We start from the raw sequence: 55,983 nt of genomic DNA, 5'->3' as shown, positions 1-55,983 counted from the left end.
CCGGCGTGATCGAGTTCAACGGCGGCTATCTGCACCAGTCGTTGCAGCCGGAGCGGGCGATGGCCGCCGCGCTGTCGCGGGCCGGACGTAGGCCCGGTGCGTGGGGGAGGCCGCCCATGGACGGGCTGCCGGAGCTGCGGGAATGGTTCGCGCGCAGCATCGGCGGGCCGGGCGGCGCCGTCACGGCGGCCGAGGTGCTGATCACCGCGGGCGGTCAGTCGGCCCTGACGACCGCGCTACGGGCGCTCGCACCGCCGGGTGCGCCGGTGCTGGTCGAGTCGCCGACGTATCCCGGCATGCTGGCGATCGCCCGCGCGGCCGGCCTGCGCCCCATCCCGGTTCCGGTCGACCCTGACGGTGTACGCCCGTCCCTGCTCGCCGACGCCTTCCGGGCGACCGGCGCCCGCGTGTTCGTCTGCCAGCCGCTGTTCCAGAACCCGACCGGCGCCATGCTCGCCCCCGAGCGGCGCGGTGAGGTGCTCCGCATCGCGCGGGAGGCCGGTGCCTTCGTCGTCGAGGACGACTTCGTACGACGACTGGTGCACGAGGACGCCGGGCCCCTGCCGCGTCCGCTGGCCGCGGACGATCCCGACGGTGTCGTCGTCCACGTCTGCTCGCTGACCAAGGCGACCTCGCCGAGCTTCCGGCTGAGCGCGCTCGCCGCCCGGGGCCCGGTGCTGGAGCGGCTGCGCGCCATCCAGGTGGTCGACACCTTCTTCGTGCCGCGGCCCTTGCAGGAGGCCGCACTCGAACTCGTCGGCTCGCCGGCCTGGCCGCGCCATCTGCGGGCGATCTCCGCCGAGTTGAAGACCCGCCGCGACGCGATGACGGCCGCCCTGCGCCTCGACCTCCCCGAACTCGCCCTCCCGCACATCCCGTCCGGCGGCTACCACCTGTGGCTCCGCCTCCCCGACGGCGCCGACGAGGCCGCCCTGAACGCCGCAGCCCTGCGCGCGGGCGTCGCCGTCACCCCGGGCCGCCCGTACTTCAGCGCGGAGCCTCCGGCCGGGCATGTGCGGTTGAGCTTCGCGGCGGTGGCGGGGGTGGGGGAGATCACGGAGGGGGTACGGCGACTGCGGACCGCCTGTGACGAGGTGCTCTAGCCGTGGGGCACCGGGGCGATACCGCAGGTGAACTCGGCCGACGCGAACAGCTCCGGGGTCAGGCGTATGCCGGTGATGCGGTGGGCCAGGGCGAAGGAGGCGCCGGTGAGGCCCTCGTAGTCCCGCTCGTCGTCCTCGTCGTGCTCGATCAGGTCGAAGCCCGACTCCCGCATTTCCTCCAGGAGTTCGTCGGGATGAGTGCCCTCGCGGTAGTAGGCGAAGAGCGGCTCGAAGTGCAGGCGCAGCTCGCCGTCCTCGTACCAGCAGAAATGGTCCACCGCGTTGACGTTGAGGAAGTGGGAGACCACCGTGCGGCCGCGTGAGAGGGGGATCATGGCTTCGTTCGTGACGCCGAGGTAGCCGTTGAACTCGACCATGAGGGACCAGTCGCCGACCGAGGTCGCCCCGACGAACAGCCGGTACGCCCCGCGATCGTCGTACGAGGGCTCGCACAGGCCGTCCACGCCGGTGATCCGTGGCCCGGGCTCGGCGGCCAGTTCGCGGAGCAGCTCCTCGGGAGTCAGTCCGCGGATCAGCGTGATGCAGTACGCCTGCATCAGGTTCTCGTACTGCTCGTCCAGCCACGCGTAGTCCGCCGCTGTCGTCGTCCCGGTCATGCCCGCAGCATCGCACCCGCCACTGACAACGCCCCGCCCACCGGGAAAACCGCTCGACGCCCGCGCCGTCGTCCTGCGAATCTCGCCGCATGACCGACACCCCGCCCCTCGCCGAGGGCTACGAGATCTCGACCGACCCCGACCGCATCGACGCCGCGCGCGTGCACCGATGGCTGTCCACCGACGCGTACTGGGCGATCGGGCGGGCGCGGGAGAAGCAGGACGGGGCGATCGAGGGGTCGCTGAACTTCGGGGTGTACGAGACGGTTTCGGGGGAGCAGGTGGCGTATGCCCGGGTCGTCACCGACCGGGCGACCTTCGCGTGGCTGTGCGATGTGTATGTCGACCCGTCGGTGCGCGGCAAGGGGATCGGGACGGCGCTCGTCGGCGGCGTACGCGAGCACCTGCGGCCGTACGGGATCAAGCGCATGCTGCTCGCCACGCACGACGCGCACGGGGTCTACGAGAAGCTCGGGTTCGGACCGTTGGAGCGGCCGGACCAGTGGATGGCGCTGTACTTCTAGCGGAGCCGCAGGCGGAACTGTCCTTCCGGCGGTCCTGCTTGAACTTCCAACAGCTCTGTTTTCTGGCGACTTGTCCGCCTGATCCTGACCCCGCAGTAAGGTTTCGTCCACCCTCGGTGACTCCTCCACAACACCTCTTGACCTGCGCACTTTCGCGTCACACCATCGCCGCATGCCACTTCGGGTCACGTTCGTAGCCGCCGCGCGCAGCTCACCGCTGCTCGCCGAGCGCTTCGAGGACGACCGGCCGCTGGACCAGGCCGGCTGGGACGAGGTGCAGCGCGTCGCGCGCGACCTGCTGCCGCTGGCCGCCGCCGAGCTGCGCTACTGCTCGCCGACCCCGCGCAGCCGCGCCACCGGCGATGCCCTCGGGTATGCCCCGCTGGTGCAACTCGCCCTGCGCGACTGCGACATGGGCCGCTGGCGTGGGCTGACCCTGGGCGAGGCGATGGCCCGGGAACCGGAGGCGGTGGACGCCTGGCTGGCCGACCCGCGCGGCACACCGCACGGCGGTGAGTCGTTGCTGGCGTTCATCTCCCGGGTCGGGGGCTGGCTGGACACCCGGCCCGTGGAGGACGGCGGCCGTATCGTCGCCGTGGCCGAACCGTCCGTGATCCGGGCCGCCCTGGTGTACGCGCTGAAGGCGCCGCCCGCCACGTACTGGAACCTCGACGTACGCCCCCTTTCGGCGACCACCGTGACCGGCCGGGCCGGCCGCTGGAACCTCCGCTTCGACGGGGCGCCGGCTCAGCCCTCGCGCGCGTAGTCGGTCGTGAGGACGAGGTCCTTGGCCGGGCCGCGCACCCGCCACACCGTCCGCCAGTGGCCCTCGTCCAGGACGGTGAACTCGCCCCGGTAGAGGTCGGCCGAGCACGGATGGTCGGCGATGTGCCGCCCGGAGGTCAGGTCGAGGTCGTGGAAGGGCCGCCCGTCGGCGAAGCGCACGTCCGCGGTGCCCGGCGTCGCGCCCGGCAGGAAGCGCAGCGTCCGCTCGGCGGGACGTCCGACGCCCCGCCAGACGAAAGTTCCGGACTCCTCGTGCAGCAGCCCGTCGTCGTCGAGGCGGCCGAAAACCGTCGTACCGGAGAACTCCCCTTCGTCCCCGCTCGCGAGATCCCGCACCGACCGCTCGACCCGCCAGCTCCCGGCCAGATATGTCAGCACATCCGGAACCGGCCAGAACTCGCCCATCCGTCCCTCACCTCCGACCGCTTCCGACACTTTCGATACCGACCGACCTGTTGACGCTCGCAAACCCCCCTCCCTATCTTGCCGTTCGAAGTCCTGATCATTGTCTGATATTTCGAACATCGAGCCGCGGAGTGTTCATGTCACGCACGCGCTGGAGATACGGCATCGCCGCCACCGCCTTCCTGGTGGCGGCCGGCCTCATCCCCGCCCCCGCCCACGCCGAGGACGTCACCGACTACGCGATCACCGTCGACCCCGCCGCCAAGGGCGCGAAGATCGACGACACGATGTACGGCGTCTTCTTCGAGGACATCAACCGGGCCGCGGACGGCGGTCTGTACGCCGAGCTCGTGCAGAACCGGTCCTTCGAGTACTCGACGGACGACAACCGGTCGTACACGCCCCTCACCTCCTGGACGGTCGACGGCACCGGACAGGTGGTGAACGACGCCGGCCGGCTGGGCGAGCGCAACCGCAACTACCTGTCCCTGGAGGCCGGTTCGGCCGTCACGAACGCCGGCTACAACACCGGCATCCACGTCGAGGCGGGCAAGAAGTACGACTTCTCGGTGTGGGCGCGCGCCGAGGGCGGCACCGCCCTGACCGTCACCCTCCAGGACGCCGACGGCACCCTCGCCACCGCCCGCGAGGTGGCCGTGCAGAAGAGCGGCTGGGCCAAGTACCGCGCCACCTTCACCGCGACCCGCACCAGCAACGACGGCCGCCTCACCGTCGCCTCCTCGGCCGCGGCGGCCCTGGACATGGTGTCCCTCTTCCCGCGCGACACCTACAAGCATCAGGCCAACGGTCTGCGCAAGGACCTCGCCGAGAAGGTCGCGGCCCTGAAGCCCGGCTTCCTGCGCTTCCCCGGCGGCTGCCTGGTCAACACCGGTTCGATGGAGGACTACAGCGAGGCCTCGAACTGGCAGCGCAAGCGCTCCTACCAGTGGAAGGACACCATCGGCCCGGTCGAGGAGCGCGCCACCAACTCCAACTTCTGGGGCTACAACCAGTCCTACGGGCTCGGCTACTACGAGTACTTCCGCTTCGCCGAGGACATCGGCGCCATGCCGCTGCCCGTCGTCCCGGCCCTGGTGACCGGCTGCGGCCAGAACAAGGCCACCGACAACGACGCGCTGCTCAAGCGGCACATCCAGGACGCCCTCGACCTCATCGAGTTCGCCAACGGACCGGTGACCTCGACCTGGGGCAAGAAGCGCGCGCAGATGGGCCACCCGGGGCCCTTCCACCTCACCCACCTCGGCGTCGGCAACGAGGAGAACCTGCCGGTCGAGTTCATGGCCCGGTTCAAGCAGTTCCGCGCCGCCATCGAGGCCGAGTACCCGGACATCACCGTCGTCTCCAACTCCGGCCCGGACGACGCCGGTCAGACCTTCGACACGGCCTGGCAGCTCAACCGCCAGGAGAAGGTCGCCATGGTCGACGAGCACTACTACAACAGCCCGCAGTGGTTCCTGCAGAACAACGACCGCTACGACTCCTACGACCGCACCGGCCCGAAGGTCTTCCTCGGTGAGTACGCCTCCCAGGGCAACGCCTTCAAGAACGGCCTCGCCGAAGCCGCGTTCATGACCGGCCTGGAGCGCAACGCCGACGTGGTCAAACTCGCCTCGTACGCCCCGCTGTTCGCCAACGAGGACTATGTGCAGTGGCGACCGGACATGGTGTGGTTCAACAACCACGCCTCCTGGAACTCCGCCAACTACGAGGTCCAGAAGCTGTTCATGACCAACGTCGGCGACCGGGTGGTCCCCTCGACGGCCACCGGGACACCCTCGGTGCAGGGCCCGATCAGCGGCGCGGTCGGCCTGTCGACCTGGGCGACCACGGCGGCGTACGACGACGTGTCGGTCACCGACGCGGACGGTAAGACGCTGCTCAGCGACGACTTCAGCGGTGACGCCGCGCAGTGGAAGCACACGGGCGGCGGCAGCTGGAGCGTCCAGGACGGGCAGTACGTGCAGACCGACGTGGCCGCCGAGAACACCATGGTCTCGGCCGGCGACCCGACCTGGCACGACTACGACCTGAAGGTGAAGGCCACCAAGAAGTCCGGCAAGGAGGGCTTCCTCGTCGCCTTCGGCGTCAAGGACACCGGCAACTACTACTGGTGGAACCTCGGCGGCTGGAACAACACCCAGTCCGCCGTCGAACAGGCCGTGGACGGCGGCAAGGGGACGCTGATCTCCAAGGCCGGGTCGATCGAGACGGGCCGTACCTACGACATCCAGGTCAAGGTGCGGGGCCGCCAGGTCAGCCTCTACCTCGACGGCCAGGAGTGGGGCAGCTTCAAGGACGACAAACCGGCCGAGCCGTTCCGCCAGGTCGTCACCAAGGACAAGAAGACCGGTGACCTGATCGTCAAGGTCGTCAACGCCCAGTCGGCGGCGGCCCGTACGGCCATCGACCTCGGCGGCGCGAAGGTCGCGTCCAAGGCCCGGGTGACGACCCTGTCGGCCGACCCGAACGCGGTGAACAGTGAGACGCAGACGCCGGTCGCGCCGGTGACGTCCACTTTCTCGGGGGTCGCCGACCGGTTCACGTACACCTTCCCGGCGAACTCGGTCACCTTCCTGCGGATCAAGCAGAGGTAGGTCGCCCGAGGTCCCGCTGACAGACGGCTCCGGTACCACGGCACCGGAGCCGTCTCTCAGCTCGTCAGGCGGGCAGCACCAGCCGGAAGACGCTCCCGCGGCCCGGGGCCGTCTCCAGTTCCAGCCGGCCGCCGTGGCCCTGAGCGATCGCGCTCGCGATGGCGAGGCCCAGGCCGGAGCCGCCATGGTCGTGGGAGCGGGACGGGTCGACCCGGTAGAAGCGCTCGAAGACACGGTCGGCGGCTTCCGGGGACAGCCCCGGGCCCTGGTCCGCCACTTCCAGTACGCAGATCCGCGCGCCGTCCCGCAGCGGCGGCGAGGGACTCGTCCGCCCCGGCCGGTTCGTGCCGCCGGTCACGGGGCCGGCCCGACCGGTCCCCACGCGGACGTCCACCCGCGTTCCGGGCGGTGTGTGCCGCAGCGCGTTGGACAGCAGATTGCCCGCGACCTGCCGCAGCCGGTGCGGATCGCCGGTCGTCTCGACCAGTTCCAGTTCCTCCTCGTCCCCGCTGCCCAGGGCGCCCAGCCGGACGGTGTGCCCCTCGCTCTGGTGGGCCGCGGCGCTGACGGTGTCGGCGGCCACGGCCAGCAGATCCACCGGCTCGCTGCGGTAGGCGGGCTCCTGGTCCAGCTTGGCCAGCAGCAGGAGGTCGTCCACGAGCAGGCTGATCCGCTCGGCGTTCTGGACGATCAGCCGGTCGCCCTCACGCCGTTCGGTGGGCGACCGCTCCTCGTGGCGCAGGGCCAGCTCCGCGAGGCCCTGGATGGAGGTCAGCGGGGTACGCAGTTCGTGCCCGGCGTCGGCGACGAAGCGCCGCAGCCGTGCCTCGGAGAACTCCCGTTCCCGCAGGGCCTGTTCCAGCCGCTCCAGCATCGTGTTCAGCACCGCGCCCAGGCGGCCCGTCTCGGTACGGGAGTCGGTGTCGGCGAGGCGCAGGCCCAGATCGCCGGCGGTGATGCCCTGCGCGGTGCGCTCCATACGGGTCAGCGGCAGCAGGCCGATCCGGACGACCCAGCGGCTGAGGACGATCAGACCCGTGACGGTGACGACCAGCACGATGCCGTTGAGCCACAGCAGCTTGTCGGTGGCGCCGTCCACGGTGTCCAGGGGCAGTGCGACGACGTACGACGACCGGTCCGGGCCGGCCTTGGTGAGGATCCGCCACCGGCCGTCCCCGGACACGGCCGGCACGGTCGCCGGCCGCCCGTCGCCGCGCGGCAACCGGCGTACGGAGTCCGGGAGTTGCGGCCCAGGGGCCTTGCCGTCGCCGAGCCTGCCGACCTCGTGGCCGCGCGCGTCGTAGAAGGCGAGGCGGAAGTCCGAGGGCAGGGTCACCGAGTCGGGGTCCCGAGGCCTCGGCACATCGGCGTCAGGGGCCTGCTGCGGCAGGGCGAAGTCGTGGAGCTGCTCGTCGACGCGATGCAGCAGCCACGAGCGCAGCACCAGGAAGCCGATGGCCTGGGCGGCGAGCACCGCGACCGCGGCCAGCAGCGCCGCCCCCCACACCAGCCGGCCGCGCAACGATCCCGAGCGTGCTGCGCGCAGTCGGAGCCGGCGGATCATCCCTCGGTCCCGCGCGGCAGCCGCAGACAGTACCCCACGCCCCGCCGCGTGTGGATCAGCGGCGGATCGAGGTGGTCGATCTTGCGCCGCAGGTACCGCACATAGGTCTCCACGATGCGGCCGTCGCCCGCGAAGTCGTAGCCCCAGACCCGGTCGAGGATCTGGGACTTGCTGAGCACCCGGTTCGGGTTCTCCATCAGGAAGGCGAGCAGCTTGAACTCGGTCGGGGAGAGCGCGATGTACTGCCCCGCCCGGTGCACCTCGTGGGCCCGCTCGTCCAGTTCGAGGTCCGCGAAGCGCAGCACCTCGGCCTGGTCCTCGCCCGCGTCGTACGGGACGTCGTGCCCCGTACGACGCAGGATGGCGCGGATGCGCAGCAGCACCTCCTCGACACTGAACGGCTTGCCCACGTAGTCGTCACCGCCCGCGCCGAGGCCGGCGATCCGGCTCTCGACCTCGGTGCGGGCCGTCAGGAACAGCACCGGGGTGCGCACACCCACCGCGCGCAGTCCCCGGGTGACCTCGAAACCGTCCAGGTCGGGCAGCATCACGTCGAGCAGGATCAGGTCGGGGCGGAACCGCTCGACCTCCAGCAGGGCGCCGTGGCCCGTCGTTGCGGTGCTCACCCGGTAGCCGGACAGGCTCAGGGCCGACTCCAGCAGGTAGCGGATGCCGGGGTCGTCCTCGACGACGAGGACGCGGTGGGTGAGCCGGGCGGGGGGCTGCTCATCCATGGTGCGCGAGGTCCGTTCTGCCGTCCGTCACTGCTGGTCGGCGCAGTCGTACAGGGTGGTGCCGGCTCCCATCATGCCGGTGGCCGCGGAGTCGTCGTCGGTGCTGCCGCCGTAGGCGGAGGGCGCGACCTCGGTGCAGTTCTCGCTGATCCACTCGGAGCGCCGGGAGGCCGCGTCGCCGCTGCCGCCGGGCATCGCGCCGAAGCCGCGGCCGTCCGAGCCCAGGACGTAGCGCAGTTGGCCGGTCCCGGTCCAGGTCTCCAGCTGGTCGACGGACGGCGCGTCGTCGGTGCCGATGAAGCCGCCCATGCCGATGACGGTGGCGTCGCTGTCCAGGATGAACGAGGACGTGGCGTTCGCACCGCCCTCGACGGCGAGGCTGATCCGGGCCGAACCGGAGTTCTCGACGGCGTAGTCGAGGATCTTGCGCTGGTCGGCGGTGAGGCCGGTGGCTCCCATGAGCCGACCGAGGCCTCCGGCGCCGGCCGTGCCGCCCGCACCGCCTGCTCGGCCGCCACCGAAGCCGGGCATCCCCGAAGGCATACCGGGCGGCATCCCCGACGGCATGTCCTCCGGCGCCTCGCCCAGGGCCCCGCCGGGCATCCCGGCAGAACCCCCACCAGGCATGCCACCCGCCCCGAAGGGCATCCCGCCGACCGGTCCCGCCGTCGGATTGGCGCCGCCCATCGCGGAGTCGGACCCGGGAACCGTGACCGCCCATGCGCCCGGCGCCATCACCACCGCGAGCACAGCCCCGCCCAGCGCGACCGGCAGCAGCCGGTGCCGTCGTACCGAAACCAGCAGCAGCGCGATCGCGGCGCACGCCATGACCGCCACCAGCCACGTCAGCCACCCGTTCCAGGACGGCTCCCGCTCGATCACGACGACCGCCCAGACCGCGGTGACCAGTACGCCCCCGGCCCCGGTCGGCAACGCCCAGCGCGCACCGGCCCGTTGAGCACGGACCAGCGCGGTCGCGAGGCCCGCCGCGAGGGCGGCGACGGCAGGGGCCAACTGGGTGGTGTAGTACGGATGGAAGGTGCCCTCCTGCGTGGCGAACACGAGCCCGCACACCACGAGCCAGGTCCCCCACAGCACCCACCCGGAAGCGGCGAGCGGCTCGCCCGCGGCCGTGCTTCCGCGTCGGCGCAGCACCGCGACCGTCACCGCGACGCCCAGCGCGACTCCGCACAGCGGCAGCAGCCAGCCGATCTGGCCGCCGACCTGGTCGTTGAAGAGCCGGCCGAGCCCCGCGGCGCCCCCGAAGGAGACACCGCCGCCGAAACCGCCGGCGGTGCCGCCCTCACCGAAGATCCGGCCGAAGCCGTTGTACCCGATGACCAGGTCCCAGGCCGAGCCGTCCTCGCTCCCGCCGATGTACGGGCGATCGCCGGGCCACAGCGCCACCAAAGCGACCCACCACAGCGAGGACACGGCCAGCACGGCCCCCGCGACCAGCAGCCGGCGGAGCCGTACGAGCCAGGTCCCGGCCGCGCCCACCAGCCAGGCCGCGGCGAAGGCCGGGATCACCATCCAGGCGGCCAGCATCTTCGTCAGGAACCCGAACCCGATCAGGAAACCGCTGCCGCACAGCCACCACAGCGCCGACCGGCCCGCGGGTGCCCGCAGCGCCCGGGTCAGCGCGTACGCGGCCGCGACCAGCGTCAGCACCAGCAGGGTGTCGGGGTTGTTGTCGCGGTTGATCGCCACCGTGATGGGGGTGAGCGTCAGGACCAGGGCGGCGAGCAGACCGGCGCCCTCGCCCGCCCAGCGGCGCACCGTCCGGTGCAGGACGAGGACCGCGGCGACGCCTTCCAGCGTCTGGGGCAGGATCACCGCCCAGCCGTGCAGGCCGAAGATCTTGGTGCTGATGACCTGGGGCCACAGCGCGGCCGGGGGCTTGTCGACGGTGACGACGCCGGCGGGGTCGTAGGCGCCGAAGAGGAAGTTGGTCCAGCTCTGCCCCATCGACTTCACGGCGGCCGAGTAGTAGCTGTTGCCCCAGCCGAGGGAGCCGAGGGCCCAGCCGTAGAGCACCGCGGCCAGGAGCAGGATCGCGCCGAGGGCGGCCGGGGCGGCCCAGCGCGGCAGCGCACGGCCGGCGACGACCGGCGGTGGCGGGCTCGCGGAGGTGGCCGACGGGCCTTGGGACGTCGCCGACGGGGCGTGGGAGGTTTCGGTCACGGTTGCGGTTCGCTCTCCGGTGGCGGGAAACGGACGGGACATCGAGGCGGCCGCAAGACGGCGGGACATCAGCGCCGCCGGAAGACGGCCAGCCGCAGCACCACGAAGCGCACCGCGGTGACCAGCAGCGACGATGCGGCCAGTACGACGGTCTCGGCGGCGGCCGAGGCGTCCGGACTGCTCTCGCGGTACAGCAGCACGGCGGCGGAAGTGACGAGGTAGCCGAGCAGGAACAGGACGCCCGCGCCCAGGTGGGCCCGGCTCACGCCGGTCGCGGACCAGCGGAACGTCAGGCGGCGGTTGGCCTCGGTGTTGAGGACCGTGAGCACCAGCAGGGAGAGGAGGTTGGCGACCGCGGGCGGCCACCAGCCCCGCAACAGCCAGTAGAGGAGCGCCTGTCCGACGGTCGAGGCGATGCCGATCGCGACGAAGCAGCCCACCTCCCAGGTGAACCGGGAGCGGCCGGTCTCGGGGGCCAGTACCGCGTCCGGGTGCTCGGCGGCCGGGGCGGGACGGCGTGGCAGCGTGACGCGGGCGGCGCCGGACGCCTTCAGCCGGGCCATGCGATACAGCCCCCGCAGGTCGTCCGCGGCGGTGCCGACGACGTCGACGCGGGTGTCGACGTCCTCCACCCAGTCGACCGGCACCTCATGGATGCGCAGCCCGTTGTGCTCGGCGAGCAGCAGAAGCTCGGTGTCGAAGAACCAGGCGTCGTCCCGCGTCTTCTCCAGCAGCGGGCGCAGCACCTCGGTGCGGGCGGCCTTGAAGCCGCACTGCGCGTCGCTGAACCGGGCCCCGTGGGTCAGCCGGATCAGCCCGTTGTAGCAGCGGGAGACCACCTCGCGGCGCGGTCCGCGCACGGTCCGCGCGCCCGGCGCGAGCCGACTGCCGACGGCCAGGTCGGAATGGCCGCTGGCCAGCGGGGCGATCAGGGGCAGCAGTCCGTCGAGACCCGTGGACAGGTCGACGTCCATGTAGACGACGATGTCGGCCTCGCTGGCGCCCCACACGGTGCGCAGTGCCAGGCCGCGGCCCTTGCGGTCCAGGTGGCGGACCTCCAACCCGGGCAGCTCGGCGGCGAGTTCCGTCGCCACCTGGAGGGTGCGGTCGACGCTGGCGTTGTCCGCGACGGTGATCCGCCACGGGTACGGGAGCTGCGCACGCAGCCGGGCGTGCAGAGTGCGCAGACAGCCGGGGAGCGCGCGTTCCTCGTTGTAGACCGGAATGACGATCTCGACGGTGGGGGTGTGGGTCCCGGACGGGCCGGGGAGCCCGGGGTGGAAGCCGTCGGCCGTGGTCGGGCCGCTGGAAGTCTGGGGCATGGATTCCTCGTACGGAGAGGCGACAGTGGGGGTGACGCGTCGTCCGGCAGAACCCTCGCGGCCCAAACGGGGAAAGCCGCGACAGCAAGCTGGGAATTCGCCGAGAGTCCGCTGGGCCTCCGCTGAGAGCGGTCGGCGCGGGTGGGCGCAGTGGTACCGCGGTACCACTGGGGCGCCGAAGATTCCCCTCCGGTCCCAGAGTCTCGACCCGCGGCGCTCCTAGGTTCGAAGTCAGACACCGCGGCGCGTCCGCGGCCCGGTCCGAGTTCGAGGCAGGAAAGGCCGATTCCATGATCGAAGCGCGTGAGCTGACCAAGCGGTACGGCGACAAGACGGTCGTCGACCACCTGAGCTTCACCGTCCGGCCCGGTGAGGTCACCGGCTTTCTCGGCCCCAACGGCGCGGGCAAGTCCACGACGATGCGCATGATCGTCGGCCTGGACGCCCCCACCAAGGGCTCGGTCACCGTGGGCGGCAAGTCGTACACCAGGCACGCCGCGCCCTTGCAGGAGATCGGCACGCTGCTGGAGGCCAAGTCCGTCCACCCGGGGCGCAGCGCGTTCAACCACCTGATGGCGCTCGCGTACACCCACGGCATTCCGCGGCGCCGGGTGGACGAGGTCATCGAGCTGGCCGGGCTGACCAGCGTGGCCGGCAAGCGGGTCGGCGCCTTCTCGCTCGGCATGGGCCAGCGGCTCGGCATCGCCTCGGCGCTGCTCGGCGACCCGGCGATCGTCATGCTCGACGAACCGGTCAACGGCCTCGACCCCGAGGGCGTGTTGTGGGTGCGCAACCTGCTGCGCTCCCTGGCCGACGAGGGGCGGGCGGTGATGCTCTCCTCGCACCTGATGAGCGAGACCGCGCTGATCGCCGACCACCTGGTGATCATCGGGCGGGGCAGGCTGCTCGCCGACACCACGGTCGACGACTTCACGCGCGAGGCCGGCGGTGGCGGCGTGAAGGTCGCCACCGCCGAGGCCATGCGGCTGCGCTCGCTGCTGGCCGGCCCGGACGTCACGATCAGCTCCTCCTCCGCCGAGGAACTGCTGGTCACCGGCCGCGACGCCCGCGAGATCGGGGCGATCGCCGCAGAGCACGGGGTGCCGCTGTACGAACTCACCCCGCAGGCCGTCTCCCTGGAGGCGGCGTTCATGGAACTCACCCGCGATGTCGTCGAGTACCAGAGTGCTCCGGTCGACACCGAGCGAAAGGCCGCGTGATGAGTGTTACCAGCCTAGCCCCAGCCCCCGCCCCGGCCCGTACGACTAACTACAAGATCACCGGCGTCCGGGTGCTGCGCTCGGAGTGGGCCAAGTTCTGGTCGCTGCGCTCCAGTTGGATCACCCTGGGTGTCGCCGTGTTCCTGCTGGTCCTCTTCGGGGCGGTCGCCAGCTACACCTACAGCCCCGACGCCGTCGCGACCGGCGGTCCGCCCGGACCGGGCAGCGGCGACGGCGACAGCACCGCCGTCAGCCTGGCCCTGACCGGCGTGACCTTCGCGTCACTGGCCATCGGCGTGCTCGGGGTGCTGCTCTCCGCGGGCGAGTACAGCACCGGCATGATCCGCTCCACCCTCGCCGCCGTACCGCGCCGACTGCCGGTGCTGTGGTCCAAGGCCCTCGTGATCGGGCCCATCGCCCTGGTCCTGGCCACCATCGGCGCGCTGGCCGCGTTCCAGTTGGGCACCCCGGGTCTGGACGGCGAGCGGATCGCGCTCTCCCTGGGCGACGACGGCGTCCTGCGCAGCCTGGCCGGAGCGGGCGTCTATCTCGCCCTGGTGGCCGTGTTCGGCGTGGCCCTCGGCGTCCTGATCCGCTCCTCCGCGGGGGCCATCGCGGCCCTGGTCGGCGTCCTGCTGATCCTGCCCGGCCTGGCCTCGCTGCTGCCCGACTCCTGGTACGACACGCTCAGCCCCTACTTCCCCAGCAACGCGGGGTCGGCCGTCTACGCCCTGCACGAGACCTCGGGCTCCCTCTCGCCCGGCGCGGGACTCGCGGTGTTCGCCGGCTGGGTGGCGCTGACCCTCGTCGGGGCGGCCGTCCGGCTGGTCCGGACCGACGCCTGACCTGGGCACGAGGACAATGGTGGTCATGAACCCGGAGCGTCCGGCAGCCGCCGAGCAGACCTCCCGGGGGTCGGCGCCCCCGCCGGCCTCCGGGTTCGACGCCGAGTGGGCGCACCCGGTGCTGGGCCGTATGTGGCGCGGCCAGCAGGACCGGCAGCGGATGGACCGCCGGCATCCGTGGGTGCTCGACACCGCGGTGGTGCTGGTCGTCGCCCTCATCAGCCTGCCCGACCTGATCGCCGGCACCAGCCGCGGTCCCTTCGGCGAGGCGGTCCACAGCGCGGAGATGCCCACGGGCGTGCTGTTCCTCTTCGCGGCGGGACTCATCGTGCCGCTGTGGTGGCGGCGCAGGGCCCCGGCCGTCACGTTCTTCGTGATCGCGCTGGTGTCCCTCGTCCAGTGGTCGTTCGGCGTGTGGCAGCAGGCCGGCATCAGCACGCTCGTCGCGCTGTACTCCCTGGCCCTGCACGGTTCGTTGCGGGCGCTGGGCTGGGCCGCCGCGGTGACCGTCGTCGAAACGAGCGTGGCGGTCTCCGTCCTGGTGGATGTCGGCAATTCGCTGCGCGGTCTCTTCTTCCTCCTGGGGACGGCGACGGCGGCCATGGCCATCGGCCTGACGCTGCGTATCCGCCGGATGTATCTGGCCGCGCTGGAGGACCGGGCCCGGCGCCTGGAGGTCGAGCGCGACCAGCGCGAACGGCTCACCGCCGCCGCCGAACGCTCCCGCGTGGCCCGCGAGATGCACGACATCGTCGGCCACAACCTCTCGGTCATGGTCACCGTCGCCGACGGCGCCGCGACCCTCGCCGCGGGCCGGGGCGAGCAGTCCGAGGAGGCCCTGCGCATCCTCGGCGACACCGGCCGCCAGGCCATGAGCGAACTCCGCCGGGTCCTGGGCGTCCTGCGCGAGGACCAGGTCGCCGAGCGGATGCTCAGCCCGCAGCCCGGCATCCGGGACCTGGAACCCCTGCTGGCCCGGGTGCGCGCGGCCGGACTGCCGGTGACGTACCGGACCGTGGGCGGGCTCGAATCCCTGGGCGACGGCGTGCAGCTCACCGTGTACCGGATCGTCCAGGAATCCCTGACCAACACGCTCAAGCACGCGGGGCCGGGCGCGTCCGCCGAGGTCACCGTCGCCGTCGAGGCGCGGGAGGTGCGTATCCGGGTCGCCGACACCGGCGCACCGCCGGGGGCACTCCCGCGATCGGAGCCGGCCGCCCGGACGGACGACGCGGGCCACGGCCTCGTCGGCATCCGCCAGCGGGCCGCCATGTACGGCGGCACCGTCGTCATCGGACCGCGCGACACCGGCCACGGCTGGCTCGTGGACGTCGTGCTCGACGTACCACCAGGAGACCCCCAGTCATGACGACCGTCCTCATCGCCGACGACCAGCCCCTCCAGCGCATGGGCGTCCGCATGCTCCTCGAAGGCACGCCCGGCCTGGAACCGGTCGGCGAGGCGGAGCACGGGGCGGAGGCCGTCCGCATGGCCGCCGAACTGCGCCCCGACGTCGTCCTCATGGACATCCGCATGCCCGGCATGGACGGTATCGAGGCCACCCGCCGCATCGTCGCGTCCGGCGGCCGTACCCGCGTCCTCATCGTCACCACCTTCGACCTCGACGAGTACGCGTACGACGGACTGCGGGCCGGCGCCAGCGGCTTTCTGCTCAAGGACGCCCGCCCCGAGGAACTCGTGGCCGGCATCAAGGCCGTCGCCACCGGCGACGCGGTCGTCGCGCCCAGCCTGACCCGCCGCCTGCTGGACGCCTACGCCCACCAGGTCCTCGCGCCGACCGACGTCCCCGCCGCGGAGGACCCCCGGCTGGGGACTCTCAGCGACCGTGAGCGCGAGGTGCTGGTCGCCATCGGCCAGGGCTGGACGAACACGGAGATCGCCGAACGGTTCGTCCTCACCGAGTCCACGGTGAAGAAGCACGTCGGACGGGTCCTGGCCAAGATCGGGGCACGCGACCGCATCCAGGCCGTGATCATGGCGTACGACGCCGGGCTGGTCCGCGCGAAGTCCTAGCCGCCCCAGCCCGTTCATGGCTCCGTGACTCCGACTGACTCCGGTTTTACAAAAGCAGCGGTAATCTGATGTACGAAACCGTTTCGTTCAGCGTGCGTGGCCCCGACTCCAGCAGGGAGAAGACAGGCATGGTCTCCGTACTCGTCGTCAACGACCAATCCCTCCAACGTCTCGCCCTGCGCATGCTCCTGGCCGCCGAGCCCGACCTGACGGTCGTCGGCGAGGCCGTCGACGGGGAGGAGGCGGTGCGTATGACCGCCGAGCTCCGCCCCGACATCGTTCTCATCGACGCCCATCTGTCCCGGGTCGACAGCATCGACACCGTCCGACGCATCGCCCGACCCGCACGCGTCTTCGGCGCCCCCGAACCCGCCCACGCCCTGGCCCGCCCGCCCCGTGTCCTGGTGCTGACCCCGTCCGGCCAGGAGGGATACGCCTACGCCGCTCTGCGCGCCGGAGCCGGCGGCTTCCTCCTCAACGACGCCGCGCCGGACGAACTGACCGCGGCCGTCCGCGTCGTCGCCGCCGGGGACGCCGTCATCACCCCCGAGCTGACCCGCGCGCTCATCGACGCCGTCCGTCGACAGCGCACCACCCGCCCCCTCCGCGGGAACACGGGGCTCGACACCCTCACCGGCCGCGAACGCGACGTCCTCGTCGCCGTCGCCTCCGGGTGGTCCAACGCCGAGATCGCCGAGCGACTGTCCATCGCCCCGACCACCGTCAAGACCCACGTCAGCAACCTCCTCACCAAGATCGGCGCCCGCGCCCGCGTGCAGGCGGTGACCTTCGCCTATGAGTCGGGCCTCGTCCGGCCGGCGGCCTGACCGCCGGATCCGTCCCCCGTGACCCGCCACCCCTCCCCGGCCTATACAGATTGCATAAACGTGCATCGAAACGTATAGTCATGCCGTCTAGGAGGAGGATTCCATGGCGGTACGTGCGGCAGTGGCCGGAGCGAGCGGATACGCGGGCGGGGAACTGCTGCGTCTGCTCCTGGCGCACCCCGAGGTCGAGATAGGAGCCCTGACCGGCAACTCGAACGCGGGACAGAGGCTCGGTGCGCTGCAACCGCATCTGCTGCCCCTCGCCGACCGCATTCTGCAGGAGACCACGGCCGAGGTGCTGGCAGGGCATGACGTCGTGTTCCTCGCCCTGCCGCACGGCCAGTCCGCCGCCGTCGCCGAGCAGCTCGGCCCCGATGTGCTGGTCGTCGACATGGGTGCCGACTTCCGGCTGAAGGACGCGGCCGACTGGGAGACGTTCTACGGCTCCCCACACGCCGGCACCTGGCCGTACGGCCTCCCCGAACTGCCGGGTGGCCGCGCCGCGCTGGAGGGGTCCAAGCGCATCGCGGTACCCGGCTGCTACCCGACCGCCGCCTCCCTCGCCCTCTTCCCGGCCTACGCCGCCTCTCTCGCCGAGCCCGAGGCCGTGATCGTCGCCGCCTCCGGCACGTCCGGCGCGGGCAAGGCGCCCAAGCCCCATCTGCTGGGCAGCGAGGTCATGGGCTCCATGTCGCCGTACGGCGTCGGCGGCGGCCACCGGCACACCCCCGAGATGATCCAGAACTTCAGTGCGGCGGCGGGGGAGCGGGTCTCCGTCTCCTTCACGCCGACCCTCGCCCCGATGCCCCGCGGCATCCTCGCCACGTGCAGCGCGAAGGCGAAGGAGGGGGTCACCGCCGAGTCCGTGCGCGCCGCCTACGAGAAGGCCTACGCCGACGAGCCCTTCGTCCACCTGCTCCCCGAGGGACAGTGGCCGGCCACGGCGTCCGTCTACGGTTCGAACGCCGTTCAGGTGCAGGTCGCGTTCGACGCCGCCGCGCACCGCATCATCGCGATCAGCGCCATCGACAACCTGACCAAGGGCACGGCCGGTGGCGCCGTGCAGAGCATGAACATCGCCCTCGGGTTCCACGAGAACACCGGGCTTTCCACGATCGGAGTCGCACCGTGAGTGTCACGGCAGCCAAGGGATTCACGGCGGCTGGTATCGCCGCCGGGATCAAGGAGAACGGCAACCCGGACCTGGCCCTCGTGGTCAACACCGGGCCCCGCCGATCCGCCGCGGGCGTCTTCACCTCCAACCGCGTCAAGGCCGCCCCGGTCCTGTGGTCCGAGCAGGTCCTGAAGGGCGGCCAGGTCTCCGCCGTCGTCCTCAACTCCGGTGGCGCCAACGCCTGTACGGGACCGAAGGGCTTCCAGGACACCCACGCCACCGCCGAGAAGGTCGGCGAGGTGCTCGGGCGGGGCGCCATCGAGGTCGCCGTCTGCTCGACCGGTCTGATCGGTGTGCTCCTCCCCATGGACAAGCTGCTCCCCGGCGTCGAGACCGCCGCCGCCCAGCTGTCCGAGCACGGCGGCGAGAAGGCGGCCATCGCCATCAAGACCACCGACACCGTCCACAAGACGTCCGTGGTGACGAAGGACGGGTGGACCGTCGGCGGGATGGCGAAGGGCGCCGGCATGCTCGCGCCCGGCCTCGCCACCATGCTCGTCGTCCTCACCACCGACGCCGCCCTCGACGACGACGCACTGGACAAGGCCCTCCGGGCGGCGACGCGCACGACCTTCGACCGCGTGGACTCGGACGGCTGCATGTCCACCAACGACACGGTCCTGCTGCTCGCCTCGGGCGCGTCCGAAGTCACCCCGGAATACGAGGAGTTCGCCGAAGCCGTACGGCAGGTCTGCGACGACCTCGGCCAGCAGCTCATCCGGGACGCCGAGGGCGCCAGCAAGGACATCAAGGTCGAGGTGATCAACGCCGCGACCGAGGACGACGCCGTCGAGGTGGGCCGCTCCATCGCCCGCAACAACCTCCTCAAGTGCGCGATCCACGGCGAGGACCCCAACTGGGGCCGTGTCCTGTCCGCGATCGGCACGACGAAGGCCGCCTTCGACCCCAACCAGCTCAACGTCGCCATCAACGGCGTCTGGGTGTGCAAGAACGGCGGCGTCGGCGAGGACCGGGAGAAGGTCGACATGCGCTACCGCGAGGTGCACATCGTCGCCGACCTGGCCGCGGGCTCCGAGACCGCCACCATCTGGACCAACGACCTGACCGCCGACTACGTCCACGAGAACAGCGCCTACTCGTCATGAGCAACACACCCGCGCGGAAGCACACCGCGCTTCCCAAGGCCCAGATCCTCATCGAGGCGCTGCCCTGGCTGGTCCGCCACAACGGCAAGACCGTCGTCATCAAGTTCGGCGGCAACGCCATGATCGACGAGGACCTGAAGGCCGCGTTCGCCCAGGACGTCGTGTTCCTGCACCACGCCGGCCTCAAGCCGGTCGTCGTGCACGGCGGCGGCCCGCAGATCAGCGCCGCCCTCGACAAGCACGGCATCGTCAGCGAGTTCAAGGCCGGGCTCAGGGTCACCACCGAGGACGCCATGGACGTCGTACGGATGGTGCTCGCCGGACAGGTGCAGCGCGAGCTGGTCGGGCTGCTCAACCAGCACGGCCCGCTGGCCGTCGGCCTCACCGGCGAGGACGCGCACACCATCACCGCCACCCGCCACCAGCCCGAGATCGACGGCGAGTTGGTCGACATCGGGCGGGTCGGCGAGATCACCGACATCGACACCGGCGCGATCGAGGCACTGCTGGCCGACGGCCGGATTCCGGTCGTCTCGTCGATCGCCCGCTCCCAGGACGACCACCATGTCTACAACGTCAATGCTGATACGGCGGCTGCGGCACTCGCTGCTGCTCTGGGCGCCGAAACCCTCATGGTCCTCACGGACGTCGAGGGCCTCTACGAGGACTGGCCCAACTCCGACGAGGTGATCAGCCGCCTCACCGCTTCCCAACTGGAGAAGCTGCTGCCGGAGTTGAGCTCCGGCATGGTGCCGAAGATGGAGGGCTGTCTGCACGCCGTGCGGGGCGGCGTGACCACCGCCCGGGTCATCGACGGCCGGGTCCAGCACTCGATCCTGCTGGAGATCTTCACCGACGAAGGAATCGGCACGATGGTCGTGCCGGACGCGCCTGAGGGGGACGCCGAATGACCGGGACCGCGACCAACGCAGAGTACGCCCAGCGCTGGCAGGGCTCGCTCATGAACAACTACGGCACCCCGCGGCTCCCTCTCGTGCGCGGCGCGGGCCTCAAGGTCTGGGACGCCGAAGGCAAGCAGTACCTCGACTTCGTCGGCGGCATCGCGACCAACGCGCTCGGTCACGCCCACCCGGCGATCGTCGAGGCCGTGAGCACGCAGATCGCGTCACTCGGCCACATCTCCAACTTCTTCATGGCCGAGCCGACCCTCGCCCTCGCCGAACGGCTCCTCCAGCTCTTCGGGCGGGACGGCAAGGTCTTCTTCTGCAACTCCGGCGCCGAGGCCAACGAGGCCGCGTTCAAGATCGGCCGGCTGACCGGGCGGACCCATGTCGTCGCCACCGAGGGCGGCTTCCACGGCCGCACCATGGGCGCCCTCGCGCTCACCGGCCAGCCCGCCAAGCAGCAGCCGTTCCTGCCGCTGCCGGGGGAGGTCACGCATGTGCCGTACGGCGATGCGCAGGCGCTGGCCGAGGCGGTGACGGAGGAGACCGCGCTGGTGATCATCGAGCCGGTCCAGGGCGAGAACGGCGTCGTGGTCCCGCCGGCCGGCTATCTCAAGGCGGCACGGGCGATCACCGCCGCCACCGGGGCCCTGCTGGTCCTGGACGAGGTGCAGACCGGCACCGGCAGGACCGGGCACTGGTTCGCGTACCAGGCCCACGAGGGCGTCCTGCCGGACGTCGTCACCCTCGCCAAGCAGCTCGGCGGCGGGCTGCCGCTCGGTGCGACGGTCGCGTTCGGGCGGGCGGCGGAGCTGCTCCAGCCCGGTCAGCACGGGACGACCTTCGGTGGGAACCCGGTCGCGTGTGCCGCCGGTCTCGCCGTGCTGGACACGATGGCGAACGAGGGGTTGCTGGAGAACGTCAAGCGGCAGAGCGAGAAGTTGCGCGACGGGATCGAGGCGCTCGGCCACCCGCTGATCGACTATGTCCGGGGTGCGGGCCTCCTCCTGGGTATCGTGCTCACCGAGCCACTCGCCGCCAAGGTGCAGCAGGTGGCTCAGGACGCCGGATTCCTGGTGAACGCGCCCGCCCCCGATGTCGTACGGCTCATGCCGCCGCTGAACCTCGGGGACGATGAAGTGGAGGCGCTTCTTCAGGCCCTTCCCGGCATCCTTGACGAGGCCAACGGGGACGGATGATCCGGGGAATGAGACGACGATGAGTCAGGCGCAGGAGCACGGGCAGAACGGTGCGAACGAGGCCGCAGGGCCTGCCGTGCCGCAGACCCGCACCGCACGCCACCGCCGGATCGTGGACATCCTCAACCGGCAACCCGTGCGATCGCAGAGTCAGTTGGCCAAGCTGCTCGCCGATGACGGGCTGAGCGTCACCCAGGCGACGCTCTCCCGGGATCTGGACGAGCTGAACGCGGTGAAGATCCGCAACAACGACGGTGACCTGATCTACGCGGTGCCGAGTGAGGGCGGGTTCCGTACGCCTCGGGCGCCGCTGGGGGAGTCGGCGAAGGAAGAGCGGATGCGGCGGTTGTCGCAGGAGCTGCTCATCTCTGCGGAGGCTTCTGCCAACCTGGTGGTCCTGCGGACCCCTCCGGGGGCCGCGCAGTTCTTGGCCTCGGCGATTGATCAGGCTGAGCTGCAGGACATTCTGGGGACGATCGCCGGGGACGACACGTTGCTGTTGATCAGCCGGAATCCTACGGGTGGGCAGGCCTTGGCCGATCACTTGTTGAGGTTGGCTCAGAACGGACACTGAGTGGGGTGCTGGGGGTCCGCTGCCGACTGCGGGTGAGTGGGGGCTGGTCGCGTACACGCGGCGGAGCCGCACATCGATACAGCCCCGCGCCCTGAAAAGGTCGGCCCAGTCACCCCAGTCGGGCAGCCAGGCCTCCTGTGCACCGCACCTCGTCGCCCGCCGTGATCAGCAGGGCCTCCACGCCCGGCAGTGACTCCAGCCACCGCAACCCCTGCCGCGACCCCATCGCGAAGGCCGCCGTCGCCCAGCAGTCCGCCCAGGTCACCGATGGGGCCACCACCGTCACCGCGACCAGGTCCGTCACCGCGGAGCGGCCCGTGCTGGGGTCGACGATGTGGGCGCCGCGCTCTGCCGTGCCGGATGTGGCGATCGCCAGTTCGTCCAGTCCCGCCGCGGAGATCACCGCCGCCAGGCCGCCCGGACGGATCGGGTCGGACACGCCCACGCGCCACGGGCGTTGAGGGCCAGGCACGCCCAGCAACTGCACGTCGCCGCCGCCGTTGACGCTCACACCGCTCACTCCGGGGAGGTCCGCGAGGCGCCGGGCCGCCCGCTCGACCGACCAGCCCTTCACGATGCCGGTCGGGTCGAGGCGGCCCTCGTACTTCGGGCTGAACCAGCCCTCGCTGATCCGTTCCGCCTCGGCGGCGAGGGCGAGTACCTCGGCGACCTCCGGGACGCAGTCGTCGACGGTCAGCTCGGCGCGGGCCAGCCTGGAGATCTGGCTGTCGTCGCGGTAGGTGCTGAACACCTCGTCGACCCGGTGCAGCCCGGCGACCGCCTCTTCCAGCGCCGACTGCACGGCACCGGGATCCCCGCCGCGGACGTCGAAGGAGAAGACCGTCCCCATGACCTCCTCCGCATGACGCACCGCGGCGGGAGCTTGTGTCGGATCCGCCACCGTGTCAGCCACCGGCCTGGTCCAGGGCCGACTGGAGCGATTCCTTGTAGCCGGCGCTGGTGTACGTCGCTCCGGACACGGCGTCGATGTCGGCGCTGCCGGCCGCCACCGCCGCCTGGTTGAGCTTCGGTACGGCGTTGGCGGTGATGTTGGTGCTCTGGCCGCCGCTCGGCGCCTGGACCGTCTCGGCCTTGGTGATCCTGCCGCCCGCGACCGTGATCCGGACCTGGACCGGGCCGTACTGGGTCTGGACGACGCTGCCGGTGACGGTACTGGCCTGGGCGGCGCCGCCCGAACCCTCGGAACCGGAGCCCTGTGCCGAACCGGCGCTCGCCCGCGCCTTGTCGATCGCCGACTGGAGCGATTCCTTGTAGCCGGCGCTGGTGTACGTGGCTCCGGACACGGCGTCGATGTCGGCGGTTCCGGTGGCTACGGCGGCCTGGTTGAGCTTGGGTACGGCGTCGGCGGTGACCTGGTCGCTGCGGCCGCCCTTGGGCGCCTGGACCGTCTCGGCCTTGGTGATCTTGCCGCCCGCGACCGTGATCCGGACCTGGACCGCGCCGTACTGGGTCTGGACGGCGTCGCCGGTGACGGTGGCGGCCTGGGCGGAGCCGCCCGAGCCCTGGGAGCCGGCGCTCGCGTTCGCCTTGTCGATCGCCGACTGGACGGACTTCTTGTAGCCGGCGCTGGTGTACGTCGCCCCGGACACGGCGTCGATGTTCGCGCTCTGCTCGGCGACCACCGCCTGATTGAGCTTGGGTACGGCGTTGGCGGTGATCTGGTCGCTCTGGCCGCCCTTGGGTGCCTGGACCGCCTCGGCCTTGGTGATCTTGCCGTTGGCCACGGTCAGCCGCACCTGCACGGCGCCGTACTGGGTCTGCTCCGCGTCACCGGTGACCGTGCCGGACCCGGCCGCCGCGGCGCCCCCCTGGGCCGAGGCCGCCGGCGGTGCCCCGACGCCCGCCGCCTGCGCGGAACCCGGGTCGGAGGCCGGTTTCAGCGACAGCAGCAGCACGATCCCGGACACGGTGGCGGCGCCGGCCAGCACGACACGCCGGATGGGGTGACTCTTCCTCATGGCTTCTACAGCTCCTGAAGTCTTGAAGTCCCGTCGCTCACATCTCGAACGACTCGTGATGGATGCGGCGGGCGGGCACACCCGCGCCGCGCAGTGCTTCGTACACGCCCTGTGCGAAGCCGGCCGGCCCGCACATGAACACGTCGTGCTTGTCGATGTCCGGCAGCTTCTGGCGCAGCCGGTCCGCCGAGATGTCCGGCCGCTCGCCGTCGGGGCTGTTCACCGCGTACATCAGCCGGGCACCGCGCTCGTCGGCGATGGCCGCGAGCTCGTCCCACAGCGCCAGGTCCTGGGTGCTGTTGGCCCGGTAGAGCAGGGTGATGTCACCGGCCGCGCCGGGCAGCGTCTCGAACAGGGCACGCATCGGCGTGATGCCGACGCCGCCCGCCACCAGCAGCACCTTGCCGCGGCTGCGGCGCTGGGCGGTCATGGCGCCGTACGGGCCCTCGGCCCACACCTTGGTGCCGGGCTTCAGGTCGCGCAGCCGGGACGTGTGGTCGCCGATCGCCTTGACCGTGATCCGCAGCATGTCGGGGCGGGGCGCCGCCGACAGCGAGTAGGGGTGGGAGCTGAACCGCATGCCCGGCGCCTTGAACCGCCAGCGGAAGAAGTGCCCCGCCTCCGCGCCCATACGGTGCAGCTTGCGCCCGCCGATCAGCACCGACACGACGCCCGGCGTCTCCTCGATGACCGCCTCGACATACATCCGGTGCCGCAGGTTGAGGCGGATCGGGGTGAGGATCCGATACCAGACCACCAGCGCGGTGACCACGCCGTACAGGCCGTACCAGAAGGTCTTCGCGGTCGGCTCGACGGCGAACTCGTTGCCGGTGGAGATCTGGTGCCAGAACGTCAGGAACACCGCCGCGTACGTGAGCAGGTGCACGTGGTACCAGGTGTCGTACGGGATCCGGCGGCGGATGCCCCCGATCGAGATGAACGCGATGAAGAACAGCAGCCCGGTGCCGATGGCCGCCTTGCCCATGTCCGGCAGCGTGTTGACCGAGTCGATCGTCTGCTGGACGACGTCACCCAGCGTCTTGCCGGCCTGGAGCGCGTACCCCCACATGATGAGGAAGACGTGCGCGATGACCAGGCAGATCGTGTACCGGCCGCTCATCGCGTGCCAGCGCGCGACCCGGTCCGAGCCCACCCGTCGCTCCAGCGCGGGCACCCGCGCCATCTGGAGCACCACGAGGGCCATCAGGTAACCGGCGAGCAGACCGGTGATCCGGCCCGCGGCGATGATCTTGGCGGTGTTGTCCGCGAGGGACGGCGTGTTGTCCCACCACAGCCACAGCACCGCCGCCGCGCCCGCCCATAGGGCGATCACCAGCGGAACGGCCGGGGAGCGGCGCGGGCGGATGCGGCGCATCGTCTGGCGTCGGGCGGCACGGCCGCCCGCGAGCGTGGTGGTCACGGTTCCTCCGGGGACGGGGCAAGGGGAGTGCGTGATTGACGTGGTCCCTTGGCCCAGAGATACGTGCGGGGAGGTCCGTGTGTTCAGTTGTGCTCGGTCCGTACTTGCTCAGTACCGGGTGATCGCCGTGGGCCCGTCCGTCGTCCCGATCGCCATGTGCGGCTTCCGCCGCGGATCGGCCCATGTGAGGATCCGCTTCATCGCGTCCTCGGACACCGAGACACAACCGGCCGTCGCCCCGCGCCCCTTCACATGGAGGAAGATCCCGGCCCCTCGGTTCTTCACCGGGCGCGCGTAGTTGAAGTCGATGACGAGCGCGTACGCGTACAGCGCGCCGTAGGAGACCAGGTGCTCGGACTCGGCGGCCCGGCAGTCGCGTGCCAATGGCTCGGTCCAGCGGTTGTACGCCCGGGAGTCGTTGTCCTGGCACCACCAGGAGTCCTGGTGAACGCGGCGGTACTTGTACGCCGTACCGCGCGGCGCGGCCTTGATGCCGAAGGCGTACGGCAGCCCGTACAGCCCCGTCGGCGTCGTGTTCGTGCCCTGCTTGCGCTCGGCCCCCTCGACGAGCCCCTTCGCTCCGAACCGTGCCGGCGCCGAACCGGTCTTCACCCACTTCCCGCCCACCCGGTCCCACCAGGTGACCGTCCCCGACGTCGAGCCGGCCTTGGGTGCCACCGCGGTGATCAGTTGGCTCCCGCCCCCGGTGTCGGCCATCCGTGCGGGCAGCGGCTGCGGTGGAGCGCCGCCGGGCGCGGCACCGAGGACGAGGAAGGACGCGGACGCGAGGGCGACGACACCGGGGCGCATGGCTCAGACGCTAGACGGAGGCAGCGGCAACGGCAGCCCGGGTAGGCCATCCAGGCTGGTCGCGATGTACTCCTTCTTGGTGAAGTACGCGCTGAGCGAGTCGTCGTCCTCGCGCGCGAACCGCTTGCCGTGCAGGTCGCGGTCCTCGTGGTACGTCATGAGGGGCACCGCGTACCCGCAGGAGTCGCGAATGAGTTCGGCCCGCACCACGATGATCGCGCGCAGGCCGTGCAGGTTCGGGTCGATGTCGGGGAAGTGGCCGAGCAGTTCCTTGAAACGGGGGTCGTCACGGAAGACGGCCTCACCCTGGCCGTGCACGCGGACGATGTTCGGCGGGCCCTGGAAGGCGCACCACATGAGGGTGATCCGGCCGTTCTCCCGCAGGTGGGCGATGGTCTCGGCGTTGGAGCCGGCGAAGTCGAGGTAGGCCAGGGTGAGTTCGTCGAGGATGGCGAAGGAGCCCTGGAGGCCCTTGGGGGAGAGGTTGACCGTCCCGTCGGCGGACAGGGGAGCGGTCGCGGTGAAGAAGAGCGGCTGCTCCTCGATGAACGTGCGGAGCCTGCCGTCTATGCGCTCATAAGTTTTTCCCACGTCAACCGATTATGGGTGTGGGTCGTTCGCCTGTCTAAGGAATTACGGCGTCCGGTTGACGCGTCCGTGGCCGCCCCGGCCGGCGTTCAGCGGGGCGGCCACAGTGCCTGTCACGTCACTTGGTGAGCGTGCAGGCGGCCAGGGAGTTCAGACCCTGCGGCTTGGCCGCCGTGCGCCCGATGGAGATGGCGATGCGGTCGATCGCCGCCACGCGCTTGTCCTTCAGGGGGCCGAGGATGGCGTTCTGGACGAAGTTGGGCCCGCCCTGGCCGACCGAGGACGCGAGTCGCTTGTTGGCCTCCTGGATCTGGGTGTTGAGCAGGGCGAGGTTGCGGTCGACCTCGGCCCTCGCGGACGCGGGGACCGCCGGGAGCTTGGACCTCACGTCCGGGCAAGAGATGGTGCCGACAGCGTTGGTGTTCCCCGTGTTCCCTGTATTGCCGGTGTTCCCCGTGTTGCCGCCGGCCTGCTTGGTCGGGGTCGCGCTGGGGGTCGCGGCACCCGCGTTCCCGTTCGCGTTGAGGGTGCACGGCGCCAGCGAGTCCAGACCCTGTGGTCTGGCGGCCGTGCGGCCGATGGCCGTCGCGATGCGGTTGATCGTCGCCACGCGCTTGTCCTTGAGGGGGCCGACGATGGCGTTCTGGACGAAGTTGGGCCCACCCTGGCCCACGGTGTCGACCAGTCGCTTGTTGGCTTCCTGGATCTGGGTGTTGAGCAGGGCGAGGTTGCGGTCGACCTCCGCCTTCGCGGTCGCCGGGACCGCGGGCAGCCGGGAAGCGACGTCCGGGCACGAGATGGTGCCGGGGCCAGCCAGCGTCCGGGCGTTCGTGCCGCTCTTCGAAGACGATGTCGTCTCCCCGGCGAGGGCGAAGCCGGCGATCACCGTGCCGGACAGCGCCACCGCGGCGGCGCCGCCGATGAACGCGACGCGACGCTTGTTGTACTTCGGAAGAGCCCTGGACATGCGGATGCCTCACTCGGGTTCGGGAGTCAGTCGGTGGTGTCGTCGTGTACAAACGCGGCGCCTGCGTTCGGCGAGAGGTACGGGAAAGCGGTTTCCCGCGTTCAAAGGCGCCCCAAATTGACGAATCATGCAATGCTCTGCATACTCATGCAGGTCACTGTGTAGTGAGTTCGTTGGCGAATTCGTTGATGGGTTCGTCGAGGAGTTCGCACTAGCCTGACGACCGCCTCCCCGTTCACGCCACGGGGAGGCGGTGCCACACCCAGACCTCCCGAGGAGCGCAGCAAGTGAGCAGCAACAGCGGTGACGTACGGCTCTGGGGCGGCCGTTTCGCCGACGGTCCCGCCGAGGCCCTGGCGAAGCTGTCCGCGTCCGTCCACTTCGACTGGCGGCTGGCGCCGTACGACATCGCCGGTTCGCGCGCCCACGCGCGCGTGCTGCACAAGGCGGGGCTGCTCACCGAGGATGAACTGACCCGGATGATCGCGGGCCTCGACCAGCTCGAAGGGGATGTGGCCTCGGGCGACTTCGTGGGCACCATCGCCGACGAGGACGTCCACACCGCCCTGGAGCGCGGCCTGCTGGAGCGCCTCGGCCCGGACCTCGGCGGCAAGCTGCGCGCCGGCCGGTCCCGCAACGACCAGGTCGCGACCCTCTTCCGGATGTACCTCCGTGACCACGCCCGCGTCATCGGCGGCCTGATCGCCGACCTCCAGGACGCGCTGATCGGCCTGGCCGAGGCCCACCCCGACGTCGCGATGCCCGGCCGCACGCACCTCCAGCACGCCCAGCCGGTGCTCTTCGCCCACCACGTCCTGGCCCACGTGCAGTCCCTGTCCCGGGACGCCGAACGCCTGCGCCAGTGGGACGAGCGCACGGCCGTGTCGCCGTACGGCTCGGGCGCCCTGGCGGGCTCCTCCCTCGGTCTGGACCCGGAGGCGGTGGCGAAGGACCTCGGCTTCGAGCACGGGTCGGCCGCCAACTCGATCGACGGCACGGCGTCCCGCGACTTCGTCGCCGAGTTCGCCTTCATCACCGCGATGATCGGCGTGAACCTCTCCCGGATCGCCGAGGAGATCATCATCTGGAACACGAAGGAGTTCTCCTTCGTGACCCTGCACGACGCGTTCTCCACGGGCTCGTCGATCATGCCGCAGAAGAAGAACCCGGACATCGCGGAGCTGGCGCGCGGCAAGAGCGGCCGCCTGATCGGCAACCTGACGGGCCTGCTGGCCACGCTCAAGGCCCTGCCCCTCGCCTACAACCGCGACCTCCAGGAGGACAAGGAGCCGGTCTTCGACTCCTGCGACCAGCTGGAGGTCCTGCTCCCCGCCTTCACCGGCATGATGGCGACCCTCACCGTCCACCGCGAGCGCATGGAGGAACTGGCCCCGGCCGGCTTCTCCCTCGCCACCGACATCGCCGAGTGGCTGGTCAAGCAGGGCGTCCCGTTCCGCGTCGCGCACGAGGTCGCCGGCGAGTGCGTGAAGGTCGCCGAGTCGGAGGGCAAGGAGCTGGACGAGCTGACGGACGAACAGTTCGCGAAGATCTCGGCCCACCTGACGCCGGAGGTGCGGACGGTGCTGAACGTGCCGGGCGCCCTGGCCTCCCGCAACGGCCGAGGCGGCACGGCCCCGAGCGCGGTCGCGATCCAGTTGGCCGAGGTGAAGGCGGACGTGACGGTGCAGCACGAGTGGGCGACGGCCAAGAAGCGGTAAGGCCAACGCCCTTCAGGGGCGCGGGGGAACTGCGCGACAAGCCACAACGAACCCGCACTCGCCAAACCACCGCACAAACCGAGCTCGACGGCGATTACGTCAAGGTCATCGCGGGTTACGTTGGTCGGAAGCCGTACTGGAGCCGACCCAAACGGAGCCCGCGATGCCCTTCGCCCGACTGGCCACAGCGACAACCCCCACCTGCCACATCGGACTAGGCCTCGCCGCCGTCGGCCGCCCCGGCTACATCAACCTCGGCCGAGACCAGGACCTCGGAGAGAACCGCAGCGTCGAGGCGCTCCGCACCCGCACCCACGAACTCCTCGACGCCGCCTACGCCCAAGGCGTCCGTTACTTCGACGCCGCCCGCTCCTACGGCCGCTCGGAGGAGTTCCTCGCCGACTGGCTGAACGCCCGCCCCGACCTCGACGACATCGTCGTCGGCAGCAAATGGGGCTACACCTACACCGCCGGCTGGACGGCGGACGCCGAGACGCACGAGGTCAAGGACCACGGCCTCCAGACGTACGAGCGCCAGCGCGCCGAGACCGACGCCCTGCTCGGCGACCGCCTCGACCTCTACCAGATCCACTCGGTGACCCCGGACAGCCCCGCCCTCACCGACAGGGACCTCCACGCCCGGCTCGCCGAGGCCGCCGCCCAGGGCCTCACCATCGGCTTCTCCACCAGCGGCCCCGCCCAGGCCGACGCCATCCGCGCCGCCCTCGCGGTCACCGTCGACGGCGAGCCCCTCTTCCGCACCGTCCAGTCGACGTACAACGCCCTGGAGACCTCGGCCGCCCCCGCCCTCGCCGAGGCTCACGACGCGGGACTCACGGTGATCGTGAAGGAGGGCGTGGCCAACGGGCGGCTCGCGGACCCGTACGCGCCGGACGCGCTGAAGGCCGTAGCGGAAGAAACGTCTCTGGGGTGCGACGCGGTCGCCCTCGCGGTCATCCTGTGCCAACCCTGGGCCGGTGTGGTCCTCTCCGGCGCCGCGACGACCGTACAACTCGCGTCCAACCTGCACGCCGCCGTCGTGGACCTCGACGAGGGGCAGTTGGAGCGGCTGGCCGTGCTGGTTGAGGAGCCGGGCGCGTACTGGGAGCGGCGCGGGCAGCTGCCCTGGCACTGACGCACACCCCCACTGATCAGCAGTGATGAGTCACGCATGCCCATGGTGAGACATCAATGTCTCACATGCGCTATTCTCGTCTCATGGCCGTTGATCGTGACCACGTCCTACGCACCGCCGCAGCCCTGCTGACCCGCAAAGCCACCGCGACCATGGACGAGGTCGCCAAGGCGGCCGGGATCAGTCGTGCCACGCTGCACCGGCAGTTCGCCGGGCGCGACGCCCTCGTGCGGGCACTGGAGTCGCACGGCATCGCGGAGTGCGAGGCCGCGCTGGAAGCGGCTCGCCTCGACGACGGGCCCGCGCGGGACGCCGTGCACCGGCTGGTCCGCGAGATCGAGCCCGCGGCCGGACTGCTCGCCTTCCTCTACACGGAGAACCAGCTGTTCGAGGGCGAGGAGCAGAACGCGGGGTGGGCGCGCATCGACGAGCGCATCGCCGCGCTGTTCCGGCGCGGCCAGCGGAGCGGTGAGTTCCGCATCGACCTCACCCCTGCCTGGCTCACCGAGGCGCTCTACGGCCTGCTGGCCTCCGGGGCCTGGGCGGTCTCCGAGGGCAGGGTCGCCCGCAACGACTTCACCCACATGATCACCGAGCTGCTGCTCGGCGGCGCACTACGGAGAGAGGAATCATGACCAGCACCGTGCAGGCGGCGACCACGACCGAGGCGGTGACGAAGCGCCCCGGTCGTTGGCTGGCGCTGTCCGTCCTGGTGCTCGCCGTGCTGCTGGTGGCCGTCGACGCGACCGTCCTCGGCCTTGCGACCCCCTACATCAGCGAGGATCTGAAGCCTTCCGGCACCCAGCTCCTCTGGATAGGTGACGTCTACTCCTTCGTGATCGCGGGCCTGCTCGTGTCGATGGGCAGCCTGGGCGACCGCATAGGCCGCAAGCGGATCCTGCTCGTCGGCGCCACGGCGTTCGGCGCGATATCCGTCCTCAACGCCTACGCGACCACGCCCGAACTGATGATCCTGGCCCGGGCGTTGCTCGGTGTCGCGGGCGCCACCCTGATGCCCGCCACCCTCGCCCTGATCCGCAACCTCTTCCACGACCCGCGCGAACGCAGCCTCGCCGTCGGCATCTGGGGCGCGACCGCCTCCGCCGGTACGGCCGTCGGCCCGATCGTCGGTGGCTTCCTGCTCGAACACTTCTGGTGGGGTTCGGTCTTCCTGATCAACCTGCCCGTGATGGTGGTCCTCGTCCTCGTCGGCATCAAGCTGCTGCCCGAATCCCGGAACCCCAGTCCCGGCCCGTGGGACCTGAGCAGCGTCTCCCTGTCGCTCGTCGGCATGATCGGTGTCGTGTACGCCGTCAAGGAGGCGGCCACGCACGGCATCACGTGGGTCACGCTCGCCACGGGCCTGCTGGGCGCGGCGGCGCTGTACGGCTTCGTACGCCGCCAACTCACGCTGCCGACCCCGCTGCTGGACATGCGGCTGTTCCGCCGTCGCGGCTTCAGCGGCGCGGTGCTGGCCGACCTGCTGACCATCCTCGGCCTGTCCGGCCTGGTGTTCTTCCTCTCCCAGTTCCTGCAACTCGTGCAGGGCCGGGGCCCGTTCGAGGCGGGCCTGGCCGAACTGCCCGCCGCGATCGGCGCGGTGGTGGCCGGCCTGATCGCCGGCCGCGTCGCCCGCCGTTACTCGGTCCGGGCCGTGGTCTCCGGCGGCCTCGCGGCGATCGGCCTGGCCCTGGCCGCGCTCACGGTGATCGACGGTTCCACGGGATACCCCCTGCTCGGCGCCGCCCTGCTGGTGGTCGGCGTCGGCGCCGGCTTCTCCTTCACGGTGACGTCGGACGTGATCCTCTCCAGCGTGCCGAAGGAGCAGGCGGGCGCGGCCTCCGCGGTGTCGGAGACGGCGTACGAGCTGGGCGCGGCGATGGGAATCGCCGTACTGGGTTCGATCGTGACCGGCGTGTACCGGAACTTCTCCGGCCCGGCGGGTACTCCGGCCGAGGCGCACGAGTCGTTGGGGGGTGCGGTGGAGGCGGCGGCTGCGATGCCGTCGGACACAGCTCGGGCGATGCTGTCCTCGGCCCAGGAGGCCTTCGTCGACGGCCTCACGATCGCGGCAGGCGCAGGCGCGGCAGTCCTGCTCGCGGCGGCGGTGGCAGCGTGGTTCCTACTTCGCGGCCAACGGTTGGACAACGCCGCTTCTTAGGGGCGCGGGGCTGTATCGATGTGCGGCTCCGCCGCGTGGGCGCGACCAGCCACGACGAACCCGCAGTCAACAAACTGCCCGAAGTTCCGCGCCCCCGGCCCAACCGGCGGAGCTACGCCGCTTCCTTCGCCTTGCTGGCGTACATGTCCACGTACTCCTGCCCCGACAGCCGCATGACCTCCGTCATCACCGAGTCGGTCACGGCCCGCAGCACGTAGCGATCCCGGTCCATCCCCTCGTACCGGGAGAACTCCATCGCCTCACCGAACCGCACCGTCACCTTGCGCGGCCGCGGCATGCCCGCCCCGCCCGGCTGGATCTTGTCCGTGCCGATCATGGCGAACGGGACGACCGGCGCCCCGGTCATCAGGGTCAGCCGCGCGATGCCGGTGCGCCCCCGGTACAGCCGCCCGTCGGGGGAGCGCGTGCCCTCGGGGTAGATGCCGAAGACCTGGCCCTCCTCCAGGATCCGGCGCCCGGTCATCAGCGCCGCGACGCCGCCGCGGCCGCCGTCCCGGTCGACCGGGATCATGCCGACGCCGGTGAAGAACCAGGCCATCAGGCGGCCCTTGAAGCCCTTGCCGGTGACGTACTCGTCCTTGCCGATGAAGAGGACCTGACGGTCGCAGACCAGCGGCAGGATCATCGAGTCGATGAAGGTGAGGTGGTTGCCGGCCAGGATGACCGGACCGTCGCCCGGGATGTGCTCCGCGCCCTCCACCTGTGGGCGGAACATCAGGCGCATGATCGGTCCGAGCACTGCCTTGATGAGCGCGAAGCGGGACAACGTGCCCTCCGGTGTCAACGGTTTCCTATATGTCTGTGCAGGTGAGGACGATACTCGCGGTCCCGGGTCTCCCGCACATCGGGTGCGCCGACTTCACCGACGTCTTACTCACTGTTGACGCAGGTTTACCTGCGGTGGCGCACCGAAGGCCGCGTGTAACGCGCCCGCCACGATGTGACGGACATCGCCCTCCGGGCATACCGGACGCGTTCCCCGCGTCACCGCACCGAACCCGACGGGCCGTCACCACTCTGTTCACGTACGACATCCAGCGTCACCCACGCGTTCCGGCGGTGGACTCCCCTCCGTCATGTACACGCACCTAGGATCGGCCCGCGCCCCGCAGGCGGAGCGCCGAACACAGAGGTCGAACGGGACGGGCAGGAAGGGCGCTCATGGGAACGCAGGAGAACGAGCAGACGGTCGGGACCGGACGGCGGGCGCTGCTCGGAGCGGCCGTGCTCGGCGGGGGCATGGCGGTCCTCGGGCTGTCCGGTACGGCGAAGGCCGCCGAGACCCGGCACGGTGGCGGCGGCCTGAACAGCCTGCCCAAGCCGACGATCATCGGCCATCGCGGCGCCAGCGGCTACCGGCCCGAGCACACCCTGGCCTCCTACCGGCTGGCCCTCGACATGGGCGCCGACATCGTCGAGGCGGGCGACCTGGTGCCCACCAAGGACGGCCACCTGGTCTGCCGGCACGAGCCGGAGATCGGCGGCACGACCGATGTCGCGGACCACCCCGAGTTCGCCGACCGCAAGAAGACGAAGCTGCTCGACGGCGTCTCCACCACCGGCTGGTTCACCGAGGACTTCACCCTCGCCGAGCTGAAGACGCTGCGCGCGATCGAGCGCATCCCGGCCAACCGTCCGCACAACACCCTCTACAACGGCCGCTTCGAGGTCCCGACCTTCGAAGAGGTCCTGCGCTGGCAGGACGAGCAGTCCCGCAAGCGCGGCAAGCAGGTCTGGATCTACCCCGAGCTCAAGCACCCCACCTACTTCCGCAAGCTGGGCCTCGCCCTGGAGGAGCGGGTCGCCAAGGTGCTGCACAAGCACGGCAAGGACCGCCGGAACTCGCCGGTCGTCATCCAGTCCTTCGAGCCGACCAGCATCCAGCGCCTGAACAAGCTGGTCGACAACCCGCTCGTGGTCCTGCTCTCCGGCCCGACCACCCGCCCCTGGGACTTCGTCGAGACCGGCGACCCGCGCACCGTCGCCGACCTGGTCAAGCCGGCCGGCCTCCGGGAGATCGCCTCCTACGCCCAGGGCATCGGTCCCACCCTGGACCTGATCATCCCGAAGGACGCGAGCGGCAACCTCACCACGCCCACCACGCTGGTGGGCGACGCGCACAAGGTCGGCCTGCTCCTACACCCCTGGACCATGCGCAACGAGAACCCCTTCCTCCCCGCGAACTTCCGCAAGGGCACCGACGCGGACGCCTACGGCGATGTCTTCGGCGCCTACAAGGTGTACTTCGCGACCGGCATCGACGGTGTCTTCACCGACAACCCCGACACGGGCGTGCTGGCCCGCGAGGACTTCGTCAACGGCTGAGACCCACGCCCCGGTTGGGGTGACCGTCGGCCGTCCGGGCAACCCCGCGCCCGGGCGGCCGCGTCGTGCCGCATATGACGGACGATCTGGTTGCCGCGCTGCGCCCCCTGCTCACCGCCGAGGCCTCGGCGGAGGCACCCGCCTGCGGAGCGGAACCCGGCGACCTGGAACAGGCGGTCTGGCTCCGCCTCCTCGAACGCCTCGACTCCGACGGCCCGCCCCCGGACCCACCGGGTTGGCTGCGCAGGGCGGTCCGCTCCGAGGCGCGCCGCAGCCGCCGTACGACCCGGCTCGAACGACCGTTTGAGCACGAGCCGGCGGACGAGAGCGCCGACGACCCGGAACACCTCGCCCTCACGGCCGCCCGCCACCGCGCCCTGCGGGAGGCGGTCCGCCGTCTCCCCGGCCGCTGCCCGCGTCTGATGGAGGCCCTCCTCTCCCCGAAGGACCTGACATACCGGGAAATCGCGGGGGAGTTGGGTATCTCACAGGGCAGTCTCGGCCCGGAACGTTCCAGATGCCTGGGATGTCTGCGTCGTTTGCTCACACCGGAGGTTGCGGCCCGCAGAGCGCGGGGATAGGAGTGAGGAACAACAGGCGATCAGGTGAGCGGGAGGCGTGCGCACATGGGCATGAGCGTGACCATCTCGGTGGCGACCGAGCAGGACGCGGAGCAGATCTTCAGGCTGCAGTACCTGTGCTTCCAGAGCGAGGCGGCGCTGTACGGCAACTACCGCATCGACCCGCTGGTCCAAACCCTGGACTCGGTCCGCGCGGAGGTCGCCGCGGACTGCGTCTTCGTGGCGCGGCTCGGCGACGAGGTCGTCGGCTCGGTCCGCGGCAGCGTCACCGCGGAGGGCGCCGCCGCCATCGGCAAGCTCTGCGTCCACCCCCGCCTCCAGGGCCACGGCATCGGCGCGCGGCTCCTGCGCGCGGCTGAAGCCGCCCTCACCGAACAGCGCGGCGCCAAGAGGTTCCGCCTGGAGGCAGGCCACCGCAGCGAGGGCAACCTCCGCCTGTACCGCAAGGTGGGCTACGAGGCGGTGGGCACGTCGAAGGGCGCGGACGGGGTACCGATGATCGTCCTGGAGAAACTGGCGGGGACGTACGCAACAACTGCGTGACTGCAGCGCCCCAAGGGGCGCGGGGCCGTATCGATGTGCGGCTCCGCCGCATGGGCGCGACCAGCCACGACGGGCCCGCAGCCGCCTGACATCCTCAGGCGGCATCCCCGTGCGGCGCATTCTTGCGCAGCCAATAGAGCGCGGACAGCGGCAAGAGCACCGGAATGAAGAGATAGCCCATCCCGAAATCGGACCACACGGTCGCATCGGGAAATGCGGACGGCTCGGCCATGGTCCAGGTGCCCACGGCCAGCACGCCCACCAGCTCAGCTGCGCAGCAAACCCGCGCCGCCTTGCGGGCCCTTTCGCCGCCCCTGACGAGGGTGTACGTGATGAACCCGTAGACGAGCCCCGCCACCGCGGACAATGAGTAGGCGAGCGGCGCCCGGTCGAACTCCGTCGCGATCTGGTACGCCGACCGCGACACGGCCCCGACCACCATCACGCCGTACAGCCACACCAGCAGGATCCCGGGCCCACTGATCAGCCGCGTCCTGGTCGGCTTCTCCTCGGTCACGGCCACCTCAGCCTCCCCAGATGTCATAGAGCCGTACCTCCAGCACGGCCAGCACCACACCGCCCGCGGCGACCGTCACCGAGCCCCACTTGGTGCGCTCGGCCAGCGACATGAAACCCGCGGCCGGAACGCACGCGAACGAGCCCAGCAGATAGGCCACGAAGATCGTCGTGCCCTGCTCCGGCTTCTCACCCCGCGCCAGCAGCACGATCCCGACCACCAGCTGCACCAGGGCCAGCACCGTCACCACGGCCATCCCGATGAAATGCCAGTCCTTGGTCGGCTGATCACGGTACGCCGCCCATCCGCACCACGCGGCGAGCAGCAGCGCGGCGACCCCGGTCACCAGCGTCAGGGCATCAAACATGCGGCGAGCCTATTACGGGCCAAAAGGCCTGATGCGGCCGCCCCCGGCGCGCATCGTAGGGTCGAGGACATGAAGATCCGTGCACAGGCCCTCCTGTTCGACAACGACGGCACCCTCGTCTCCTCCCTCGCCTCCGTGGACCGCTGCTGGGCGCGCTGGGCCGAGGAGTACGGCATCACGGAGGAGTTCGGCGGGGTCGAGCTGCACGGACGCCCCGCCGTCGAGATAGTCGCCGACCTGCTGCCCGCCGACGTCGTGCCGGAGGCCCTCGCACGGATCGAGAGCCTGGAGGTGGAGGACGTACCGAACGACGGTGTGCACCTCCTGCCCGGCACCAAGCACTTCCTCGACTCGCTGCCCGCCGACCGCTGGGCCGTCGTCACCTCCGCCACCCGGCGGCTCGCCGAGGCCCGGCTCGACGCCGTCGGGATCCTCCCCAAGACCATGGTCACCGCCGACGACATCACGCGCGGCAAGCCCGACCCCGAGCCCTACCTCCTCGCCGCCCGCGAACTGGGCGTCGACCCGGCCCACTGCGTCGTCTTCGAGGACGCCCCCGCGGGTCTCGCGGCCGGTCGCGCCGCCGGTATGACCACCGTGGCGTTGGCCACAACCCACGAGGCCCACGAGCTCGACGCCGACCTCGTCGTGCGGGACCTGTCTGCCCTGTCCGCGCTGGTCATCGACGGGGGCGTGGAGATCTCCGTCCGCGCCTGATGGCTGTCCGCCGCTGTCCAGGATGCGGACAGCGGCGGTCGGTAAGGACCGTACGTCTGGTTTACTGATCGCATGACCACGACGAGCTGCCGCACCGCTGCGACCGAGGCGACCATGACGCCCGGTGCTCGTTGTATGTGTCGAATGTGCGCCTTCTAGAGGGCCCCTGCACCACCTGAGCCTCGCGCCCCGAAGCGAGAGCCCGCTCATGTCCACGCGTACGCCCCGCGTACGGGACTGAGCCCCGCCCCCGCGCACACGATTCTCCTTCCCGGTTCGACCGCGCCTGCGAGAACCGTGCTGCGTCCTGGCTGCCTTCGACTCTGAACGCCACGTGCCCGGCGCCCACGACGCGCCGTGCACTCGACAGTGACGGAACCCCAGTGATCACCACATCGGGCCTGACCAAGGTCTACCGCTCGCGCGGCCGCGAGGTCACCGCCCTCGACGGCGTCGATCTCCATGTCCGCGAAGGCGAGGTGTACGGCGTCATCGGCCAGTCAGGCGCCGGCAAGTCCTCGCTCATCCGCTGCGTCAACCTGCTGGAGCGCCCCACCGCCGGCACCGTGACCGTCGCCGGCCAGGACCTCACCGCCCTCGCGGGGCGCGGCCCCCGGGCCGGCAAGGAACTCCGGCAGGCCCGCAGCCGTATCGGCATGGTCTTCCAGCACTTCAACCTGCTGTCCTCCCGCACGGTCCAGGACAACGTCGAGCTTCCGCTGGAGATCCTCGGCAAGTCGGGCAAGGAACGCTCCCGCAAGGCGCTCGAACTGCTCGACCTCGTCGGTCTTGCCGACAAGGCCAAGGCCTACCCCGCCCAGCTCTCCGGCGGCCAGAAGCAGCGCGTCGGCATCGCCCGCGCCCTGGCCGGCGACCCCAAGGTGCTGCTCTCCGACGAGGCCACCAGCGCCCTCGACCCGGAGACCACCCGCTCCATCCTCCAGCTGCTGCGCGACCTGAACCGGCAACTGGGCCTGACCGTCCTGCTCATCACGCACGAGATGGACGTCGTGAAGTCGATCTGCGACTCGGCCGCGCTCATGGAGCAGGGCCGCATCGTCGAGTCCGGCACGGTGAGCGAGCTGCTCGCGACGCCCGGCTCCGAACTGGCCTCCGCCCTCTTCCCGGTGGGCGGCGAGGCCTCCGGCGACGACCGCACCGTCGTCGACGTCACCTTCCAGGGCGAGGCGGCGACCCAGCCCGTCATCTCCCAGCTCTCGCGCACCTACAACATCGACATCTCGATCCTCGGCGCCGCCATCGACACCGTCGGCGGCCTCCAGGTCGGCCGGATGCGCATCGAGCTGCCCGGCCGCTACGAGGACAACGTCGTGCCGATCGGCTTCCTGCGCGAACAGGGCCTCCAGATCGACGTCATCGATGAACCCCTGTTGGTGAAGGAAGGTGCCAAGTGACCTGGTCCGAGATGCAGCCCCTGCTGGAGCAGGCGTGTTGGGACACCCTCTACATGGTCGGCTGGTCCACCCTCATCGCCGTCGTCGGCGGCCTTCCGCTCGGCATCCTCCTCGTCCTCACCGACCGCGGCGGTCTGCTCCAGAACGTCCTCGCCAACAAGGTCATCGGGCAGATCGTGAACGTCGCCCGGTCGATGCCGTTCATCATCCTGATGGTCGCGCTGATGAGCTTCACGCGCTGGATCACCGGCACGACCATCGGCCGCGAGGCCGCCATCGTGCCGCTCGCGATCGGCGCGATCCCCTTCTTCGCGCGCCTGGTCGAGACGGCTGTCCGCGAAGTGGACGGCGGGCTCGTCGAGGCCGTGCAGTCGATGGGCGGCAACACCTGGACGATCGTGCGCAAGGTCCTCGTCCCCGAGTCCCTGCCGTCCCTCATCGCCAGCACCACCACCACGATCGTCGCCCTCATCGGCTACTCGGCCATGGCCGGCACGGTCGGCGCCGGCGGCCTCGGCGACATCGCCATCCGCTACGGCTACCAGCGCTTCGAGACCGAGCTGATGTGGTTCACCGTCGCGATCCTCGCGGTGGTCATCTCCCTCATCCAGTTCGCCGGCGACTACGCGGCCCGCTCCCTGCACCGCCGCGGCGGCCACTCGGGCGCGGCACCGAAGCTGCGGCTGCTGAAGGCGTCCACGGCCACGAGCAAGACCGTCTAGGCCCAGCTCCCCCCTGAACTCCCCGAACACCCAAGTCGGGGTCGCATTACCCATAAGGAAAGGCACTTTTCGTGCGTAACACCGCCAAGATCACCACTGCCGTCCTCGCCGCCGGAGCCCTCACCCTCGGGCTCTCCGCCTGCGGCTCGGACAAGGACTCCGGCTCCGACGCGAGCGCCCCGCTGAAGGTCGCGGCCACGCCGACCCCGCAGGGCGAGATCCTCACCTACATCAAGGACAACCTCGCCAAGAAGGCCGGCCTCGACCTCGAGGTCAAGGAGTTCACCGACTACGTGACGCCGAACACGGCCGTCCAGCAGGGTGAGGTCGACGCCAACTACTTCCAGCACCAGCCGTACCTGGACGACTTCAACAAGAAGAACGGCACCGACATCGTCGCCGTGCCGAACGCCACGGTGCACCTGGAGCCGCTCGGCGTGTACTCCCAGGGCGTCAAGAAGCTCACGGACCTGAAGAAGGGCGCCACCATCGCCCTCCCGAACGACACCACCAACGAGGCCCGCGCGCTGAAGCTGCTGGAGGCCAACGGTGTGATCAAGCTCAAGGCGGGCGCCGGCTACTCCGCGACCCCCAAGGACATCGCCTCCAACCCCAAGAACCTCCAGTTCAAGGAGCTCGAGGCGGCCCAGCTGCCGCGCTCCCTCGGTGACGTCGACGCCGCGGTCATCAACGGCAACTACGCGCTGGAGGCCGACCTCAGCCCGGCCAAGGACGCCATCGCCGCCGAGTCGCCCAAGGACAACCCGTACGGCAACTTCCTCGCCGTGAAGAAGGGCAACGAGGACGACCCGCGCGTGCAGAAGCTGGCCAAGCTGCTCACGTCGCCCGAGGTGAAGAAGTTCATCGAGGACAAGTACGACGGCGCCGTCGTCGCGGCCTTCTGACCGCCGTGAAGCGCCGCTCCGTACTGCTGACGGCCACGCTGGCTCTCGGCCTGACGCTCACCGCCTGCGGCTCGGGCTCCTCCGGTGGCGCCGACGACGCCAGGCTGGTCGTCGGCGCCACCGCGGTCCCGGCCGGCGAGGTCCTGACGTACATCAAGGACAACCTCGCCGAGAAGGCGGGCCTCGACCTGGAGATCAGGGAGTTCACGGACTACGTCCTGCCGAACACCGCGCTCCAGGAGGGCTCGCTCGACGCGAACCTGTACCAGAACAAGCCCTACCTGGACGACTTCAACCAGTCCAAGGGCACCGACCTGGTCCCGGTCGTCGACGCCTATCTGCCGCCCATGGGCGTCTACTCGAAGAAGGTCACCGACGTCACGAAGCTCGCCGACGGAGCCACCGTCGCCGTGCCGAACGACACCACCAACGAGGGCCGTGCCCTGAAACTCCTCGCCTCCAAGGGCGTCATCACGCTCAAGGAGGGCGCGGGCACGGACGCGTCCCCGGCGGACATCGCCGCCAACCCCAGGCACCTGAAGTTCAAGGAGCTGGAGCCCGCCCAGCTGCCGCGCTCGCTCGATGACGTGGCCGCGGCGGTCATCAACAACAACTACGCCCAGGACGCCGGCCTCAGCCCCACCGAGGACGCCATCCTGCTGGAGTCGGTGAAGGACAACCCCTACGCCAACCTCCTCGCCGTGAAGAAGGGCAACGAGGACGACCCGCGCGTGAAGAAGCTCGCGAAGCTGCTCACGTCGTCCGAGGTGAAGAAGTTCATCGAGGACAAGTACAAGGGCTCGGTCCTGCCGGTCGCTTCCGGCTGACGGCGCGTATACGGCGTTTCGGTACGCACAGGGTCCACTCGCTCACCCCGAGTGGGCCCTGTCGTGCGGTTCAGTGCTTTCATGCTGCATGCTGGGCAGTTCAGCAGGCCCTGAAGGTTTTCCGAAGGTTACGGAGTGGCGCATGACTAGCACCTTCCCCAACATCTCCATCAGCACGGAGCGGTTGGTGTTGCGCCCCCTCGACGAGGACGACGTGCCCGCGCTGGCCGAGATGATGAACGACGAGCAGGTCGGCGCCTGGACGGACGTCCCTCAGCCCTACACCGAGGACGGCGCCCGCACCTGGATCACCGAGTACGCCCCCGCCGAGCGGGCGGCCGGGCGGGGGCTCGACCTCGCCGTCACCGAATTCCTCACCCAGCGCCTGGTCGGCATCGTCCAGCTCGCCAAGACGAACTGGCATGTGCGCTCCACCGAGCTGTCGTACATCGTCGCCCCCTGGGCCCGCGGCGAGGGCTACGCCTCCGAGGCCGCGCTGGCCACCGCCCAATGGCTGTTCAGCGACCAGAAGTTCGAACGGATCGAGCTGCGCACGGCCGCCGACAACACCGCCTCGCAGCAGGTCGCCCAGAAGATCGGCTGTATCAGCGAGGGCGTCCTGCGCAACGCGTGCATAGCGCACGTCCGCACGGACGACGGCACCTGGACCGACGTCCGCACGGACTTCATCGTCTGGAGCCTCCTCCCGGAGGATCTCGACGGCGCCGGGGAGCAACTGGCCGACAGCGGCGGCTTCACCTCGTTCGGCGAGTGGAACTGACGGGAATCCAACCCACGGGCACGGGTGGTGCCCGCCCAGCGACCAGGTACCCTCACGGAGCCCGCCCCTCGGGGCTGCCCCACGACGACCTGCGCAAACCCGGGAGACTGACGACGATGGCCGACCGCGTCACGGTGATCGGCTGGGACGGTTCGCCGCTGACCGCCGCGGCACGCTCCGCCCTCGGTGCCGCCACGCTCGTGGCCGGCGCCGCACACCACCTTGCGCTCCCCGAGGTGCCGCCCACCGCCGAGCGCATCCGCCTCGGCAGCACCGCCCTCGCCGCCCGCCGCATCGCCGGCCATCGCGGAACCGCGGTCGTGCTCGCCGACGGTGATCCGGGCTTCTTCGGAGTCGTACGGACCCTGCGCGCACCCGAGTTCGGCCTGGAGGTCGAGGTCGTCCCCGCCGTCTCCTCGGTCGCCGCCGCCTTCGCCCGGGCCGGCATGCCGTGGGACGACGCCCAGGTGGTCGTCGCACACCGTCGCACCCTGCGACGTGCGGTGAATGTGTGCCGCGCCCACACCAAGGTCGCCGTCCTCACGTCCCCCGGCGCCGGACCCGCCGAACTCGGCCTGCTCCTGGAGGGCGTGCACCGCACCTTCGTCATCTGCGAGGAACTGGGCACCGAACGCGAGCAAGTCACCGTCGTCACCTCCGACAAGGCCGCCGACCACGCCTGGCGCGACCCGAACGTCGTCATCGTCATCGGCGGCCGGGCCGGCGCGGGGGAGTCCGGTGGCTGGATCTCCGGGCGCGACCCGGGCGCCGGGCCGCGCGGCTGGACGCTGCCCGCCGAGTCCTACGGCGGACTCATGGGCGAGGGCGAGCTGGAACCGCTGCGCGCGGCCCAACTCGCCAGGCTCGGCCCGCGCGTCGGTGACCTCGTGTGGGACATCGGCTGCGGCAGCGGCGCCTTCGCCACCGAGGCCGCCCGGGCCGGTGCCGCCGTCATCGCCGTCGACCGGGACCCGCGGGCCTGTGAGCGCACCGGGGCCAACGCGCGCGGCTTCGGGGTCCAGCTTCAGATCGTCCACGGCACCGCCCCGCACGTCCTGGAGAACCTCCCGGAACCGGACGTCGTACGCATCGGTGGCGGGGGAGCCGCCGTAGTCTCGGCCGTCGCCGACCGGCGCCCGCAGCGCATCGTCACGCACGCCGCGACCCGTGACGCCGCCGAACTCGTCGGACGGGACCTCACCGAACACGGCTACGACGTGGAGTGCGCGCTCCTGCAGTCCGTGGAGCTCGACACGCGGGCCTGGACGGAGCGCGAGCGCACGGTTGCGTTCCTGCTCAGCGGGGTGTTGCCCGACCGCACGGTATGACCGTGTACCTGTCCCCGTGATCCTGTTGTCGTACCGCGCGCGGTAGGCTGGCCGATCGTTGTACCGCACTCGGTCGCCCGGCGCTTCGTCGGTCAATGTCCGGAAAACACGCCCCGTTTGGGGTGCGTGTGGTACGGCGGACCTGGGGGACGCGCAACGTGGCGCAGTCCACAGCGGCCTGTCGCGGATCAACCTGTCGCGACGGCCGAACGGCCACGACAATGCCACTCAATGGCTTTGTCGCCTTTTTGGGCGGGTCGTTCGTGCCGCTGGGCACGCACGCTCGTTCTTCACTGCGGGGGCGGTCGGTGCGCCGTTCCCGGGCGAGCTGGTCGTAAGAGGCACTAACCGATGGGCGAGGGGTACGCATGACCGACACCGGCCAGGTCCCGAGCGAGGGACTGCCGGAGAGCGCAGGCATGGTGGAGCAGCCGGGCGCCCCCGCGGCGCACGGTACGTACACCTACCTCTCCGAGACCACCGCCGAGGACGAAGACCTGCTGATGCCCGGCTCCCAGGGTGCCTGGGGCAACGAGGTCGCCCCACCCGCGCCGGAGCCGGTCCTGGAGGCCGTCCACGAGCCGGGTCCGCACGAGATCTCCGGCCGTGACAGCGGCTCGGTCGACCTCAGCGGCGTCCGCTTCCCGAACCCGACGCCCCCGTCGACGCCGATTCCGCCCATCACACCCCGACGCCCCCTGCACCTCGGTCCGCCCATCCCCGACGCCTCCGCCAGCCCGGTCCGCTCCCTCGCCGACCGCGGCGCCGTGGGCGCACCCGCACGCCACCCCGGCGCGACCGGCCCCGAGTACCTCGACGTCCAGCAGCACCGCGAGGCGTCGGCCCCTCAGGCGGCGACCCCCTGGGGCGCGCCGGCCCCGGCACCGGTGAGCGTCGAGGCGTCGGCTGCCGAAACGGTTGTCCCGACCGGGCAGCCGGTGAGCGTCGCGCAGGCGGTGGCGGCCGGCGTCGCCACCGACGCCGTGGCCGCGGGGAGTGCTCCGCAGGGTACGGCGGACGGGGCGCAGGCCACTGCTTCGGACGTGCCGCTGGGCGCCGAGGCAGGTGTGGTTGTGCCGCAGGAGAGTGTGCAGGACGGTCAGCTGCCGTCGGCCGCCGATGCCACGCCGGTCGTTGGTGTGGAGCCGGTCGTCGGGGAGATGCCGGGCGGTGCGCAGGTCCCGGGCGTCGAGGAGTTGCCGGACGCCGCGCAGGCTCCGGGTGCCGGGGCGGCGCCTGGCCAGGACGCCGGTCAGCCGGCTGCTGCCGTGGATGACCCCACCGCCGGGGAGGATGACGCGGCAGTTATGGCCGATTCCGGTGCCGGTACGGTCGAGGCGATCCCGTCCGACGCCGACGGCGGGGAGGTCCCGGTGAGCGGGGTCGCCCCGGATGCCGGACAGGTGCCTGGTGCGTCCGATGTCCCCGACGCCGTGCAGGACGCGGGAGCCGGCGATGCGCCCGAGGACGGGCAGAGCGTCGAGCCCGAGCAGCTTCCCGGAATCGTGCCGGGCGCCGAGGGCGTGCCGGTTGCCGGGGGCACCGCGGGCGACGGCGCGCAGGCTGTCGGTGCGGGCGACGCCCAGGCCTCCGAGGTCCCCGTGGCTGCTGAGGCTCCCGGCGAGGCCGCGCCCGAGGCCGCGTCGGCCGGCGAGGCTGCTGTGGCTGAGGCCGGGGACGTCGCCGAGACGGCCGTGCCCGAGACGGTACAGGCGGTCGCGGTGCCCGCCGCGGAGAGCGAACCGGAGCTCGTGGCGACCCCTGCTGAGGGCGAGCAGGCTTTCGCACCGCCCGCTGCTGAAGCGGAGCAGGTTCTTGCAGCGCCCGCCGCTGAGGCTGAGCAGGTGTTCGCAGCGCCCGCCGCTGAGGCTGAGCAGGTGTTCGCACCGCCCGCCGCTGAGGGCGAACAGACTCTTGCAGCGCCCGCTCCTGAAGCAGCGCAGGCCCTCGCCGCGCCCGCCCCTGAAGCAACGCAGCCCCTCGCAGTACCCGCCCCTGAAGCCGACCAGGTGCCGGAGACGCCCGTCGTAGATGCGGAGCAGACTCTCGGGGTTCCCTCCGCCGAGGCTGCCCAGGTCGCCGACGCCGTCGTGCCCGAGGCTCTCGCCCAGGGCGGCGAAGAGCCCGCTCCCCAGGGTGCCCCGGTCCCCGAGGCCGTCTCCGCCGCCGAGGCCGCCCAGGTCGCAGCCGAGGGTGTCATCCCGGCTCAGGGCCGGCCGACCCCCGAAGCCGCCCCCGACCCGACGGCATCGGAACCGGCACCGGCGCCCCGGCCCGCGGACGCCGAGCAGGTCGGCCAGGTGCCACACCCCGCCGACGACGCCTCCGCCGTCGTAAGCCTTGATGCAGCCCTCGATCCGACCCCGCACTCCTCGGACGCCGAACAGACCGCCCAGCAGCAGGCCGAACTCTCCGCCCCGGTCGTGGAACCCCTGGCGGAGCCGAACCTCGCGCAGGTCCAGCCGCCGGACCAGGACGGTACGCCGACGGACGCCGACGCGGCCGTCGCCGCCCAGGCCGTGGCCGCGAGCACGCCCGTCGCCGAAGCGGAAGCCCACATCGCGGACCCCGCAGGCCAATTGCCGGCCGCCCAGCAGACCCCGGACCTGCCCGCCGAGTCGCCCGACCCGCGGCAGTCCCCGGCGGACGCCGCACCGGCCGAGGCGCCCGAGCCGTTCGTCGCGGAACCCGCCGGACCGCAGCTGAGGTCAGTGGCCCAGTCCGCGCAGGCGCTCCCAGACCCCCAGGACCCGACCCAACCGCCCGTCGGGCCGACGGAGTTCGGCGGTGAGGCGGGCGACGCCACGGCCGTCCTCCCGTCCGCCACGCCGCTGGAGCCGACGCCCGACCAGTCCCTCGGGCAGTTCGTCCCGGTCGAAGGCCTGGTACCGACCACCCCGCACCTCGCGCCGACCCCGCCGCAGCCGATCCTCCTCCCCGTTGAGGAGACACCGGCTACCGTCGTCATGGTCCCCGCACCCCGTGAGGGCGACCCCGAACTCGTACAGCACGCGGAGGACCTGGACACCCGGGCCGCCGACCAGGAAGACCCTCAAGAAGAGAGCACGGCCGCAGTGGAAGAAGTACGTCAGTCCACCGGCCCCGCCGCGCCCGCCTACGACGACGCCGAGCGCGAGGCCGTCCTCAAAGTCATGCGCGAGCGCCGCGACATCCGCAACGGCTTCCGCAGTGACCCGATCCCGCACGAGGTCCTGCTGCGCGTCCTGGAGGCCGCCCACACCGCGCCCTCCGTGGGCCACTCGCAGCCGTGGGACTTCGTCGTCATCCGCTCCGCCGAGACCCGGCGCACCATGCACGAACTGGCCCAGCGACAGCGCGAGGCGTACGCCAAGTCCCTGCCCAAGGGCCGGGCCAAGCAGTTCAAGGAACTGAAGATCGAGGCCATCCTCGACACCCCGGTGAACATCGTCGTCACCGCCGACCCGACCCGCGGCGGCCGGCACACCCTCGGCCGGCACACCCAGCCGCAGATGGCGCCCTACTCCGCCGCGCTCGCCGTCGAGAACCTCTGGCTCGCCGCCCGTGCCGAGGGCCTCGGCGTCGGCTGGGTCAGCTTCTTCGACGAGCGCGAGATGGTCCGCGCCCTCGGCCTGCCCGAGCACCTGGAGGTCATCGCCTACCTGTGCGTCGGGTACGTCGACGAGTTCCCGGACGAGCCCGAGTTGATGCAGGCGGGCTGGTCCAAGCGCCGCCCGCTGTCGTGGGTCGTGCACGAGGAGACGTACGGCCGTCGCGCCCTGCCCGGCGAGGAGCCGCACGACCTGCTCGGCGAGACCGTCGCCCAGATCCGCCCGCTGGACGCCAAGGCGCTCGGCGAGGCCTGGGAGCGGCAGAAGCGCATGACCAAACCGGCCGGCGCGCTCGGCATGCTGGAGATCATCTCCGCCCAGTTGTCCGGGCTGTCCCGGCAGTGCCCGCCGCCGATCCCGGAGCCCGCGGCCGTCGCGATCTTCGCCGGTGACCACGGCGTGCACGCCCAGGGCGTCACCCCCTGGCCGCAGGAGGTGACCGCCCAGATGGTCGCCAACTTCCTCGGCGGCGGCGCGGTCTGCAACGCCTTCGCCGGCCAGGTGGGTGCCGAGGTCTGTGTCGTGGACGTCGGCGTGGTCACCGACCTCCCGGCGACCCCGGGTCTGCTGCCCCGCAAGGTCCGCGCGGGCACCTCCGACATGACGACCGGCCCCGCGATGACCCGCGAGGAGGCCAAGCAGGCCATCGAGGTCGGCATCGAGACCGCCCGCGACCTGGTGGCGGCCGGCAACAAGGCCCTGCTCACGGGTGAGATGGGCATCGCCAACACGACCGCGTCGGCGGCCCTGATCTCCGTCTTCACGGACACCGACCCGGCCGAGGTCACGGGGCGCGGCACCGGCATCAACGACGAGACCCTCGCCCGCAAGACCGAGGTCGTCCGCCGCGCCATCGAGCTCCACCAACCCGACCCCGCCGACCCCATCGGCGTCCTGGCCGCGATCGGCGGCTTCGAACACGCCGCGATGGTCGGCCTGCTGCTCGGCGGCGCCTCCCTGCGCACCCCGGTGATCCTGGACGGCGTCAGCGCCGGCGCCGCCGCTCTGGTCGCCCGCGCGATCGCCCCCGAGGTCCTGGCCGCCTGCATCGCGGGCCACCGCAGCGCCGAGCCCGGCCATGTCGCCGCCCTCAACAAGCTGGGCCTGCGCCCCCTGGTCGACCTGGACCTGAGGCTGGGCGAGGGCACGGGCGCGCTGCTGGCCCTGCCGTTGGTGCAGAGCACGGCGAGGGCGATGCACGAGGTGGCGACGTTCGACTCGGCCGGGGTGACCGAGAAGTAGGCACGAGGGGATCTCGGGGACGGCAGTGCCCAGGGCCTGTGCCGCCCGCCGCGGTTGTGGCCGGCGCGCGGGTCCTTCGGGTCCGGGGCCCACGCTTTCGTGGGCCCATGGGTCCGTGGACAGTCGTGCCGCAGGGCGGAACGGGTGGGCACGGACCCACGCACCCGCACCCGGCAATGACGCTCAGCCACCGGACACCTGCGCAGCCTTCCCCGCCCGCCCCGTAAAATCCGCACGTCAGGGCCACCGCACCGCCGTAAAGAGGAGCCGCACCTCATGGCCGAAAACCCCGCCTACCCGGTAGGCCTCCGCCTCACCGGCCGCAAGGTCGTCGTCCTCGGCGGCGGTCATGTGGCCCAGCGCCGCCTCCCCACCCTCATCGCGGCCGGCGCCGACATCCACCTCGTGTCCCCTTCGGTGACCCCCTCGGTCCAGGCCATGGCGGACGCGGGCGAGCTCACCTGGCACGAGCGCCCTTACGAGGAAGGCGACCTCGCGGAGGCCTGGTACGCCCTGATCGCCACCGGCGACACCGAAGCCAACACGCTGGCCTCGGCCGAAGCGGAGCGCCGCCGAGTCTGGTGCGTCCGATCCGACGACGCCGACGCCGCCACCGCCTGGACCCCGGCGACCGGCCACAGCGAGGGCGTCACGATCGCCGTCCTCACCACCGACGCGCGGGGCCGCGACCCCCGCCACACGGCCGCCATCCGCGACGCGGTCGTCGAGGGCCTCCGCGACGGCACGCTGGTGGCCCCCCACCACCGCACCCGCACCCCCGGCGTCGCCCTGGTCGGCGGCGGCCCCGGCGATCCCGACCTGATCACCGTGCGCGGTCGCCGTCTGCTCGCCGAGGCCGACGTGGTGATCACCGACCACCTGGGCCCGCGCGACCTGCTCGCCGAACTTCCCCCGAGCGTCGAGGTGATCGACGCCGCGAAGCTGCCGTACGGCCGCTTCATGGCCCAGGAGGCCATCAACAACGCGCTGATCGAGCACGCCAAGCAGGGCAAGTCGGTCGTACGACTCAAGGGCGGCGACCCCTTTGTGTACGGCCGTGGCATGGAGGAGGTCCAGGCGCTGGCCGAGGCCGGCATCCCGTGCACCGTCGTACCCGGCATCTCCAGCTCCATCTCCGTGCCGGGTGCCGCCGGCATCCCGGTCACCCACCGGGGCGTCGCCCACGAGTTCACGGTGGTCAGCGGCCATATCGCCCCCGACGACGAGCGCTCCCTGGTCGACTGGCCGTCCCTCGCCAAGCTGACCGGCACCCTGGTGATCCTCATGGGCGTCGGCACGATCGGGAAGGTCGCCGAGACGCTCATCGCGCACGGCAAGTCCCCGGACACGCCCGTCGCCCTGGTCCAGGAGGGCACGACGGCCGCCCAGCGCAGGGTCGACGCGACCCTCGCCACGGCCGGCGACACGGTGCTCGCCCACGAGGTGAAGCCGCCGGCGGTCATCGTCATCGGCGAGGTCGTGAACGTAGGACCGACCCCTTCCCAGTGACCCCTTCCGCGCGAGCCCATTTCGTAACCGCGGGTAACCCAACCGTGCCAAGCCGTTGGCACCGCACCCAGGACAAGGCAGTATCACCCTGTGGCCGATCTCATCACCGTCGATGACCCCGACGACCCTCGCCTGCGCGACTACACGGGCCTGACCGACGTCGACCTGCGCCGCAAGCGCGAGCCGGCCGAGGGCCTGTTCATCGCCGAGGGCGAGAAGGTCATCAGACGGGCCAAGGAAGCCGGCTACGAGATGCGGTCGATGCTGCTCTCGGCCAAGTGGGTCGACGTCATGCGCGACGTCATCGACGAGCTCCCGGCCCCGGTCTACGCGGTCAGCCCGGAACTGGCCGAGCAGGTCACCGGCTACCACGTGCACCGCGGCGCGCTCGCCTCCATGCAGCGCAAGCCGCTGCCGACGGCCGCCGAACTCCTGCGGACCACCCGCCGGGTGGTGGTCATGGAGTCGGTCAACGACCACACCAACATCGGCGCCATCTTCCGCTCGGCGGCAGCCCTCGGCATGGACGCGGTCCTGCTCTCCCCGGACTGCGCCGACCCCTTGTACCGACGGAGCGTCAAGGTCTCGATGGGCGCGGTCTTCTCGGTGCCGTACGCCCGCCTCGACACCTGGCCCAAGGGCCTGGACTCGGTCCGCGAGGCCGGCTTCACGCTGCTCGCCCTCACCCCCGACGAGAAGGCCAAGACCCTCGACGAGGCCGCCCCGCACAAGATGGAGCGGGTCGCCCTCATGCTCGGCGCCGAGGGCGACGGCCTCTCCACCCAGGCCCTCGTCGCCGCCGACGAATGGGTCCGCATCCCCATGGCCCACGGCGTCGACTCCCTCAACGTCGGTGCGGCGGCCGCGGTCGCCTTCTACGCGGTGGCCACGGGCCGCCCCCAGGTCTAGGCCGTACGGCGATGGCGCAGCGCGAGGCGATCGTCGCGGTCCTGCTCCGCGGCGCCGACCACGTCCTCGCCATCCGCCGCGGCCCCGCCGTCGCACGCCCCGGCTACTGGCAGCCCCTCAGCGGCAAGGTCGAGCCGGGGGAGACCCAGCGGGAGGCGGTCGTCCGGGAGGTCCGTGAGGAGGTCGGCCTCACCGTCGTACCCCTGGCGAAGGTCTGGGAGTCCGAGACCGACGACGGCCGCTTCCGCCTCCACTGGTGGACGGCGCGCGCCGACACCGGCGACGTGATCCCCGACCCGGACGAGGTCGGCGAGGCCCGCTGGGTCACACCGGAGGAGTTCCTGTCCCTGGACCCGGTCTTCGACGGCGACCGCGAGTTCTTCGAACGGATCCTCCCCGGCCTGTGACACCCGCGAGGCCCGACTGCGCGAGGCCCGACTGCGCGAGGCCCGACTGTGCGGGACTCGACTACTCGTCGGAGATCTCGAAGGTCGACTCGTACCGCTCGGACATCAAGTCCCCGTCCAACGGCTGGTAGCCAGGCTCCACGTGCTCCTGCCGCTCCCGTACGACGTCCCCGTCGTCGCCGAGCCCCCGCTGCGGACCCTGGCAGCCCTGGGCCGCCGCGATGCCGAGCGCCACGAGCAGCGTCACGACGACGAACACGAACAGCCGCTGCCGCAGCAGCTGCGGGTTGGCGGGCCGACGGCCGGTCCCGGTGTTCCGCGGGGCCGGACGACCGTTTCCGTTGCGCTGGGCGGGCCGGTTGCCGTTTCCGTTGCCGGAGCGCGGGGCGTTCCGTGCGGAGGGCACCGGCCGAGTCCCCGACCGGGGGGACGGCGCCGTACCGCTGTGCGGGGCACTGCCGCCCCTCGACGCGGGTACGTCGCGTGCGGGGCCGGGCACCCTCGGGACGCCTGTGCCGCGCGGCAGCCCGGTGCCGCGGGGGGATGCGGTGCCCTGCGTGCGACGCTGGGCGCGCTGCTGGTCCGGGTAGGTGTCGGCGAGCCGCCCGGTCGGACGGTCCGCCTCGGCGGAGCGGGGCGCGGGCGGGCGTACGTCGGAGAGGCCCTGCGCCTCCCGGGCCGCGATCTCCTTGAGACGCAACGACAGCTGCAGCGTGCTGGGCCGCTCCTCCGGGTCCTTCGCCAGACACGCCCGTACGAGCGGAGCCAGAGCGTCCGGTACGCCGTGCAGCTGCGGCTCCTCGTGCACGACGCGGTACAGCATCACCTCGGAACTGCCGTGCCCGAAGGGCGAGTCGGCCATGGAGGCGTACGCGAGCGTGGCGCCGAGGGAGAAGACGTCCGTGGCCGGGGTGACGGCGGCGCCGCGCACCTGCTCCGGGGCGAGGAAGCCGGGGGAGCCGACCGCGGTGCCGACGTGGGTGAGGGTCGAGGCGCCCGTCGCCCAGGCGATGCCGAAGTCGATGATGCGGGGGCCCTTGGGGGACAGCAGGATGTTGGAGGGCTTGAGGTCCCGGTGGACGACCCCGGCCTCGTGCACGGCGACCAGTCCCTCGGACAGGGCGGCCCCGATGGCGGCGACCTCGGCCGCGCCGAGCCCGCCCGCGTCGGCGACCTTGTCGTGCAGGGAGGGGCCGGGTACGTACTGGGTGGCGAACCAGGGACGCTCCGCCTCAAGGTCGGCGGCCACGAGCCGCGCCGTGCAGCCGCCGCGAATCCGCCGTGCCGCCGAGACCTCACGCGCGAACCGCGAGCGGAACTCCTGATCCTCCGCCAGGTCGGGCCGGATCACCTTCAGCGCGACCCGCTGCCCCTTCTTGTCGGAGCCCAGGTAGACGACGCCCATGCCGCCCGCGCCGAGCCGTCTGTGAAGCCTGAACGAGCCGACGACGCGCGGGTCCTCGCGCCTCAGGCGCATCATCGCCATGTTCATCCCCGCTGCCCGGTCCGTCTGACGAGCCACAGCTTACGTTTCCACGGGCCGCCGTGCGCAGAGGCCGCGCCCTCTCGGGCCGATGGATTGTCAGTGGTGGGTGGGAGACTTGAAGGGTGGTCAGAGGGCGGACGGACAGGGCGACTTAATGGCTGCCGCGCCCCCAACCATCCGTCACAGAAGGGGGATTGAACCCGTGAAGGGTGATCGCGTGGAGATAGTCGTGGACGCAGGGGACACGACGCGCACCTACGAGGTGGTGGCGAGCCGGGCGGGCCGCCGGGTGGAGACGGCGGTGCGTCGAGGTGTAGTGGAAGTGAGCGAAGTCACCCGGAACGGATCGGTCGTGCGGACGGCCCGCTTCATGGCGAACCGGGTCCTGGCGCTGGTCGAACAGCCGGTGCCACGCGAGGACAGCTCGGAGCGAAACCCGGATTAGGGCCCGTCGAAAGCCGGGCAGACCGGGCATCCCCTCGGGGAAGACCCCGAGACCTAGGACCTCGTCTCCACCCAGGGGAGTACTCCGCAGGTCATGGCTCATCCTCCGGGAGGCCCGGCAATCGGTACGAGGGCATGACGTGCCGGGGGTGGTCGGAGGCCTAGATTTGAGGTCAAGCGGCGGGTGCAGCACTCGTCCCCCGAGGTCAGACACCCGCCGCTGCCAACGACAACTGACACAGGTCAGGAGAGGGTCCATGGCCCAGACGGCACCGCGGACAGTGATCCGTATGCAGCAGCGCACGCTGCTGCGTCCCCGTCGCCAGGGCCGTCGCCACCCCCTGGTGGCGACGCTCATGGCCCTTCCCCTGGCGGTCCTGCTCCTCGTCGTCTTCGACGGCTGGGAGGCAGTGGCCACACAGGCGTCGTCCGTGGGCGTGATGCTGGGGCGCTGAGCGGCGACCCCAGGCCCGGAAGAGCGGTCCGGGCGGGGACATCCACCCATGAAACCCCGTGGGGACGGGGGTGCGGCGGACGGCACAAATGCCGGCGCAGCTGGGGAGCTGCGCCGGCATTGCTTTTGCCGCCGACGGTTTGACCGGGGGCGCCTGCGGCGGCCTGCAACGGACCGCCCCTCTCGACACCGGCTCGCATATGGCAGCCCACCTCGGCGTTCGAGAACGAGACCCCGCCCGTCCGGATGTGCCCCACCCACCCGCGCCCAGCCGTCACTTCTCGACGCGGGCCACGCATCTCAGTGGGTCCGGCGTGTGGGGCGAGGTTCTACCGTCGCGATCCCCCCCCCGCCCGCGATCGGCTGTCCCTCTCGACGCGGTCCCGCGCATTCCAACGTATCCGGTGTGTGAGGGCGAGGCGCTACTGCCCCGATCTCCCACCCGCCCGCGAGCAGCCGTCACTTCTCGACGCAGGCCCGCGCATCTCATCCCGTCCGGCGTTTGAGGACGAGTTCCCGCCGTCCCTATCCCCCACCCACCCGCAGGGGCGTCTCTTCAGCCTGTCCGGCGTTTGAGGACGAGGCCCTTTCGGGGCCGATGCGGGGGTCTGGGGGCGGCAGCCCCCAGAAGGGCCCGGGGTCGAAGGGGCAGAGCCCCTGGAGGATGGGACGGGTAGGGGCGGCGGGGGCGAGAAAAGGGCACGCACGCTCCCCGCGTCGGACCGCCCGCCCGCACGCCCTGTCCGCCATGTCCCCCGCGTACCCCACGTACCCTCGCCCCAAAGCATCCGCACCCAAGGGACCCCCGTGACCCCCCACCCCCTCCTCCCCGACCTCACCGCACAAGCCGAGGTCGCCGCCCACCACCGCACATCCACCTGTCCCTGCGGAGCAACAGTCACACTCGCCGACCGCCCCGACGCCACCGTCGTCCGGCACGCCGACACGGTCGCCAAGGCCCACGCCCCGGACCTCACCCCCACCGACCTGACCCCCCGCCTCACCACCGCCACACACCTCCCCGGCATCCTCCTGCCCCCGCACACCCCCACGCCGGTAGACCTGCACGGCCGACTGGTGACCTTCTGGCCGTACGGCACCCCGGTGGACCCGGAAGACCCCGACGCGGCCCCTTGGGAAGCGGCCGCCACCCTTCTCGCCCGTCTCCATCGCACCCCCGCACCGGCTCCGCTCCCTCCCATGCGCGGCCCCGTCAAGGCGGCCCTCGCGATATCCCGCCTCCGCGCCGCCGCCGGCACAGAACAGACCGTCGGTAGAGAACCGACCACAGACGCAGAACCGACCACAGACGCAGAATCAACCGCCGGCGGAGAACCGGCCACCGGCACAGAACCGACCACCGGCACAGAACCGACCTCCGCCACCAAAGCCGTCCTCCGCGCCTGGAACACCCTCCCCGCCTGGGCCCGCGCCGAGACCCCCCAGCCCGACACCACCACCCTCTGCCACGGCGACCTCCACCTCGGCCAACTGGTCCGTCACCCGACCCCGGACGGCCCTTGGCTGCTCATCGACGTCGACGACCTGGGAGTCGGCGTACCGGCCTGGGATCTCGCACGCCCTGCCGCCTGGTACGCGTGCGGGTTGCTGTCACCCGAGGAATGGAACCGATTCCTCACGGCCTACCGCGCCGCCGACGGCCCGGCCGTCCCCGCCGACGGCGACCCCTGGCCCGCGCTGGACATCCCGGCCCGTGCCCTCACCGTGCAGACCGCCGCCCGGGCGATCACCAAGGCCTTGGCCGAGGACCGTCTCCTCGACGAGGTCGAGCAGTCCCTCGTGGACGCCTGTGACCGAATTGCCGCCGGTGACTGAAAAGCCTGCCTCCCCCCTGAGTTGACCCACGGACACGCAAAGTAGTGTGCAACCGACCGCAGCCGGACAGAGTCTGTCCTGGCGATACACGAAGCAGGACCGACCGGCGAGGAGTTGAGCCGACCATGCAGTGTCCGAAGTGCCATGCGCCGATGCACACGTACAACCGCAACGGTGTTCAGATAGAGCAGTGCAGCGGCTGCCGCGGGATCTTCCTCGACTACGGCGAGCTGGAGGCCCTGGCCCGCGTGGAGTCCCAGTGGTCCCAGCCGTCCCCGCCGCCCCCGGCCGCGCCGCAGGCCTACCCGGCCGCCCCGCAGGCCCCGGCCTGGGGCGCCCCGCACGGCGGGCACCACGGTGGCCACTACGGCCACAAGCGTCACAAGAGCTTCGGCCACATGCTGTTCTCCAGCTGAGCCGCACCGAGCCGCGAAGAAGCCCCCCGGTCATCGGACCGGGGGGCTTCGGCGTGTGGACGATACTGGGATTGAACCAGTGACCTCTTCCGTGTCAGGGAAGCGCTCTCCCGCTGAGCTAATCG

The 55,983-nt window shown here is 71.2% G+C and carries 52 protein-coding genes and 1 tRNA gene (1 of these 53 only partly in view); 36 read left to right on the top strand and 17 right to left on the bottom strand.

Annotated features, from left to right (window positions below):
* On the top strand, positions 1-1,103 hold the 3' portion of the coding sequence (locus tag BLU79_RS29670; protein WP_093909006.1) for an aminotransferase-like domain-containing protein. It extends 340 nt beyond the left edge of the window; the window shows 1,103 of its 1,443 coding nt (coding positions 341-1,443); its start codon lies off the left edge, out of view; its stop codon occupies positions 1,101-1,103.
* Here BLU79_RS29670 and BLU79_RS29665 read toward each other — a convergent pair.
* The gene (locus BLU79_RS29665) at positions 1,100-1,720 is read right to left on the bottom strand and encodes a DUF6461 domain-containing protein (RefSeq protein WP_093909005.1); all 621 of its coding nucleotides are present in this window, start codon (positions 1,718-1,720) and stop codon (positions 1,100-1,102) included. The two genes, BLU79_RS29670 and BLU79_RS29665, sit on opposite strands and share 4 nt — an antisense overlap.
* Before the next feature lie 89 nt (positions 1,721-1,809).
* Between BLU79_RS29665 and BLU79_RS29660 the strand changes: the two genes are divergently transcribed.
* Together BLU79_RS29660 and BLU79_RS29655 are read left to right on the top strand one after the other, a co-directional pair.
* Complete coding sequence (locus BLU79_RS29660) at positions 1,810-2,244, top strand: GNAT family N-acetyltransferase (RefSeq protein WP_093909004.1); 435 nt, start codon at positions 1,810-1,812, stop codon at positions 2,242-2,244.
* A 172-nt stretch (positions 2,245-2,416) separates the two neighbouring features.
* Positions 2,417-3,010: a histidine phosphatase family protein gene (locus tag BLU79_RS29655; RefSeq protein WP_093909003.1), complete on the top strand. Its 594-nt coding sequence runs from the start codon at positions 2,417-2,419 to the stop codon at positions 3,008-3,010.
* On the opposite strand, the gene BLU79_RS29650 is transcribed toward BLU79_RS29655, so the two are convergent.
* The gene (locus BLU79_RS29650) at positions 2,992-3,435 is read right to left on the bottom strand and encodes a DUF6314 family protein (RefSeq protein WP_093909002.1); all 444 of its coding nucleotides are present in this window, start codon (positions 3,433-3,435) and stop codon (positions 2,992-2,994) included. The two genes, BLU79_RS29655 and BLU79_RS29650, sit on opposite strands and share 19 nt — an antisense overlap.
* A gap of 137 nt (positions 3,436-3,572) precedes the next feature.
* On the opposite strand from BLU79_RS29650, the gene BLU79_RS29645 reads away from it, so the two are divergent.
* A complete protein-coding gene (locus BLU79_RS29645) occupies positions 3,573-6,050 on the top strand; it encodes an alpha-L-arabinofuranosidase C-terminal domain-containing protein (RefSeq protein ID WP_093909001.1) in 2,478 nt (825 codons plus the stop codon).
* A gap of 64 nt (positions 6,051-6,114) precedes the next feature.
* On the opposite strand, the gene BLU79_RS29640 is transcribed toward BLU79_RS29645, so the two are convergent.
* The 4 genes from BLU79_RS29640 to BLU79_RS29625 all read right to left on the bottom strand — a co-directional run bounded on the left by BLU79_RS29640 (position 6,115) and on the right by BLU79_RS29625 (position 11,854).
* Positions 6,115-7,614, bottom strand: a complete 1,500-nt coding sequence (locus BLU79_RS29640) for a sensor histidine kinase (RefSeq protein ID WP_093909000.1) — start codon at positions 7,612-7,614, stop codon at positions 6,115-6,117.
* Positions 7,611-8,348, bottom strand: a complete 738-nt coding sequence (locus BLU79_RS29635; RefSeq protein WP_093908999.1) for a response regulator transcription factor — start codon at positions 8,346-8,348, stop codon at positions 7,611-7,613. Before BLU79_RS29635 ends, BLU79_RS29640 begins: the two co-directional genes overlap by 4 nt.
* Positions 8,349-8,375: 27 nt before the next feature.
* On the bottom strand, positions 8,376-10,532 hold the full coding sequence (locus BLU79_RS29630) for an ArnT family glycosyltransferase (RefSeq protein ID WP_256333510.1): 2,157 nt from the start codon (positions 10,530-10,532) through the stop codon (positions 8,376-8,378).
* A gap of 68 nt (positions 10,533-10,600) precedes the next feature.
* Entirely contained in the window at positions 10,601-11,854 is a 1,254-nt protein-coding gene (locus tag BLU79_RS29625) for a bifunctional glycosyltransferase family 2/GtrA family protein (RefSeq protein WP_093908998.1), read from the bottom strand.
* Between the two features lie 290 nt (positions 11,855-12,144).
* Here BLU79_RS29625 and BLU79_RS29620 point away from each other — a divergent pair, with 290 nt between their 5' ends.
* The 10 genes from BLU79_RS29620 (at position 12,145) to BLU79_RS29575 (ending at position 21,738) form a co-directional block, all read left to right on the top strand.
* Positions 12,145-13,074, top strand: a complete 930-nt coding sequence (locus BLU79_RS29620; RefSeq protein WP_093908997.1) for an ABC transporter ATP-binding protein — start codon at positions 12,145-12,147, stop codon at positions 13,072-13,074.
* Positions 13,074-13,919 (top strand): hypothetical protein, encoded by an 846-nt coding sequence (locus tag BLU79_RS29615; protein WP_093908996.1) that lies wholly within the window; start codon positions 13,074-13,076, stop codon positions 13,917-13,919. Before BLU79_RS29620 ends, BLU79_RS29615 begins: the two co-directional genes overlap by 1 nt.
* Before the next feature lie 25 nt (positions 13,920-13,944).
* A complete protein-coding gene (locus tag BLU79_RS29610) occupies positions 13,945-15,288 on the top strand; it encodes a sensor histidine kinase (RefSeq protein ID WP_093909092.1) in 1,344 nt (447 codons plus the stop codon).
* Positions 15,285-15,953, top strand: a complete 669-nt coding sequence (locus BLU79_RS29605) for a response regulator (protein WP_093908995.1) — start codon at positions 15,285-15,287, stop codon at positions 15,951-15,953. The genes BLU79_RS29610 and BLU79_RS29605 overlap by 4 nt, the downstream gene beginning before the upstream one ends.
* Positions 15,954-16,081: 128 nt before the next feature.
* Entirely contained in the window at positions 16,082-16,780 is a 699-nt protein-coding gene (locus BLU79_RS29600; RefSeq protein ID WP_093908994.1) for a LuxR C-terminal-related transcriptional regulator, read from the top strand.
* A 103-nt stretch (positions 16,781-16,883) separates the two neighbouring features.
* Positions 16,884-17,912 carry an N-acetyl-gamma-glutamyl-phosphate reductase gene (gene argC, locus BLU79_RS29595; protein ID WP_093908993.1) on the top strand — a complete coding sequence of 343 codons (1,029 nt, stop codon included), beginning with the start codon at positions 16,884-16,886 and terminating at the stop codon, positions 17,910-17,912.
* The gene (argJ, locus tag BLU79_RS29590; RefSeq protein WP_093908992.1) at positions 17,909-19,060 is read left to right on the top strand and encodes a bifunctional glutamate N-acetyltransferase/amino-acid acetyltransferase ArgJ; all 1,152 of its coding nucleotides are present in this window, start codon (positions 17,909-17,911) and stop codon (positions 19,058-19,060) included. The genes argC and argJ overlap by 4 nt, the downstream gene beginning before the upstream one ends.
* A complete protein-coding gene (argB, locus tag BLU79_RS29585; protein WP_093908991.1) occupies positions 19,057-19,971 on the top strand; it encodes an acetylglutamate kinase in 915 nt (304 codons plus the stop codon). Before argJ ends, argB begins: the two co-directional genes overlap by 4 nt.
* Complete coding sequence (locus BLU79_RS29580; RefSeq protein ID WP_093908990.1) at positions 19,968-21,164, top strand: acetylornithine transaminase; 1,197 nt, start codon at positions 19,968-19,970, stop codon at positions 21,162-21,164. Before argB ends, BLU79_RS29580 begins: the two co-directional genes overlap by 4 nt.
* 19 nt (positions 21,165-21,183) lie before the next feature.
* Entirely contained in the window at positions 21,184-21,738 is a 555-nt protein-coding gene (locus BLU79_RS29575) for an arginine repressor (protein ID WP_093908989.1), read from the top strand.
* Positions 21,739-21,847: 109 nt separating this feature from the next.
* On the opposite strand, the gene BLU79_RS29570 is transcribed toward BLU79_RS29575, so the two are convergent.
* The 6 genes from BLU79_RS29570 to BLU79_RS29545 form a co-directional block, all read right to left on the bottom strand.
* On the bottom strand, positions 21,848-22,588 hold the full coding sequence (locus BLU79_RS29570; protein WP_177001232.1) for an FAD:protein FMN transferase: 741 nt from the start codon (positions 22,586-22,588) through the stop codon (positions 21,848-21,850).
* A gap of 55 nt (positions 22,589-22,643) precedes the next feature.
* Positions 22,644-23,717 (bottom strand): FMN-binding protein, encoded by a 1,074-nt coding sequence (locus tag BLU79_RS29565; protein WP_093908988.1) that lies wholly within the window; start codon positions 23,715-23,717, stop codon positions 22,644-22,646.
* Positions 23,718-23,754: 37 nt separating this feature from the next.
* The gene (locus BLU79_RS29560) at positions 23,755-25,137 is read right to left on the bottom strand and encodes a ferredoxin reductase family protein (RefSeq protein WP_177001227.1); all 1,383 of its coding nucleotides are present in this window, start codon (positions 25,135-25,137) and stop codon (positions 23,755-23,757) included.
* 108 nt (positions 25,138-25,245) lie between these two features.
* On the bottom strand, positions 25,246-25,947 hold the full coding sequence (locus BLU79_RS29555; RefSeq protein WP_093908987.1) for a L,D-transpeptidase family protein: 702 nt from the start codon (positions 25,945-25,947) through the stop codon (positions 25,246-25,248).
* 3 nt (positions 25,948-25,950) lie between these two features.
* Complete coding sequence (locus BLU79_RS29550) at positions 25,951-26,538, bottom strand: pyridoxamine 5'-phosphate oxidase family protein (protein ID WP_093908986.1); 588 nt, start codon at positions 26,536-26,538, stop codon at positions 25,951-25,953.
* Between the two features lie 115 nt (positions 26,539-26,653).
* Positions 26,654-27,502 carry a hypothetical protein gene (locus BLU79_RS29545; protein WP_093908985.1) on the bottom strand — a complete coding sequence of 283 codons (849 nt, stop codon included), beginning with the start codon at positions 27,500-27,502 and terminating at the stop codon, positions 26,654-26,656.
* Positions 27,503-27,789: 287 nt separating this feature from the next.
* Here BLU79_RS29545 and argH point away from each other — a divergent pair, with 287 nt between their 5' ends.
* The 4 genes from argH (at position 27,790) to BLU79_RS29525 (ending at position 32,516) form a co-directional block, all read left to right on the top strand.
* Positions 27,790-29,220 carry an argininosuccinate lyase gene (argH, locus tag BLU79_RS29540; protein ID WP_093908984.1) on the top strand — a complete coding sequence of 477 codons (1,431 nt, stop codon included), beginning with the start codon at positions 27,790-27,792 and terminating at the stop codon, positions 29,218-29,220.
* A gap of 163 nt (positions 29,221-29,383) precedes the next feature.
* The gene (locus BLU79_RS29535; RefSeq protein WP_093908983.1) at positions 29,384-30,355 is read left to right on the top strand and encodes an aldo/keto reductase; all 972 of its coding nucleotides are present in this window, start codon (positions 29,384-29,386) and stop codon (positions 30,353-30,355) included.
* 83 nt (positions 30,356-30,438) lie between these two features.
* A complete protein-coding gene (locus BLU79_RS29530; protein WP_177001226.1) occupies positions 30,439-30,990 on the top strand; it encodes a TetR/AcrR family transcriptional regulator in 552 nt (183 codons plus the stop codon).
* Positions 30,987-32,516: an MFS transporter gene (locus BLU79_RS29525; RefSeq protein WP_093908981.1), complete on the top strand. Its 1,530-nt coding sequence runs from the start codon at positions 30,987-30,989 to the stop codon at positions 32,514-32,516. Before BLU79_RS29530 ends, BLU79_RS29525 begins: the two co-directional genes overlap by 4 nt.
* 112 nt (positions 32,517-32,628) lie before the next feature.
* Here BLU79_RS29525 and BLU79_RS29520 read toward each other — a convergent pair whose 3' ends face one another.
* Positions 32,629-33,303: a lysophospholipid acyltransferase family protein gene (locus tag BLU79_RS29520; RefSeq protein WP_093909089.1), complete on the bottom strand. Its 675-nt coding sequence runs from the start codon at positions 33,301-33,303 to the stop codon at positions 32,629-32,631.
* A 395-nt stretch (positions 33,304-33,698) separates the two neighbouring features.
* Here BLU79_RS29520 and BLU79_RS29515 point away from each other — a divergent pair, with 395 nt between their 5' ends.
* From BLU79_RS29515 to BLU79_RS29505, 3 genes are all read left to right on the top strand, one after another.
* On the top strand, positions 33,699-34,862 hold the full coding sequence (locus tag BLU79_RS29515) for a glycerophosphodiester phosphodiesterase (RefSeq protein ID WP_093908980.1): 1,164 nt from the start codon (positions 33,699-33,701) through the stop codon (positions 34,860-34,862).
* A 74-nt stretch (positions 34,863-34,936) separates the two neighbouring features.
* Complete coding sequence (locus BLU79_RS29510; protein ID WP_093908979.1) at positions 34,937-35,443, top strand: sigma-70 family RNA polymerase sigma factor; 507 nt, start codon at positions 34,937-34,939, stop codon at positions 35,441-35,443.
* Positions 35,444-35,488: 45 nt separating this feature from the next.
* A complete protein-coding gene (locus BLU79_RS29505; RefSeq protein ID WP_093908978.1) occupies positions 35,489-35,986 on the top strand; it encodes a GNAT family N-acetyltransferase in 498 nt (165 codons plus the stop codon).
* A 94-nt stretch (positions 35,987-36,080) separates the two neighbouring features.
* On the opposite strand, the gene BLU79_RS29500 is transcribed toward BLU79_RS29505, so the two are convergent.
* Both BLU79_RS29500 and BLU79_RS29495 read right to left on the bottom strand, forming a co-directional pair.
* Positions 36,081-36,530 (bottom strand): hypothetical protein, encoded by a 450-nt coding sequence (locus BLU79_RS29500; protein WP_177001225.1) that lies wholly within the window; start codon positions 36,528-36,530, stop codon positions 36,081-36,083.
* Positions 36,511-36,870, bottom strand: coding sequence for a hypothetical protein (locus tag BLU79_RS29495; RefSeq protein WP_093908976.1), 360 nt, complete (start codon positions 36,868-36,870; stop codon positions 36,511-36,513). Before BLU79_RS29495 ends, BLU79_RS29500 begins: the two co-directional genes overlap by 20 nt.
* Positions 36,871-36,939: 69 nt before the next feature.
* Here BLU79_RS29495 and BLU79_RS29490 point away from each other — a divergent pair, with 69 nt between their 5' ends.
* The 11 genes from BLU79_RS29490 to BLU79_RS29440 all read left to right on the top strand — a co-directional run bounded on the left by BLU79_RS29490 (position 36,940) and on the right by BLU79_RS29440 (position 51,222).
* Complete coding sequence (locus tag BLU79_RS29490) at positions 36,940-37,587, top strand: HAD-IA family hydrolase (RefSeq protein ID WP_093908975.1); 648 nt, start codon at positions 36,940-36,942, stop codon at positions 37,585-37,587.
* 383 nt (positions 37,588-37,970) lie between these two features.
* The gene (locus BLU79_RS29485) at positions 37,971-39,002 is read left to right on the top strand and encodes a methionine ABC transporter ATP-binding protein (protein WP_093908974.1); all 1,032 of its coding nucleotides are present in this window, start codon (positions 37,971-37,973) and stop codon (positions 39,000-39,002) included.
* Positions 38,999-39,724 carry a methionine ABC transporter permease gene (locus BLU79_RS29480; protein ID WP_093908973.1) on the top strand — a complete coding sequence of 242 codons (726 nt, stop codon included), beginning with the start codon at positions 38,999-39,001 and terminating at the stop codon, positions 39,722-39,724. The genes BLU79_RS29485 and BLU79_RS29480 overlap by 4 nt, the downstream gene beginning before the upstream one ends.
* A 71-nt stretch (positions 39,725-39,795) precedes the next feature.
* On the top strand, positions 39,796-40,629 hold the full coding sequence (locus tag BLU79_RS29475; protein WP_093908972.1) for a MetQ/NlpA family ABC transporter substrate-binding protein: 834 nt from the start codon (positions 39,796-39,798) through the stop codon (positions 40,627-40,629).
* 5 nt (positions 40,630-40,634) lie between these two features.
* On the top strand, positions 40,635-41,456 hold the full coding sequence (locus BLU79_RS29470; RefSeq protein WP_093908971.1) for a MetQ/NlpA family ABC transporter substrate-binding protein: 822 nt from the start codon (positions 40,635-40,637) through the stop codon (positions 41,454-41,456).
* Between the two features lie 142 nt (positions 41,457-41,598).
* Complete coding sequence (locus BLU79_RS29465; RefSeq protein ID WP_093908970.1) at positions 41,599-42,237, top strand: GNAT family N-acetyltransferase; 639 nt, start codon at positions 41,599-41,601, stop codon at positions 42,235-42,237.
* Between the two features lie 116 nt (positions 42,238-42,353).
* Positions 42,354-43,565: a precorrin-6y C5,15-methyltransferase (decarboxylating) subunit CbiE gene (cbiE, locus tag BLU79_RS29460; protein ID WP_093908969.1), complete on the top strand. Its 1,212-nt coding sequence runs from the start codon at positions 42,354-42,356 to the stop codon at positions 43,563-43,565.
* Positions 43,566-43,933: 368 nt separating this feature from the next.
* A complete protein-coding gene (cobT, locus tag BLU79_RS29455) occupies positions 43,934-48,397 on the top strand; it encodes a nicotinate-nucleotide--dimethylbenzimidazole phosphoribosyltransferase (RefSeq protein WP_093908968.1) in 4,464 nt (1,487 codons plus the stop codon).
* A 276-nt stretch (positions 48,398-48,673) separates the two neighbouring features.
* Entirely contained in the window at positions 48,674-49,906 is a 1,233-nt protein-coding gene (cobA, locus tag BLU79_RS29450; protein ID WP_093908967.1) for a uroporphyrinogen-III C-methyltransferase, read from the top strand.
* Between the two features lie 90 nt (positions 49,907-49,996).
* On the top strand, positions 49,997-50,815 hold the full coding sequence (locus BLU79_RS29445; protein ID WP_093908966.1) for a TrmH family RNA methyltransferase: 819 nt from the start codon (positions 49,997-49,999) through the stop codon (positions 50,813-50,815).
* Between the two features lie 11 nt (positions 50,816-50,826).
* On the top strand, positions 50,827-51,222 hold the full coding sequence (locus tag BLU79_RS29440) for an NUDIX hydrolase (RefSeq protein WP_093908965.1): 396 nt from the start codon (positions 50,827-50,829) through the stop codon (positions 51,220-51,222).
* A 61-nt stretch (positions 51,223-51,283) separates the two neighbouring features.
* On the opposite strand, the gene BLU79_RS29435 is transcribed toward BLU79_RS29440, so the two are convergent.
* The gene (locus tag BLU79_RS29435; protein WP_177001231.1) at positions 51,284-52,714 is read right to left on the bottom strand and encodes a serine/threonine-protein kinase; all 1,431 of its coding nucleotides are present in this window, start codon (positions 52,712-52,714) and stop codon (positions 51,284-51,286) included.
* Positions 52,715-52,910: 196 nt separating this feature from the next.
* Between BLU79_RS29435 and BLU79_RS29430 the strand changes: the two genes are divergently transcribed.
* The 4 genes from BLU79_RS29430 (at position 52,911) to BLU79_RS29410 (ending at position 55,858) form a co-directional block, all read left to right on the top strand.
* Positions 52,911-53,153, top strand: coding sequence for a hypothetical protein (locus BLU79_RS29430; protein ID WP_093908963.1), 243 nt, complete (start codon positions 52,911-52,913; stop codon positions 53,151-53,153).
* Positions 53,154-53,409: 256 nt separating this feature from the next.
* Positions 53,410-53,607 (top strand): hypothetical protein, encoded by a 198-nt coding sequence (locus BLU79_RS29425; protein ID WP_093908962.1) that lies wholly within the window; start codon positions 53,410-53,412, stop codon positions 53,605-53,607.
* A gap of 806 nt (positions 53,608-54,413) precedes the next feature.
* Positions 54,414-55,442 (top strand): phosphotransferase, encoded by a 1,029-nt coding sequence (locus tag BLU79_RS29415; RefSeq protein WP_093908960.1) that lies wholly within the window; start codon positions 54,414-54,416, stop codon positions 55,440-55,442.
* A gap of 125 nt (positions 55,443-55,567) precedes the next feature.
* Positions 55,568-55,858, top strand: coding sequence for a TFIIB-type zinc ribbon-containing protein (locus BLU79_RS29410; protein WP_093908959.1), 291 nt, complete (start codon positions 55,568-55,570; stop codon positions 55,856-55,858).
* A gap of 56 nt (positions 55,859-55,914) precedes the next feature.
* Here the strand turns inward: BLU79_RS29410 and BLU79_RS29405 are convergent.
* Positions 55,915-55,983, bottom strand: a tRNA-Val gene (locus tag BLU79_RS29405).

Origin of the sequence: Streptomyces sp. cf386 (genome assembly GCF_900103585.1) — a bacterium.
Lineage (GTDB): Bacteria > Actinomycetota > Actinomycetes > Streptomycetales > Streptomycetaceae > Streptomyces.
Note: the sequence above shows the minus strand (reverse complement) of the source record. Positions and strands in the feature narration are given on the sequence as shown.

Bases quoted from the DNA above. Each gene is read 5' to 3' on its own strand.
- BLU79_RS29665 (WP_093909005.1), bottom strand. From the start codon at position 1,720: ATGACCGGGACGACGACAGCGGCGGACTACGCGTGGCTGGACGAGCAG.
- BLU79_RS29660 (WP_093909004.1), top strand. From the start codon at position 1,810: ATGACCGACACCCCGCCCCTCGCCGAGGGCTACGAGATCTCGACCGAC.
- BLU79_RS29655 (WP_093909003.1), top strand. From the start codon at position 2,417: ATGCCACTTCGGGTCACGTTCGTAGCCGCCGCGCGCAGCTCACCGCTG.
- BLU79_RS29650 (WP_093909002.1), bottom strand. From the start codon at position 3,435: ATGGGCGAGTTCTGGCCGGTTCCGGATGTGCTGACATATCTGGCCGGG.
- BLU79_RS29645 (WP_093909001.1), top strand. From the start codon at position 3,573: ATGTCACGCACGCGCTGGAGATACGGCATCGCCGCCACCGCCTTCCTG.
- BLU79_RS29640 (WP_093909000.1), bottom strand. From the start codon at position 7,614: ATGATCCGCCGGCTCCGACTGCGCGCAGCACGCTCGGGATCGTTGCGC.
- BLU79_RS29635 (WP_093908999.1), bottom strand. From the start codon at position 8,348: ATGGATGAGCAGCCCCCCGCCCGGCTCACCCACCGCGTCCTCGTCGTC.
- BLU79_RS29625 (WP_093908998.1), bottom strand. From the start codon at position 11,854: ATGCCCCAGACTTCCAGCGGCCCGACCACGGCCGACGGCTTCCACCCC.
- BLU79_RS29620 (WP_093908997.1), top strand. From the start codon at position 12,145: ATGATCGAAGCGCGTGAGCTGACCAAGCGGTACGGCGACAAGACGGTC.
- BLU79_RS29615 (WP_093908996.1), top strand. From the start codon at position 13,074: ATGAGTGTTACCAGCCTAGCCCCAGCCCCCGCCCCGGCCCGTACGACT.
- BLU79_RS29610 (WP_093909092.1), top strand. From the start codon at position 13,945: ATGAACCCGGAGCGTCCGGCAGCCGCCGAGCAGACCTCCCGGGGGTCG.
- BLU79_RS29605 (WP_093908995.1), top strand. From the start codon at position 15,285: ATGACGACCGTCCTCATCGCCGACGACCAGCCCCTCCAGCGCATGGGC.
- BLU79_RS29600 (WP_093908994.1), top strand. From the start codon at position 16,082: ATGGTCTCCGTACTCGTCGTCAACGACCAATCCCTCCAACGTCTCGCC.
- argC (WP_093908993.1), top strand. From the start codon at position 16,884: ATGGCGGTACGTGCGGCAGTGGCCGGAGCGAGCGGATACGCGGGCGGG.
- argB (WP_093908991.1), top strand. From the start codon at position 19,057: ATGAGCAACACACCCGCGCGGAAGCACACCGCGCTTCCCAAGGCCCAG.
- BLU79_RS29580 (WP_093908990.1), top strand. From the start codon at position 19,968: ATGACCGGGACCGCGACCAACGCAGAGTACGCCCAGCGCTGGCAGGGC.
- BLU79_RS29575 (WP_093908989.1), top strand. From the start codon at position 21,184: ATGAGTCAGGCGCAGGAGCACGGGCAGAACGGTGCGAACGAGGCCGCA.
- BLU79_RS29570 (WP_177001232.1), bottom strand. From the start codon at position 22,588: ATGGGGACGGTCTTCTCCTTCGACGTCCGCGGCGGGGATCCCGGTGCC.
- BLU79_RS29565 (WP_093908988.1), bottom strand. From the start codon at position 23,717: ATGAGGAAGAGTCACCCCATCCGGCGTGTCGTGCTGGCCGGCGCCGCC.
- BLU79_RS29555 (WP_093908987.1), bottom strand. From the start codon at position 25,947: ATGCGCCCCGGTGTCGTCGCCCTCGCGTCCGCGTCCTTCCTCGTCCTC.
- BLU79_RS29545 (WP_093908985.1), bottom strand. From the start codon at position 27,502: ATGTCCAGGGCTCTTCCGAAGTACAACAAGCGTCGCGTCGCGTTCATC.
- BLU79_RS29535 (WP_093908983.1), top strand. From the start codon at position 29,384: ATGCCCTTCGCCCGACTGGCCACAGCGACAACCCCCACCTGCCACATC.
- BLU79_RS29530 (WP_177001226.1), top strand. From the start codon at position 30,439: ATGGCCGTTGATCGTGACCACGTCCTACGCACCGCCGCAGCCCTGCTG.
- BLU79_RS29525 (WP_093908981.1), top strand. From the start codon at position 30,987: ATGACCAGCACCGTGCAGGCGGCGACCACGACCGAGGCGGTGACGAAG.
- BLU79_RS29515 (WP_093908980.1), top strand. From the start codon at position 33,699: ATGGGAACGCAGGAGAACGAGCAGACGGTCGGGACCGGACGGCGGGCG.
- BLU79_RS29510 (WP_093908979.1), top strand. From the start codon at position 34,937: ATGACGGACGATCTGGTTGCCGCGCTGCGCCCCCTGCTCACCGCCGAG.
- BLU79_RS29505 (WP_093908978.1), top strand. From the start codon at position 35,489: ATGGGCATGAGCGTGACCATCTCGGTGGCGACCGAGCAGGACGCGGAG.
- BLU79_RS29500 (WP_177001225.1), bottom strand. From the start codon at position 36,530: ATGACATCTGGGGAGGCTGAGGTGGCCGTGACCGAGGAGAAGCCGACC.
- BLU79_RS29495 (WP_093908976.1), bottom strand. From the start codon at position 36,870: ATGTTTGATGCCCTGACGCTGGTGACCGGGGTCGCCGCGCTGCTGCTC.
- BLU79_RS29490 (WP_093908975.1), top strand. From the start codon at position 36,940: ATGAAGATCCGTGCACAGGCCCTCCTGTTCGACAACGACGGCACCCTC.
- BLU79_RS29465 (WP_093908970.1), top strand. From the start codon at position 41,599: ATGACTAGCACCTTCCCCAACATCTCCATCAGCACGGAGCGGTTGGTG.
- cbiE (WP_093908969.1), top strand. From the start codon at position 42,354: ATGGCCGACCGCGTCACGGTGATCGGCTGGGACGGTTCGCCGCTGACC.
- cobT (WP_093908968.1), top strand. From the start codon at position 43,934: ATGACCGACACCGGCCAGGTCCCGAGCGAGGGACTGCCGGAGAGCGCA.
- cobA (WP_093908967.1), top strand. From the start codon at position 48,674: ATGGCCGAAAACCCCGCCTACCCGGTAGGCCTCCGCCTCACCGGCCGC.
- BLU79_RS29440 (WP_093908965.1), top strand. From the start codon at position 50,827: ATGGCGCAGCGCGAGGCGATCGTCGCGGTCCTGCTCCGCGGCGCCGAC.
- BLU79_RS29435 (WP_177001231.1), bottom strand. From the start codon at position 52,714: ATGAACATGGCGATGATGCGCCTGAGGCGCGAGGACCCGCGCGTCGTC.
- BLU79_RS29425 (WP_093908962.1), top strand. From the start codon at position 53,410: ATGGCCCAGACGGCACCGCGGACAGTGATCCGTATGCAGCAGCGCACG.
- BLU79_RS29410 (WP_093908959.1), top strand. From the start codon at position 55,568: ATGCAGTGTCCGAAGTGCCATGCGCCGATGCACACGTACAACCGCAAC.